At 73.6% G+C, this 51,390-nt stretch carries 51 protein-coding genes and 2 pseudogenes (1 of these 53 cut by a window edge); 22 read left to right on the top strand and 31 right to left on the bottom strand.

The annotated features are described in order from the left end of the window. The first annotated feature begins 157 nt into the window (after positions 1-157). The gene (locus ACH4K1_RS30435; protein ID WP_398092757.1) at positions 158-535 is read left to right on the top strand and encodes a hypothetical protein; all 378 of its coding nucleotides are present in this window, start codon (positions 158-160) and stop codon (positions 533-535) included. Positions 536-632: 97 nt separating this feature from the next. Here the strand turns inward: ACH4K1_RS30435 and ACH4K1_RS30430 are convergent, their stop codons facing one another. The 3 genes from ACH4K1_RS30430 to ACH4K1_RS30420 all read right to left on the bottom strand — a co-directional run bounded on the left by ACH4K1_RS30430 (position 633) and on the right by ACH4K1_RS30420 (position 3,397). Beyond that, the gene (locus ACH4K1_RS30430; RefSeq protein ID WP_398092756.1) at positions 633-1,619 is read right to left on the bottom strand and encodes a heme A synthase; all 987 of its coding nucleotides are present in this window, start codon (positions 1,617-1,619) and stop codon (positions 633-635) included. Between the two features lie 87 nt (positions 1,620-1,706). Further along, a complete protein-coding gene (locus ACH4K1_RS30425) occupies positions 1,707-2,474 on the bottom strand; it encodes an ABC transporter permease (protein ID WP_398092755.1) in 768 nt (255 codons plus the stop codon). After that, a complete protein-coding gene (locus ACH4K1_RS30420) occupies positions 2,471-3,397 on the bottom strand; it encodes an ABC transporter ATP-binding protein (RefSeq protein WP_398092754.1) in 927 nt (308 codons plus the stop codon). Before ACH4K1_RS30420 ends, ACH4K1_RS30425 begins: the two co-directional genes overlap by 4 nt. Before the next feature lie 136 nt (positions 3,398-3,533). On the opposite strand from ACH4K1_RS30420, the gene ACH4K1_RS30415 reads away from it, so the two are divergent. The 8 genes from ACH4K1_RS30415 to ACH4K1_RS30380 all read left to right on the top strand — a co-directional run bounded on the left by ACH4K1_RS30415 (position 3,534) and on the right by ACH4K1_RS30380 (position 10,131). Beyond that, positions 3,534-4,277: a helix-turn-helix transcriptional regulator gene (locus ACH4K1_RS30415; RefSeq protein ID WP_398092753.1), complete on the top strand. Its 744-nt coding sequence runs from the start codon at positions 3,534-3,536 to the stop codon at positions 4,275-4,277. Continuing rightward, entirely contained in the window at positions 4,274-5,695 is a 1,422-nt protein-coding gene (gene sufB, locus ACH4K1_RS30410) for a Fe-S cluster assembly protein SufB (protein ID WP_073769124.1), read from the top strand. Before ACH4K1_RS30415 ends, sufB begins: the two co-directional genes overlap by 4 nt. 99 nt (positions 5,696-5,794) lie before the next feature. After that, the gene (sufD, locus tag ACH4K1_RS30405) at positions 5,795-6,976 is read left to right on the top strand and encodes a Fe-S cluster assembly protein SufD (protein ID WP_398092752.1); all 1,182 of its coding nucleotides are present in this window, start codon (positions 5,795-5,797) and stop codon (positions 6,974-6,976) included. Then, entirely contained in the window at positions 6,976-7,293 is a 318-nt protein-coding gene (locus ACH4K1_RS30400; RefSeq protein ID WP_014156911.1) for a bifunctional 3-phenylpropionate/cinnamic acid dioxygenase ferredoxin subunit, read from the top strand. The genes sufD and ACH4K1_RS30400 overlap by 1 nt, the downstream gene beginning before the upstream one ends. Positions 7,294-7,300: 7 nt before the next feature. After that, positions 7,301-8,065 carry a Fe-S cluster assembly ATPase SufC gene (gene sufC, locus ACH4K1_RS30395; RefSeq protein ID WP_073769120.1) on the top strand — a complete coding sequence of 255 codons (765 nt, stop codon included), beginning with the start codon at positions 7,301-7,303 and terminating at the stop codon, positions 8,063-8,065. Then, complete coding sequence (locus ACH4K1_RS30390; RefSeq protein ID WP_398092751.1) at positions 8,062-9,330, top strand: cysteine desulfurase; 1,269 nt, start codon at positions 8,062-8,064, stop codon at positions 9,328-9,330. Before sufC ends, ACH4K1_RS30390 begins: the two co-directional genes overlap by 4 nt. Before the next feature lie 10 nt (positions 9,331-9,340). Next, the gene (gene sufU, locus ACH4K1_RS30385; RefSeq protein WP_398092750.1) at positions 9,341-9,796 is read left to right on the top strand and encodes a Fe-S cluster assembly sulfur transfer protein SufU; all 456 of its coding nucleotides are present in this window, start codon (positions 9,341-9,343) and stop codon (positions 9,794-9,796) included. Next, positions 9,793-10,131 (top strand): metal-sulfur cluster assembly factor, encoded by a 339-nt coding sequence (locus ACH4K1_RS30380; protein WP_030117349.1) that lies wholly within the window; start codon positions 9,793-9,795, stop codon positions 10,129-10,131. Before sufU ends, ACH4K1_RS30380 begins: the two co-directional genes overlap by 4 nt. A 79-nt stretch (positions 10,132-10,210) precedes the next feature. Here the strand turns inward: ACH4K1_RS30380 and ACH4K1_RS30375 are convergent, their stop codons facing one another. Further along, entirely contained in the window at positions 10,211-11,197 is a 987-nt protein-coding gene (locus ACH4K1_RS30375) for a hypothetical protein (protein ID WP_398092749.1), read from the bottom strand. A gap of 288 nt (positions 11,198-11,485) precedes the next feature. Between ACH4K1_RS30375 and ACH4K1_RS30370 the strand changes: the two genes are divergently transcribed. Then, complete coding sequence (locus ACH4K1_RS30370) at positions 11,486-11,812, top strand: multidrug efflux SMR transporter (protein ID WP_228994201.1); 327 nt, start codon at positions 11,486-11,488, stop codon at positions 11,810-11,812. Then, positions 11,812-12,375, top strand: coding sequence for a TetR/AcrR family transcriptional regulator (locus ACH4K1_RS30365; RefSeq protein WP_398092748.1), 564 nt, complete (start codon positions 11,812-11,814; stop codon positions 12,373-12,375). Before ACH4K1_RS30370 ends, ACH4K1_RS30365 begins: the two co-directional genes overlap by 1 nt. 68 nt (positions 12,376-12,443) lie before the next feature. On the opposite strand, the pseudogene ACH4K1_RS30360 reads toward ACH4K1_RS30365, so the two are convergent. Continuing rightward, a pseudogene (locus ACH4K1_RS30360) lies at positions 12,444-12,587 on the bottom strand (HxlR family transcriptional regulator); the annotation flags it as partial. 170 nt (positions 12,588-12,757) lie between these two features. Between ACH4K1_RS30360 and dapD the strand changes: the two are divergent. Further along, on the top strand, positions 12,758-13,756 hold the full coding sequence (gene dapD / locus ACH4K1_RS30355) for a 2,3,4,5-tetrahydropyridine-2,6-dicarboxylate N-succinyltransferase (protein ID WP_228994204.1): 999 nt from the start codon (positions 12,758-12,760) through the stop codon (positions 13,754-13,756). 63 nt (positions 13,757-13,819) lie between these two features. On the opposite strand, the gene ACH4K1_RS30350 is transcribed toward dapD, so the two are convergent. After that, positions 13,820-14,701 carry a 4-hydroxy-tetrahydrodipicolinate synthase family protein gene (locus ACH4K1_RS30350; protein WP_398092747.1) on the bottom strand — a complete coding sequence of 294 codons (882 nt, stop codon included), beginning with the start codon at positions 14,699-14,701 and terminating at the stop codon, positions 13,820-13,822. A 197-nt stretch (positions 14,702-14,898) separates the two neighbouring features. On the opposite strand from ACH4K1_RS30350, the gene ACH4K1_RS30345 reads away from it, so the two are divergent. The 4 genes from ACH4K1_RS30345 (at position 14,899) to ACH4K1_RS30330 (ending at position 18,540) form a co-directional block, all read left to right on the top strand. Beyond that, positions 14,899-15,561: a DUF4232 domain-containing protein gene (locus ACH4K1_RS30345; RefSeq protein WP_398092746.1), complete on the top strand. Its 663-nt coding sequence runs from the start codon at positions 14,899-14,901 to the stop codon at positions 15,559-15,561. Positions 15,562-15,683: 122 nt separating this feature from the next. Beyond that, positions 15,684-16,403 (top strand): antibiotic biosynthesis monooxygenase, encoded by a 720-nt coding sequence (locus ACH4K1_RS30340; protein ID WP_398092745.1) that lies wholly within the window; start codon positions 15,684-15,686, stop codon positions 16,401-16,403. Positions 16,404-16,541: 138 nt separating this feature from the next. Beyond that, entirely contained in the window at positions 16,542-18,032 is a 1,491-nt protein-coding gene (locus tag ACH4K1_RS30335) for a hypothetical protein (RefSeq protein WP_398092744.1), read from the top strand. Positions 18,033-18,309: 277 nt separating this feature from the next. After that, complete coding sequence (locus ACH4K1_RS30330; protein ID WP_003969918.1) at positions 18,310-18,540, top strand: hypothetical protein; 231 nt, start codon at positions 18,310-18,312, stop codon at positions 18,538-18,540. 108 nt (positions 18,541-18,648) lie between these two features. Here the strand turns inward: ACH4K1_RS30330 and ACH4K1_RS30325 are convergent, their stop codons facing one another. The 12 genes and pseudogenes from ACH4K1_RS30325 to ACH4K1_RS30270 all read right to left on the bottom strand — a co-directional run. Continuing rightward, a complete protein-coding gene (locus ACH4K1_RS30325; protein ID WP_398092743.1) occupies positions 18,649-19,854 on the bottom strand; it encodes a TerD family protein in 1,206 nt (401 codons plus the stop codon). Positions 19,855-19,968: 114 nt separating this feature from the next. Continuing rightward, complete coding sequence (locus ACH4K1_RS30320) at positions 19,969-20,190, bottom strand: hypothetical protein (RefSeq protein WP_398092742.1); 222 nt, start codon at positions 20,188-20,190, stop codon at positions 19,969-19,971. An 81-nt stretch (positions 20,191-20,271) separates the two neighbouring features. After that, complete coding sequence (locus ACH4K1_RS30315; RefSeq protein ID WP_398092741.1) at positions 20,272-21,498, bottom strand: MFS transporter; 1,227 nt, start codon at positions 21,496-21,498, stop codon at positions 20,272-20,274. A gap of 163 nt (positions 21,499-21,661) precedes the next feature. Next, positions 21,662-23,113: a peptidoglycan D,D-transpeptidase FtsI family protein gene (locus tag ACH4K1_RS30310; RefSeq protein ID WP_398092740.1), complete on the bottom strand. Its 1,452-nt coding sequence runs from the start codon at positions 23,111-23,113 to the stop codon at positions 21,662-21,664. Positions 23,114-23,260: 147 nt separating this feature from the next. Beyond that, complete coding sequence (locus ACH4K1_RS30305) at positions 23,261-23,923, bottom strand: response regulator transcription factor (protein ID WP_228994213.1); 663 nt, start codon at positions 23,921-23,923, stop codon at positions 23,261-23,263. Further along, positions 23,920-25,278: a sensor histidine kinase gene (locus ACH4K1_RS30300; RefSeq protein ID WP_398092739.1), complete on the bottom strand. Its 1,359-nt coding sequence runs from the start codon at positions 25,276-25,278 to the stop codon at positions 23,920-23,922. Before ACH4K1_RS30300 ends, ACH4K1_RS30305 begins: the two co-directional genes overlap by 4 nt. Then, positions 25,275-26,252: a hypothetical protein gene (locus tag ACH4K1_RS30295; RefSeq protein WP_398092738.1), complete on the bottom strand. Its 978-nt coding sequence runs from the start codon at positions 26,250-26,252 to the stop codon at positions 25,275-25,277. The genes ACH4K1_RS30300 and ACH4K1_RS30295 overlap by 4 nt, the downstream gene beginning before the upstream one ends. Positions 26,253-26,580: 328 nt before the next feature. Continuing rightward, positions 26,581-26,964, bottom strand: coding sequence for a peptidase inhibitor family I36 protein (locus ACH4K1_RS30290; RefSeq protein WP_398092737.1), 384 nt, complete (start codon positions 26,962-26,964; stop codon positions 26,581-26,583). A 172-nt stretch (positions 26,965-27,136) separates the two neighbouring features. Next, positions 27,137-27,484 carry a hypothetical protein gene (locus ACH4K1_RS30285; protein ID WP_398092736.1) on the bottom strand — a complete coding sequence of 116 codons (348 nt, stop codon included), beginning with the start codon at positions 27,482-27,484 and terminating at the stop codon, positions 27,137-27,139. Between the two features lie 193 nt (positions 27,485-27,677). Continuing rightward, positions 27,678-28,676, bottom strand: a complete 999-nt coding sequence (locus ACH4K1_RS30280; protein ID WP_398092735.1) for a winged helix-turn-helix domain-containing protein — start codon at positions 28,674-28,676, stop codon at positions 27,678-27,680. A 124-nt stretch (positions 28,677-28,800) separates the two neighbouring features. Continuing rightward, positions 28,801-29,265: a GNAT family N-acetyltransferase gene (locus tag ACH4K1_RS30275; protein ID WP_398092760.1), complete on the bottom strand. Its 465-nt coding sequence runs from the start codon at positions 29,263-29,265 to the stop codon at positions 28,801-28,803. 66 nt (positions 29,266-29,331) lie between these two features. Continuing rightward, positions 29,332-29,706 (bottom strand): annotated as a pseudogene (locus ACH4K1_RS30270) (VOC family protein); the annotation flags it as partial. Positions 29,707-29,856: 150 nt separating this feature from the next. Between ACH4K1_RS30270 and ACH4K1_RS30265 the strand changes: the two are divergent. Both ACH4K1_RS30265 and ACH4K1_RS30260 read left to right on the top strand, forming a co-directional pair. Beyond that, complete coding sequence (locus ACH4K1_RS30265; protein WP_398092734.1) at positions 29,857-30,573, top strand: DsbA family oxidoreductase; 717 nt, start codon at positions 29,857-29,859, stop codon at positions 30,571-30,573. 166 nt (positions 30,574-30,739) lie between these two features. Further along, positions 30,740-31,798, top strand: a complete 1,059-nt coding sequence (locus ACH4K1_RS30260) for an aminotransferase class V-fold PLP-dependent enzyme (RefSeq protein ID WP_398092733.1) — start codon at positions 30,740-30,742, stop codon at positions 31,796-31,798. Between the two features lie 93 nt (positions 31,799-31,891). Here ACH4K1_RS30260 and ACH4K1_RS30255 read toward each other — a convergent pair whose 3' ends face one another. Further along, positions 31,892-32,479 (bottom strand): MarR family winged helix-turn-helix transcriptional regulator, encoded by a 588-nt coding sequence (locus ACH4K1_RS30255; protein ID WP_398092732.1) that lies wholly within the window; start codon positions 32,477-32,479, stop codon positions 31,892-31,894. A gap of 164 nt (positions 32,480-32,643) precedes the next feature. On the opposite strand from ACH4K1_RS30255, the gene ACH4K1_RS30250 reads away from it, so the two are divergent. Continuing rightward, positions 32,644-33,714, top strand: coding sequence for an alkene reductase (locus tag ACH4K1_RS30250; RefSeq protein ID WP_398092731.1), 1,071 nt, complete (start codon positions 32,644-32,646; stop codon positions 33,712-33,714). On the opposite strand, the gene ACH4K1_RS30245 is transcribed toward ACH4K1_RS30250, so the two are convergent. The 6 genes from ACH4K1_RS30245 to ACH4K1_RS30220 form a co-directional block, all read right to left on the bottom strand. After that, positions 33,690-34,724 (bottom strand): VOC family protein, encoded by a 1,035-nt coding sequence (locus ACH4K1_RS30245; RefSeq protein WP_398092730.1) that lies wholly within the window; start codon positions 34,722-34,724, stop codon positions 33,690-33,692. The two genes, ACH4K1_RS30250 and ACH4K1_RS30245, sit on opposite strands and share 25 nt — an antisense overlap. Positions 34,725-34,872: 148 nt before the next feature. Further along, positions 34,873-35,766, bottom strand: coding sequence for an ectoine hydroxylase (gene thpD, locus ACH4K1_RS30240; RefSeq protein ID WP_398092729.1), 894 nt, complete (start codon positions 35,764-35,766; stop codon positions 34,873-34,875). A gap of 6 nt (positions 35,767-35,772) precedes the next feature. Beyond that, positions 35,773-36,171 (bottom strand): ectoine synthase, encoded by a 399-nt coding sequence (locus ACH4K1_RS30235; RefSeq protein WP_030813810.1) that lies wholly within the window; start codon positions 36,169-36,171, stop codon positions 35,773-35,775. 89 nt (positions 36,172-36,260) lie between these two features. Next, complete coding sequence (gene ectB, locus ACH4K1_RS30230; RefSeq protein WP_398092728.1) at positions 36,261-37,523, bottom strand: diaminobutyrate--2-oxoglutarate transaminase; 1,263 nt, start codon at positions 37,521-37,523, stop codon at positions 36,261-36,263. A gap of 190 nt (positions 37,524-37,713) precedes the next feature. After that, a complete protein-coding gene (ectA, locus tag ACH4K1_RS30225) occupies positions 37,714-38,244 on the bottom strand; it encodes a diaminobutyrate acetyltransferase (RefSeq protein WP_398092727.1) in 531 nt (176 codons plus the stop codon). 309 nt (positions 38,245-38,553) lie between these two features. Next, positions 38,554-39,660 (bottom strand): pyridoxal-phosphate-dependent aminotransferase family protein, encoded by a 1,107-nt coding sequence (locus tag ACH4K1_RS30220; RefSeq protein WP_398092726.1) that lies wholly within the window; start codon positions 39,658-39,660, stop codon positions 38,554-38,556. Positions 39,661-39,764: 104 nt separating this feature from the next. Between ACH4K1_RS30220 and ACH4K1_RS30215 the strand changes: the two genes are divergently transcribed. Then, positions 39,765-40,865, top strand: coding sequence for an amidohydrolase family protein (locus tag ACH4K1_RS30215; protein WP_398092725.1), 1,101 nt, complete (start codon positions 39,765-39,767; stop codon positions 40,863-40,865). Between the two features lie 381 nt (positions 40,866-41,246). Further along, complete coding sequence (locus tag ACH4K1_RS30210) at positions 41,247-42,278, top strand: SCO1860 family LAETG-anchored protein (RefSeq protein ID WP_398092724.1); 1,032 nt, start codon at positions 41,247-41,249, stop codon at positions 42,276-42,278. A 235-nt stretch (positions 42,279-42,513) separates the two neighbouring features. On the opposite strand, the gene cobC is transcribed toward ACH4K1_RS30210, so the two are convergent. Continuing rightward, positions 42,514-44,157: an Rv2231c family pyridoxal phosphate-dependent protein CobC gene (cobC, locus tag ACH4K1_RS30205; protein ID WP_398092723.1), complete on the bottom strand. Its 1,644-nt coding sequence runs from the start codon at positions 44,155-44,157 to the stop codon at positions 42,514-42,516. A 230-nt stretch (positions 44,158-44,387) separates the two neighbouring features. Between cobC and ACH4K1_RS30200 the strand changes: the two genes are divergently transcribed. Further along, positions 44,388-45,119 (top strand): ZIP family metal transporter, encoded by a 732-nt coding sequence (locus ACH4K1_RS30200; RefSeq protein WP_398092722.1) that lies wholly within the window; start codon positions 44,388-44,390, stop codon positions 45,117-45,119. A gap of 58 nt (positions 45,120-45,177) precedes the next feature. Here ACH4K1_RS30200 and ACH4K1_RS30195 read toward each other — a convergent pair whose 3' ends face one another. From ACH4K1_RS30195 to ACH4K1_RS30175, 5 genes are all read right to left on the bottom strand, one after another. Next, the gene (locus tag ACH4K1_RS30195) at positions 45,178-46,527 is read right to left on the bottom strand and encodes a cobyrinate a,c-diamide synthase (protein WP_398092721.1); all 1,350 of its coding nucleotides are present in this window, start codon (positions 46,525-46,527) and stop codon (positions 45,178-45,180) included. Next, the gene (gene cobO / locus ACH4K1_RS30190; RefSeq protein ID WP_398092720.1) at positions 46,521-47,120 is read right to left on the bottom strand and encodes a cob(I)yrinic acid a,c-diamide adenosyltransferase; all 600 of its coding nucleotides are present in this window, start codon (positions 47,118-47,120) and stop codon (positions 46,521-46,523) included. Before cobO ends, ACH4K1_RS30195 begins: the two co-directional genes overlap by 7 nt. After that, positions 47,120-49,168 (bottom strand): putative cobaltochelatase, encoded by a 2,049-nt coding sequence (locus tag ACH4K1_RS30185; protein WP_398092719.1) that lies wholly within the window; start codon positions 49,166-49,168, stop codon positions 47,120-47,122. The genes cobO and ACH4K1_RS30185 overlap by 1 nt, the downstream gene beginning before the upstream one ends. Beyond that, positions 49,165-50,889 (bottom strand): cobyric acid synthase, encoded by a 1,725-nt coding sequence (locus ACH4K1_RS30180; RefSeq protein WP_398092718.1) that lies wholly within the window; start codon positions 50,887-50,889, stop codon positions 49,165-49,167. The genes ACH4K1_RS30185 and ACH4K1_RS30180 overlap by 4 nt, the downstream gene beginning before the upstream one ends. 77 nt (positions 50,890-50,966) lie before the next feature. Beyond that, positions 50,967-51,390: the 3' portion of a cobalamin biosynthesis protein gene (locus ACH4K1_RS30175; protein ID WP_398092717.1), read on the bottom strand. 542 nt of this gene lie beyond the right edge of the window; 424 of the gene's 966 nt are visible here — the last part of the coding sequence; its start codon lies off the right edge, out of view; the stop codon is at positions 50,967-50,969.

Genomic DNA, 51,390 nt, shown 5'->3' with positions numbered 1-51,390 from the left:
TCCACACCCCTCAGGCCCCGTTCCTCCGGGGGGGGGCGGGGGGCCCCCCCCCCCCGCGGGCCCCCCCCCCCCCCCCCGGCCCCGGGGGGGGGGGGGGCCCCCCCCCCCCCCCCCCCGCCCGTCGCCAGTTCATCTACCCGTCGGTAGCATCCTGTTCATGGCAGAGACGGCAGTAGAAGCGAACGAGACCGGGCAGACCCCGCGGACCGACGCCAGGAAGGCGGCGCGCGCCGAGCGCAGGGCGGCGAAGCTCGCCCGGGAGATCGGCGCCTTCGCCAAGCAGCACGGCGGCGCGGAGGGTCAGCTCGCCTACATCGGCCAGGCGGGCGCCCGCATCGTCCTGGTCGGCCAGGACGGCGCTTGGGGCGACCTGGTGGCCCCGACGTACGCGGTGGCCGAGAGCGCGGCCGCGAAGTCCGGCATCACGCTGCACGACGAGTTCGACGGCGAGTTCGCGCTCAAGGTCCGCACGGGACCGTACGAGTGGTCCCGGATGGCCGGGATCCAGGTCGGCGGCCCCTCCAACGAGAGCTGAAACGCTCCGGGGGACGACGGCGCGGCGCCGGAGCGGGTACGGCGAAGGGGGCGGCGGGCATCATGCCCGCCGCCCCCTTCGCCGTACCCGAAGGCTCTCAGCCCGCCGTGGCGGACGCCTTCTCCGTCCGCTCGGAGGACGGGCCCGGCAGCGGGGCGGACGTCTCGTCCCCGCGCTCGCGCATGCTCAGCACCAGCCGGAGCACCGCGATCCACAGAACGGCCGAGCCGAACATGTGGATGCCGACCAGGATCTCGGGGACGTCGCTGAAGTACTGGACGTACCCGATGGCGCCCTGGGCGAGCAGCACGAGCAGCAGGTCCCGGGCGCGGGCCCGGGCGTCGGCGGGCGCGTCCACCACCCGCAGCGCCAGCCACATCGCGATGGCCAGGGCGCAGACCACCCAGGCGGCGACGGCGTGGACATGGGCGGCGGCCGACCAGTCCCACGGCATGCGCGGCACGTCGCTGCTGTCGCCGGCGTGCTTGCCGGAACCGGTCACCGAGGTGCCCAGGACGATCAGGACCACCGTGGTCGCCACGATCGCCCAGGCGAGCCGGCGCACCGGCAGCGGGGCCCGGGGGCGCGGCGGGCCGTCGCCCTCGCCGATCCGCACCCAGGTGATCACGGTGAGGGCGAGGAGCGCGTTGGCCAGCAGGAAGTGCCCGGCCACCGTCCAGGGGTTGAGGCCCGCCCAGACGGTGATGCCGCCGAGGACGGCGTTGCCCAGCACGACCCAGAACTGCGACCAGGCCAGCCGGGTCAGCTTGCGGCGGCGCGGCTTCATCGAGCTGACGGCGACGATCGCCCAGCCGACCGCGGCCGACAGCACGTAGGTCAGCATGCGGTTGCCGAACTCGATCGCGCCGTGCAGCCCCTGTTCCGGGGTGGCGAACAGGCTGTCGTCGGTGCACTTGGGCCAGGTGTCGCAGCCGAGGCCCGAACCGGTGAGCCGGACGGCCCCGCCCGTGACGATGATGAAGACGCTCATCATGACGGCGGAGAGCGCGGCGCGCTTCACCACCCGGGTGGACGGCGTCCAGCGCTTGGCGATGAGGGAGATGGGGGTTTCCACGCCGACCATCGTAGGACGGGGCTTGTGCACGATTTCACGAGGGGTGGGTCCGTACCCGGATGCCCGGAGAAGTCCAGCCGTACGGCCCCGGCGGGGCTACTCCCAGCGGAAGAACTTCGCCGCGGCGCCGAGCCCCAGCACCGCCCACACGGCCAGGATCCCCGCCTGGTCCCACGGCATCGGGGCGCCGTGCTGGAGAACGTCCCGCAGCCCTCCGGAGAGCGCCGACACGGGCAGCAGTTCCAGCGCCGACCGCACCGCGTCCGGGAACTTGTCCAGCGGCACGATGATCCCGCCGCCGACCAGCAGCAGGAGGAAGACCAGGTTGGCGGCGGCCAGGGTCGCCTCGGCCTTCAGCGTCCCCGCCATCAGCAGCCCGAGCCCGGAGAACGCGGCGGTCCCCAGGACCAGGAGCAGCGCCACGGAGAGCGGGTTGCCGTGCGGCGACCAGCCCAGGGCGAAGGCGATCGCCGTCAGCAGCGCGATCTGCAGCACCTCGGTGACCAGCACCGACAGCGTCTTCGCGGTCATCAGCGCCCACCGGGGCAGCGGAGAGGCCCCGAGCCGCTTGAGGACCCCGTAGCGGCGCTCGAAGCCGGTGGCGATGGCCTGGCCGGTGAAGGCGGTGGACATCACGGCGAGCGCCAGGACGCCCGGGGCCAGGAAGTCCACCGCGGCGCCCGAGCCGGTGTCGATGACGTCGACCGCGCTGAACAGCACCAGCAGCAGCGCCGGGATGATCACCGTCAGCAGCAGCTGCTCGCCGTTGCGCAGCAGCATCCGGGTCTCCAGCGCGGTCTGCGCGGCGATCATCCGGGGGATCGGGGCGGCGCCGGGGCGCGGGGTGTACGTACCGGCGCTCATGCGCGCAGCTCCTTGCCGGTCAGTTCGAGGAAGACGTCCTCCAGGGTGTGCCGCTCCACGGAGATGCCGTCGGCCATCACGCCGTGCTGGGCGCACCAAGAGGTCACGGTGGCCAGCAGCTGCGGGCCGACGTTCCCGGTGATGCGGTACGTCCCCGGCAGCGGCTCCGCCGCGCCGGAACCGTCGGGCAGCGCCTTGAGGAGGGAGCCGAGGTCGAGCCCCGGGCGGCCGGTGAAGCGCAGGGTGTTCTCCGCGCCGCCCCGGCACAGCTCCTCGGGGGCGCCGTGGGCGACGACCCGGCCCGCGTCGATGATCGCGACGTCGTCGGCGAGCGCCTCGGCCTCGTCCATGAAGTGGGTGGTCAGCACCGTGGAGACCCCGTCTCCGCGCAGCTCGCGCACCAGCTCCCAGGTGGCGCGGCGGGCCTGCGGGTCGAGCCCGGCGGTCGGCTCGTCCAGGAAGAGCAGTTCGGGCCGGCCGACGACCGCCATGGCCAGGGAGAGGCGCTGCTGCTGGCCGCCGGAGAGCCGTCGGTAGGCCGTGCGGCCGCAGTCGCCGAGGCCGAGGCGCTCGACCAGGGCGTCCACGTCGAGGGGGTGGGCGTGCAGCTTCGCCATGTGCCGGAGCATCTCGTCGGCGCGCGCCCCCGAGTAGACGCCGCCGGACTGGAGCATCACGCCGATCCGGGGGCGCAGCCGTTCCGCGTCGGCGACCGGGTCGAGGCCGAGGACCCGCACGGTGCCCGCGTCGGGCCGGCGGTACCCCTCGCAGATCTCGATCGTGGTGGTCTTCCCGGCGCCGTTCGGGCCGAGGACGGCGGTCACCGCGCCCGCCGCGACGACCAGGTCGAGGCTGTTCACCGCGGTCTTCGCGCCGTACCGCTTGACCAGGTTCCCGACCTGTACGACGGGCTCGTTCTCCATGGCGCACCAGTCTAGGCAGCGTCCCGGAGGGGACGGCCCGCGGGGCCAGATTAGGTAACCCTAAGTGACGAATCGCACCGTAGATCGTTTCGGACCGTGGTTGTCAGGCCCGGACGAATTACGCAACAATGGTGTTGTGAAATACGACGGACGGGCTCCCCAGGAGGACCTCGCGACCGGTGAGCGCTCGACGCGCAACCGGGTCGCGCGATCCATCCTGGACCACGGCCCCTCCACCGTCGCGGACCTCGCGGGGCGGCTCGGCCTCACCCAGGCCGCCGTCCGCCGCCATCTCGACGCCCTCCTCTCCGACAACGTCGTGGAAGCCCGTGAACAGCGGGTCTACGGGGCGCGGACCCGCGGCAGGCCCGCCAAGGTGTTCGCTCTGACGGACTGCGGCCGGGACGCCTTCGACCAGTCCTACGACAAGCTGGCCGCCGACGCCCTGCGCTTCATCGCCGAGTCCGGCGGGGACGAGGCGGTCATCGCCTTCGCCCGCGCACGGATGGCCGCGACGGGCGAGGCGTACCGCGCGGCGGTCGAGGCCGCGGAGCCCCAGGGGCGCACCGAGGCCCTGGCCAAGGCCCTGTCCGCCGACGGGTACGCTGCTACGGCGCGAAGCGCGCCCGGCCCCCAGCAGGGTGAGCAGCTGTGCCAGCACCACTGCCCGGTGGCACACGTCGCCGAGCAGTTCCCACAGCTGTGCGAGGCGGAGACGGAATTCTTCTCCAGCCTCCTCGGAACCCATGTGCAGCGTCTGGCCACCCTCGCCCACGGCGACGGCGTGTGCACGACCTATGTGCCGCGCAGTGGCCACGCACCACCCCCACAGACCAACCATTCAGCATCTGCAAGCACGGCCGGGAGGAACCCCGCATGACGCTCCCCACGGAGACTGCCCACCCTGAGCTCGAGGGTCTGGGTACGTACGAATTCGGCTGGGCCGACTCCGACGCGGCAGGCGCGGCGGCGAAGCGCGGCCTCTCCGAGGCTGTCGTACGCGACATCTCGGAGAAGAAGAACGAGCCCGAGTGGATGCTGAAGCTGCGGCTCAAGGGGCTGAAGCTCTTCGACAAGAAGCCCATGCCGAACTGGGGCTCCGACCTGTCGGGCATCGACTTCGACAACATCAAGTACTTCGTGCGCTCCACGGAGAAGCAGGCGGCCTCCTGGGAGGAGCTGCCCGAGGACATCAAGAACACGTACGACAAGCTCGGCATCCCCGAGGCGGAGAAGCAGCGCCTCGTCGCCGGCGTCGCCGCGCAGTACGAGTCCGAGGTCGTCTACCACCAGATCCGCGAGGACCTGGAGGAGCAGGGCGTCATCTTCCTGGACACCGACACCGCGCTGAAGGAGCACCCGGAGCTCTTCAAGGAGTACTTCGGCACCGTCATCCCGGTCGGCGACAACAAGTTCGCGTCGCTGAACACGGCCGTGTGGTCCGGCGGTTCGTTCATCTACGTGCCCAAGGGCGTCCACGTGGACATCCCGCTCCAGGCCTACTTCCGTATCAACACGGAGAACATGGGCCAGTTCGAGCGGACGCTGATCATCGTCGACGAGGACGCCTACGTCCACTACGTCGAGGGCTGCACCGCCCCGATCTACTCCTCGGACTCGCTGCACAGCGCCGTGGTCGAGATCATCGTCAAGAAGGGCGGCCGCTGCCGCTACACGACCATCCAGAACTGGTCGAACAACGTCTACAACCTGGTCACCAAGCGGGCCGTGGCCTACGAGGGCGCGACCATGGAGTGGGTCGACGGCAACATCGGCTCCAAGGTGACCATGAAGTACCCGGCCGTCTACCTGATGGGCGAGCACGCCAAGGGCGAGACCCTGTCCATCGCCTTCGCGGGCGAGGGCCAGCACCAGGACGCCGGCGCCAAGATGGTCCACATGGCCCCGAACACCTCCTCGAACATCGTCTCCAAGTCGGTGGCGCGGGGCGGCGGCCGTACGTCCTACCGCGGACTGATCGAGATCGGTGAGGGCGCGCCGGGCGCGAAGTCCAACGTGCTCTGCGACGCTCTGCTCGTCGACACGATCTCCCGCTCGGACACCTACCCCTACGTCGACGTCCGCGAGGACGACGTGTCGATGGGCCACGAGGCGACCGTCTCCAAGGTCTCCGAGGACCAGCTGTTCTACCTGATGAGCCGCGGACTCACCGAGTTCGAGGCCATGGCGATGATCGTGCGCGGCTTCGTCGAGCCGATCGCCAAGGAGCTGCCCATGGAGTACGCCCTGGAACTCAACCGGCTGATCGAGCTGCAGATGGAGGGTTCGGTCGGCTAGGTCCTCGCCCGAGGACCACCGGGACGGCCGCTCGCGGCCGTCCCCGCCCCACCGAATCCCCCGAGTACGTGACTGAAGAAAGCGAGCACTACGACAGCCATGGCTGAGGCTCAGAACACTCCGGCGGGCTCCACCACCGCCGGCTCCATCGCGGTGGCCGCCGAGTCGACCGTCGCCACCCGCATGAGCGCACCCCCGTCCTTCGACGTCGCGGACTTCCCCGTCCCGCACGGCCGCGAGGAGGAGTGGCGCTTCACGCCGCTGGAGCGGCTGCGCGGGCTGCACGACGGCACCGCCGTCGCCACCGGCAGCGGGGTCAAGGTCGCCATCGACGCCCCCGAGGGCGTCACCGTCGAGACCGTCGGCCGCGACGACGCCCGCCTCGGCCGGGCCGGCACCCCGGTGGACCGGGTGGCCGCCCAGGCGTACAGCTCCTTCGAGCAGGCCTCGGTCGTCACGGTCGCCAAGGACACCGTGCTCACCGAGCCGATCCGGATCGCCGTGCACGGCGAGGGCGGCACCGCCTACGGCCACCAGCTCATCGAGCTGGGCGCCTTCGCCGAGGCCGTCGTCGTCATCGACCACACCGGCGACGCGGTGCTCGCCGCCAACGTCGACTACCTCCTGGGCGACGGCGCGAAGCTGACCGTCGTCTCCGTCCAGGACTGGGACGACACGGCCGTCCACGTCGGCCAGCACAACGCGCTGGTCGGCCGCGACGCCTCCTTCAAGTCCGTCGTCGTCACCTTCGGTGGCGACCTCGTCCGCCTGCACCCCCGGGTCGCCTACGCGGCCACCGGCGGCGAGGCGGAGCTGTTCGGCCTGTACTTCACCGACAAGGGCCAGCACCAGGAGCACCGCCTCCTGGTCGACCACAACACCCCGCACTGCACCTCCAACGCGGTGTACAAGGGCGCCCTCCAGGGCGACGGCGCGCACGCCGTCTGGATCGGCGACGTCCTCATCCAGGCCGCGGCCGAGGGCACCGACACCTACGAGATGAACCGGAACCTCGTCCTCACCGACGGCGCCCGGGTCGACTCCGTGCCCAACCTGGAGATCGAGACCGGCGAGATCGTCGGCGCCGGCCACGCCTCCGCGACCGGCCGCTTCGACGACGAGCAGCTCTTCTACCTCCAGTCGCGCGGCATCCCGGCCGAGGAGGCCCGCCGCCTGGTCGTGCGCGGCTTCTTCGCCGAGCTGGTCCAGCAGATCGGCCTCCCCGACGTCGAGGAGCGGCTGCTCGAGAAGATCGAGGCCGAGCTGAAGGCGTCCGTCTGATGGCCTTCGTCAAAGCCTGTGCGCTGAGCGAGCTGGAGGACGACACCCCCAAGCGGGTGGAGCTCGACGGCACGCCCGTCTCCGTCGTCCGCACCGAGGGCGAGGTGTTCGCGATCAACGACATCTGCTCGCACGCGAACGTCTCCCTCTCGGAGGGCGAGGTGGAGGACTGCGCGATCGAGTGCTGGCTGCACGGATCGTCGTTCGACCTCCGCACCGGCAAGCCGTCCGGTCTTCCCGCGACGCGCCCCGTCCCCGTATACCCCGTAAAGATCGAAGGGGACGATGTGCTCGTCTCCGTCACCCAGGAGTCCTGAGTCACCCATGGCAACGCTTGAAATCCGCGACCTGCACGTCACCGTCGAGGCCGACAACGCCACGAAGGAGATCCTCAAGGGCGTCGACCTGACCGTGAAGCAGGGCGAGACCCACGCCATCATGGGCCCCAACGGGTCCGGCAAGTCCACCCTCGCGTACTCGCTGGCGGGTCACCCCAAGTACACGATCACCGGTGGCACGGTCACCCTGGACGGCGAGGACGTCCTGGAGATGTCCGTCGACGAGCGGGCCCGCGCCGGCCTGTTCCTCGCCATGCAGTACCCGGTCGAGATCCCCGGTGTCTCGGTCTCCAACTTCCTGCGCACCTCCGCCACCGCCGTCCGCGGCGAGGCCCCCAAGCTGCGTACGTGGGTCAAGGAGGTCAAGGAGACGATGGCCGGGCTCCAGATGGACCCGTCCTTCGCCGAGCGCAACGTCAACGAGGGCTTCTCCGGCGGTGAGAAGAAGCGCCACGAGATCCTCCAGCTGGAGCTGCTCAAGCCGAAGATCGCCGTCCTGGACGAGACCGACTCCGGCCTGGACGTCGACGCGCTCAAGACCGTCTCCGAAGGCGTCAACCGGGTGCGGGCGACCGGCGAGGTCGGCACGCTCCTGATCACGCACTACACCCGCATCCTGAAGTACATCAAGCCCGACTACGTGCACGTCTTCGCGGGCGGCCGGATCGCGGCCTCCGGCGGCGCCGAGCTGGCCGACCAGCTGGAGAACGAGGGCTACGAGGCCTACACGAAGGGTGGCGCTTCCGCGTGACTGACGCCCGACAGGGGCTCTCCGGCCTCCTCGACACCGAGGCGATCCGCAAGGACTTCCCGCTCCTGGACCGCACGGTCCACGACGGCAAGAAGATCGTTTACCTGGACTCCGCGGCGACCTCGCAGAAGCCGCGCCAGGTCCTCGACGCGCTCAACACGTACTACGAGCGCCACAACGCGAACGTGCACCGAGGCGTCTACACGGTCGCCGAGGAGGCCACCGCGCTGTACGAGGGCGCCCGCGACAAGGTCGCCGCCTTCATCAACGCGCCCAGCCGCAACGAGGTGATCTTCACGAAGAACGCCTCCGAGTCGCTGAACCTCGTGGCGAACATGCTCGGGTGGGCGGACGAGCCCTATCGGGTGGACCGTGAGACCGAGATCGTCACCACGGAGATGGAGCACCACTCCAACATCGTGCCGTGGCAGCTGCTCGCGCAGCGCACGGGTGCGAAGCTGAAGTGGTTCGGCATCACCGACGACGGCCGGCTCGACCTGTCGAACATCGACGAGATCATCACCGAGAAGACGAAGATCGTCTCCTTCACGCTGGTCTCCAACATCCTCGGCACCGTGAACCCGGTCGAGCAGATCATCCGGCGCGCCCAGCAGGTCGGCGCGCTGGTCTGCATCGACGCCTCGCAGGCGGCCCCGCACATGGTGCTCGACGTGCAGGCGCTCCAGGCGGACTTCGTGGCCTTCACCGGCCACAAGATGGTCGGTCCGACCGGCATCGGCGTGCTGTGGGGGCGGCAGGAGCTTCTGGAGGACCTGCCCCCGTTCCTGGGCGGTGGCGAGATGATCGAGACCGTGTCGATGCACTCCTCGACCTACGCTCCGGCGCCCCACAAGTTCGAGGCGGGTACGCCCCCGATCGCCCAGGCCGTCGGCCTCGGCGCGGCCGTGGACTACCTCTCCGCGATCGGCATGGAGAAGATCCACCAGCACGAGAAGGCGATCACCGAGTACGCGGTGCGGCGCCTCCTGGAGGTCCCGGACCTGCGGATCATCGGCCCGGCGACGGCCGAGGACCGCGGGGCGGCGATCTCCTTCACGCTCGGCGACATCCACCCGCACGACGTGGGCCAGGTACTCGACGAGCAGGGCATCGCCGTCCGCGTGGGCCACCACTGCGCCCGCCCGGTCTGCCTGCGGTACGGAATTCCCGCGACGACGCGAGCGTCGTTCTATCTGTACTCCACCCCCGCCGAGGTCGACGCCCTGGTGGACGGACTGGAGCACGTACGGAACTTCTTCGGCTGAGGGTTGACTGGTGAAGCTTGATTCGATGTACCAGGAAGTGATCCTGGACCACTACAAGCACCCCCACGGGCGCGGCCTGCGGGACGGTGACGCCGAGGTCCACCACGTGAACCCCACGTGCGGCGACGAGATCACACTCCGGGTGAAGTACGACGGCGAGACCATCGCCGATGTGAGCTACGACGGCCAGGGCTGCTCCATCAGCCAGGCCAGCGCCTCCGTGCTGAACGAGCTGCTCGTCGGCAAGGAGCTGTCCCAGGCGCAGCGGATCCAGGAGGTTTTCCTGGAGCTGATGCAGTCCAAGGGGCAGCTGGAGCCGGACGAGGCGATGGAGGAGGTGCTGGAGGACGCGGTGGCGTTCGCCGGCGTCTCCAAGTACCCCGCCCGGGTCAAGTGCGCGCTGCTGAGCTGGATGGCGTGGAAGGACGCGACGGCCAAGGCGCTGTCCGAAGGGAAGACCGCATGAGCGACAACGAGACCGTGACCATGAAGCCGGCCTCCGAGGAGGAGGTCCGCGAGGCGCTGTACGACGTCGTCGACCCCGAACTGGGCATCGACGTCGTCAACCTGGGCCTGATCTACGGCATCCACGTCGACGACGCGAACATCGCCACCATCGACATGACTCTGACGTCCGCGGCCTGCCCGCTGACCGACGTCATCGAGGACCAGGCGAAGTCCGCCACGGACGGCATCGTCAACGAACTCCGGATCAACTGGGTCTGGATGCCGCCGTGGGGACCGGACAAGATCACCGACGACGGACGCGAGCAGCTCCGCGCGCTGGGGTTCAACGTCTGACGCGTTCCGGACATGCACGAACGGCCCTGCCCGCCAGTCGGACTGGCGGGCAGGGCCGTGTTCGGATGGGGCGGGCGGTTCAGAGGTGGGCGGGCGGCGGTCCGTACTGCTCGGGCAGGGTCGTCCCGGCCGCCTCCGCCAGGACCGGGCCCAGGTTCTCCGTGCGCATCCGGAGGTCCACGTACAGCAGGCCGACCACCAGCGGCGGGAAGATCGCGGTGAACAGCTGGGAGATCAGCTGGCTGACGAGCGACAGCAGGATCAGGCCGCCGAACACGGCGATGAGCTCCCCGGCGGTCGGATCGGCTTCCACGTCCGCGGGGTCGAACACGCCGGGGAGCATGCCGGCCGCCTGGAACGGCATCTGGATCATGTAACCGAGCGTGGCCGCCAGCCCGTACGCGAGCAGTCCGACGCCGAAGGTCCGCCACCAGCTCCCGCGCACCAGCCGGGCCGAGCGGCGCAGGGCGGCGACCGGGCGCTGCTGTTCGAAGACCACGACCGTGGGGGCCAGCGAGAACCGTACGTAGAGCCAGGTCGCCACCGGGGCGATGAGCAGGGTGCCGAGGAAGCCGAACAGCATCAGCGGCACCACGCCGTCCTCGTCGCCGAGCGAGACGGTGTAGATCATCAGGCCGACGAAGGCGGCCAGGAACAGCATCATCGGGACGATCAGGATCAGCCCGGTCAGGAACACCGTGCCGATGATCGCCCAGACCCGTGACCACGCGCGGCTCCAGACGGCGCCGAAGCGGATCGGGCGGCCCAGGACGGCCTCCTGGAGGACGACGGGCACGGCTGCCTGCACCACGGCCGAGGCCAGCAGGTAGACGATCACGCCGATGACCATCAGCACGCCGAACGCGATGCCGAGCGGGACCAGGACCGCCGCGTCCGGAGGCCCCGAGGAGTCGGACGTCAGCTCGTCCCAGTGGGCCGCGACGGCGGAGCCGGCCACCACCAGCGCGACGAGCATCACCAGCGTCGCCGCGCCGAACAGCGTCAGAGCGATACCGATCAGCGGCTTCCAGTACCTGCCGAGCGTCGAGAAGGCGCCGCTGAGCATGTCCGAGACCCGCAGCGGCGCCAGGGGTATCACCCCGGGCCTGGGCGGTGCCGCCCACCCGCCGTTCCAGCCTCCGCCCGGCCCCTGCGCGCCCCCGGGGAAGGGCCCCCCTCCGTGAGGTGCGCCCCCGTACGGGCCGCCGCCCCACCCTGCGTCCTGCGTCACTGCGTCTCCGTCGTGTCGTCGGCCCGGGTGTCCGGGCCGTGTGGTCGGTCGGCACACCGTAGCGTCCCGGACCTGGACCGATGATATGTACGGTCGTACGCAGCGTTGGGTACAGTCGTACACATGGGATACGCATACGGACTGCTGGCCGCCGCCATCGCGGCGGAGGTGGCCGGGACGACGGCCATGAAGTACAGCGAGGGCTTCACCCGGCTCTGGCCCTCGCTCGGCACCGCGGTGGGCTACCTCATCGCCTTCACCCTGCTCGCGCAGACCCTCAAGACGCTCTCGGTGGGCACCGCGTACGCCATCTGGGCCGGCGTCGGCACCGCGGCGGTCGCCCTCATCGGGATCCTGTTCCTGGGGGAGTCCGGCAGCCTGGTCAAGATCGCGGGCATCGCCCTGGTCGTCGCCGGGGTCGTCGTGCTCAACCTGGGAGGGGCCCACTGATGGCCCGCCGGTACGACCCCCACCGGCGGACGCGGATCATCGACGCGGCGCTGAGCGTGCTCGCGGCCGAGGGCATGGGGGGTCTCAGCCACCGCGCCGTGGCGGCCGAGGCCGATGTGCCGCTCGGCTCGACCACGTACCACTTCGACTCGCTCGACGACCTCCTCGTCGCCGCCCTGCGCCGGTGCAACGAGAACTTCGTCCAGGCCCTGCGCGACAGCGGCATCTTCGACGCGGAACGCGGAGGGGGCGGCTCGGAGGCGGACCTCGCGGACGAGCTGGCCCGGCTGCTGGACCGGTGGTTCGCGGGCGAGCGCGGAGCGATCGAGCTGGAGTACGAGCTGTACCTCGCGGCCCTGCGCCGCCCCGCGCTGCGGCCGGTCGCCGCCGAGTGGACCGAGGAGGCCGTCGGGCTGCTGTCCCGCCGCACCGACCCCGGGACCGCCCGCGCCCTCGTCGCGCTGATGGACGGCGTCTGCCTCCAGGTGCTGCTGGCGGGCGGCGTGTTCGACGCCGCGTACACCCGCGAGATGCTGGCGAGGATCGTGGCGGGCGGCGACTGAAGCCCGGGGCGGGCCCGGCCCCGTGAGCGGCGGTCGGCGGCCCGGCCCGGGCCCGCCGGGGGCGGGGTTCAGCCGGCCGGCTCCCGGTGCACCGCCTCCAGCGCCTCGCGCACGCTCGCCTCGATGTCCGTGATCGGGTACAGCACCTCCCGGATCGTCCGCTCCCGGTCCACCATCAGCGTCAGCCGCTTCAGCCGGCTCACCCCCGCCGCCCCCGCCCTCCTCCGGTCGCTCTGCGCCCTGCTCGCGGCGGCCGCGGGGGCGGCGGTGCCGGCGGCGCGGCGGCCGCCGGGCCAGGGGGCGAGGCGGCGGGTCGCGGGGAAGGGGCCGCAGGCCGAGACCGGTTCGCCCGAGCGGCCCCCGGCCGGTTAGGTTGCTGTTCATGACCGACACGATCTCCCAGGGTTCTGCCCGCACCACCGGCGCCGTCGCCGCCGGCCTCGCCACCGTCGCCGGTGACGGCACCGTCCTCGACACCTGGTTCCCCGCCCCCGAACTGACCTCGGACCCCGGCCCGGCCGGTACCACCCGCCTCAGCCGGGACGAGGCCGTCAACCGGCTCGGCGAGGGCGCCGCCAAGGCCGTCGGCGTGGACGCCCGGCGCGGCGTCGAGGTCGTCGCCGTGGCCACGGTCATCTCCTCGCTCGACGACAAGCCGCTCGACGCGCACGACGCCTACCTGCGCCTGCACCTGCTCTCGCACCGGCTCGTCCGGCCGCACGGCCAGAACCTCGACGGCCTCTTCGGCCTGCTCGCCAACGTCGCCTGGACCTCGCTCGGCCCGGTCGCCGTCGACGACCTGGAGCGGGTCCGCCTCAACGCCCGCGCCGAGGGCCTGCACCTCCAGGTCACCTCGGTCGACAAGTTCCCCCGCATGACGGACTACGTCGCCCCCAAGGGCGTCCGCATCGCCGACGCCGACCGGGTCCGGCTCGGCGCGCACCTCGCCGCCGGGACCACCGTCATGCACGAGGGCTTCGTCAACTTCAACGCGGGCACGCTCGGCACCTCCATGGTCGAGGGCCGCATCTCCGCGGGCGTCGTCGTCGGCGACGGCTCCGACATCGGCGGCGGCGCCTCCACCATGGGCACCCTCTCCGGCGGCGGCACCGAGCGCATCGTCATCGGCGAGCGCTGCCTGGTCGGCGCCGAGGCGGGCGTCGGGATCGCGCTCGGCGACGAGTGCGTCGTCGAGGCCGGCCTGTACGTCACCGCCGGCACCCGCGTCACCCTGCCGGACGGCCAGGTCGTCAAGGCCCGCGAGCTGTCCGGCGCCTCCAACATCCTCTTCCGCCGCAACTCGGTCACCGGCACCGTCGAGGCCCGCCCGAACAATGCGGTGTGGGGCGGCCTGAACGAGGTCCTGCACGCCCACAACTGAGGTCACCGCGCCGGGAGTCCGGTACGGCCCCGCGCGGGCCCGAACCGCCGCCCGCCGCCCCCCTCAGGCCGCGAGGAGTTCCTCGTACGCCTTCCGCAGCCCGTCGGCCGCCTCGCGCCCGGCGGGCTGCAGCGGTTCCCGGAGCGGGCCGGCGTCCAGGAGGGCCTTGGCGGTGACGGCGCCGGGGAGGCCGTTCGCCATCATCAGTTCGGTGAGGCGGACCGTGAGGCCGTTCAGCCGGGCCGCCTCGTCGGGGCGGCCCGTGTCGAACGCGTCCAGCGGCGCCCGTATCCGGCCCGGGACCACGTTCGCCACCGTACTGACACAGCCCGCGCCGCCCACCGCGTACAGCGGCAGGTTCAGCTCCTCACAGCCGGAGTAGTACGCCAGGGAGGTGCGGGCCATCACCTTCGTCGAGCCGAGCAGGTCGTACGCGCAGTCCTTCACCGCCACCACCCGGGGGTGCTCCGCCAGCCGCAGCAGGGTCTCCGGCTCGATCCGGACCCCGGTGCGGCCGGGGATGTCGTACAGCATCAGCGGCAGGCCGGTGGCGTCCGCGACCCGCAGGAAGTACGCCTCGACGGCGGCCTGCGGCGGACGGCTGTAGTACGGGCTCACCACCAGCAGCCCGTCCGCGCCCGCCTCCTCGGCCCGGCGCGCGCGGCGCAGGACGGTCGCGGTGTCGGGGCCGCCGACGCCGGAGAGCAGCGGTACCCCGTCCCCGACCTCCGCCCGGACGGCCCGCAACAGGGCGGACTTCTCGGCGTCCGTCGTGGTGGGGGACTCGCCCGTGGTGCCGCTGAGGACGATGCCGTCGCAGCCCTGGGTCACCAGGCGGGCGGCGTGCGCGCGGGCGGCGTCCGGGTCCAGCGCCCCGGTGGCGGTGAAGGGCGTGATCATGGCGCAGAGGACGCGGCCGAAGGGACGCGGTGCGGTGGCGGTCATGCCCGAAGTGTCGGCTCCGGCCATCGGGCGGGTCCACTTAGATCTTCTGGGGGTGAAGGGAAAGGATTGCTGAAGTGTCCTGGTGGCAGCCCCGCTTCCCCTCCGCCCGCTCCCGTCCTCCGGCCCGCCGCCTCTCCTCTGACATGATCGATCGGACGGCCGGACGATCGGACGGCCGGGCGCGGCGAGGGGGCGGCATGGACGGCAGGGGCAGGCGCATACGGGGACGGGTCTCGGCCGTCCTGACAGGGGCCGCGGCGGTGGTGCTGACCGGCTGCTCCGGCTTCCTCGTCCCGGCCGGTGAGGGGGAGCGGCCGGAACCCGCCCCCTCCGCCTCCGCGCCCCGCTCCGGCGCCGTCCGCGCCGAGACGCTCCCCCCGGCCCCCGCGCCCGCCTATGGATCGCCCGCGCGGCCCGGCCCGACCGCCGCCCCGCCCGGGAAGTGCCCCGCCTCCGGGGCCGTGGTGGAGATGGGCCCGGTGGAGACCGGCATGATGCACCGGGCCGTCGTGCTGACCCTCACCAACTGCGGCCGCGAGCCCTACGCCGTCGACGGCTACCCCGGGGTCCGGGCCCTCGGCGAGGACGGCCGCTCCCTCCCGGTGAAGGTCAACGAGGACGGCTCGTACTTCGGCAGCGACCCGGGGCCGAAGAAGGTCCTGCTGGGCCCCGGCGACACCGTGAAGTCGATCCTCGCCTGGGTCTCCACCCCCGAGGGCGGCGACCTGATCGAGGGCGACGCCCTGGCGGTCTCGGCCGCCCCCGGTCTTCCGGCGCGGGTCTTCCCGCTGGAGGGCCACGACATCCGGCTGATGGACGAACTCAACACGACGGCCTGGCGCACCGAACTCGCCACGTGACGCCCGAGGTTCCCGCGTGCGGCGGCACCCCCGGAGGAACGGCCTTGACCTCGCTCGCGCTTGAGGTGTGACGGTGGTGACCGTGGCACACCGACCGGTGCGCACGAGAGGGGAAGACCGTCATGACCACCCACCTGACCGGCCGCCCGGACCCCGCCCGCCCCGATGCCGCGATCGCCAAGGCCAGCACCTGGAACGTGGGGACGCCCCAGCGGCAGGCGGAGGCCGTCGACGCCATCCGGAAGGCATGGGAGAGCCGGGAGTGGCCGCACCGCGGCCTCCTCTCCTACAGCGTCTACGCGGGGGAGGACGGCGCGACGCTCCTGCACTACTCCCAGTGGACCGGCGAACAGGCGTACCAGGACTTCGTACGGGAGGGCCGCGACGCCCGCAACGCCGAGATCGACGCCGCGGTCCCCGGCATCGAACGCCTCGGACTCCACACGTACGTGGTGTACCGCTCCGGCTTCCGGGCCGAGGGCGACACCCGGGAGACCGGCTGCGTCGTGATCGTCGACGTCGAGTTCGACGGACCCGACCCGGCGAGGCAACGCGACTGGGTGGACAGCGTGTTCGAGGCGCTCGCCGGTGAGCCCGAACTGCCCGCGGGGGGCCTCGCCGGACACTTCCACACGAGCACCGACGGCGCCCGGGTCCTCAACTACGCGGAGTGGGAGAGCGCCGAGCACCACATCGCGGCCCTCGCCGCACCCGGTGAGGGGATCGGCTCCCACTCCCCCCTCTGGGAACGCGTCCAGAGGTATCCGGGCATGACCGGCGGCGGCGTGAACCGCTACACCCCGGCGCTCAGCATGGAACCCGGGGCGGACGGCCGGGGGTGAGGCGGAAGAGGCGCGGCCGGCCGACGGGCGGAGTCCCCTGAGCGGTGGGCGGCATGCGGTGAATTGCGTCTAGGCTGGGGCGGCTGAACCGCGTACGCCTTCCGTACGCTCCGAGCACGCACCGAGGAGAAACCCCCGATGTCCGCAGAGCGCCCCTCCATGCCGCCGGTGCGGCTGAACTCCGAGGCCGAACTGGCACGGGACGCGCTCGCCGCTCCGCTGCTGGTCCGCGCCGTGCGGCTCGCCCGCTGGGCCGGGCCGGAGACCCGGGTCGGCGCGGGCGGTGAACTCGTCGAGGCGCAACTCCCCGCAGCCGCGGAGCACTTGGGGCTCGCGGCGGACGAGGAGGGTGCCGCGTACGCCAGCGAGGCATGGCGGCTCGCCGTGGACACCGGGCTCCTCGACGTCACCGACCCCGACGAGGCCGGACTCCCTGACGGCACGGACGGCCCGGAGGCCGAGGGCACCGTCACCGCCGGCGAGAACCTGGCGCTGCTCACCGGCGGCTCCCCGCAGGACGTCCTGGCCATCTGGCTCGACGGCCTGGACGCCGTGCACGCCGACGCCACCGCGCCCGTCCTGGACGACTTCGCGGACCTGGTCGGCGAGGACGGCTCGATCGACTTCGAGGCGCTGGACTGGGATCCGGAGGCCGAGGCGGAGTTCCTCGACGGCGTGCTCGGCAACCTCTACCTGCTCACCCTGGTGGACAGCGGCGCGGGCGGCGAGCCGGTCCCGCTGCCCGCGCTGGCCGCCTCGATGATCGTCCCCGACGACATGGGCGAGCCCACCGACGACATCCTGGAGCAGGTGTCGGAGGCGATGATGCGGCTGGACGACCAGTTCCGGCTGCTCGAACCGATCGGGATCGTCGAGTACCGGCCGGTCGACGAGGCGTTGCTGGTCGAGGAGGGCGAAGCGGCGGACGGCTCCACCGCGGGGGCCGACGACGATGACGTCACCCGGTACGGCATGGTCAAGCTCACCCCCCTCGGGCTGTACGGCGTCCGCGCCCGCATGCTGGAGGCGGGGGTGGACGCGCCCGCCGTGGGCGACCTCGCGGGCGAGGGGGCCGAGGCCCTTCTCGACGGCATCGCGCACTACCCGGAGTCCGCCGCCCGCGCCGAGGTCACCCTCTGGCTCGCGGGCCGGGGCACCGGGGACGCGGTGACGGCGGCCGCCGAGCTGCTGGCCGCCGCGCGCGGTACGGACGAGGGTGCGCCGCTCCGCCGCCTCCACTGCCAGCAGGCCCTCGCCCTGACCGGCCCGGAGGCGGAGCCGGCCGTACGCGCGGTGCTCGACGACCCGGAACTCGGCGGCCTGGCCCGTGTCTGGCTCGCGGAGCGCGGCGCCGCCGACGTGCCCGCACCGCCGGAGGAGATGATCTTCTGGCTGGCCGTCGACACCATCGCCGCCCAACTGGACGCCGACGGCGAGCTGGACGAGCTCCAGGGCCTCGTGGAGGGCCTGTCCACCCAGCACAGCGGCTTCTTCGACGAGGTCTGGCGCGTCGACCACCCGGCCACCGCCGACGTCCTGGAGGCCATGGGACGCCTGCACGGCGACAAGAAGGCAGCCAAGGAGGCCCGCAAGGCGGCCTTCAAGGCCCGCTCCCGCGCGGGCGGCTGAGGGCCCCTGCCGGCGAGCCCCCGCGCACCTGTGTCACCTGTCCGGGCCGGACGGTGATCCGCGGAGCACGGCCCTCCTCAAGAGTGTTCTTGGAGCCGGTGGCGCGGCCCTGGGCCCCGGGGGCTCTCCGCTGCCGTGTTCCGGCGGTTTCCGCTGCTGGGGACGGGTGCGGGCGCCGGGTGGCCGGGGGGAGTGCTGGTTACGATCCGGTATTTCTGGGGGGCCCGGGCGTCGGCGGGCATGGCGTCGGGCCATCGCAGGGCGCATACTCGTGGCAATGAAACAGTCAGCCGGCTCCCGGCGTCACCTGCCGTCCAGTCCCTTCAACCGCCCGGCCCAGGAGGCCCCACCGGTCGAATGCTTCGATGTGGGCGACCGGGTGTCGCACGACCAGTTCGGGCTCGGCAGGATTCTCGCTGTCGAGGGCGACAACGATGCTGTCCTCATCGACTTCTCGGGGCGCCAGGGAAGGATCCTGAGCCCCTACTCCAAGCTGACCAAGCTCTGAGCGGCGGGCGGAGCGGGCGCCGTCAGCCGCCCGCCCCCTCCGCTCGTCCTCGCGTTCCGGGGCGCCCCCAGCAGGTCCGGGGCGCCCCGGACCTGCTTCGGGGTCCGGTCACAGGGCCTGCGCGGCGGGCTTCACCATGCCCCGCACGGTGCGCGACTTCACGAACTCGCCCAGCGCGGTCATCTCCCACTCGCCGGTGAACTGCCTGATGAGCTTGGCCATCATCACGCCCGTCTGCGGCTCCGCGCCGGTGAGGTCGAAGCGGACCAGTTCCTCCCCCGACGCGTCGTCGATCAGCCGGCAGTACGCCTTGGCGACCTCGCTGAACTTCTGACCGGTGAAGCTGTTCACCGTGAAGACCAGACCCGTCGCCTCCGCGGGAAGCCGGCCCAGGTCCACCATGATCGTCTCGTCGTCCCCCGCGCCCTCGCCGGTGAGGTTGTCCCCGGAGTGCTGGACCGCACCGTTCAGGATGGTCAGCTTGCCGAAGTAGCAGCTGGCCAGGTGGTTGCGGTTGGGGCCGTAGGCGATGACCGACGCGTCCAGGTCGATGTCCTTGCCGCGGAACGCGGGCTCCCAGCCCAGGCCCATCCTGACCCGCGAGAGCAGGGGCGCTCCGCCCTTGACGAGGGACACCGTCTGGTTCTTCTGGAGGCTGACCCGGCCCTTGTCCAGGTTGATCTTCCCCGAGCCGGCGGACGCCGGGGCCGCCGGGGGAGAGGGCGGTGCGATCCGGGGGTCCACGGGAGCGGCCACCGGCGGGGCGGCCGGGGCGGGGGCCGTCCGCACCGGCGGGGCGGCCGGGGCCGGGGGCTCCTCGACCGTGACGCCGAAGTCCGTGGCGATCCCGGCCAGCCCGTTCGCGTACCCCTGGCCGACCGCGCGTGCCTTCCAGGCCCCGTTGCGCCGGTAGATCTCGATGATCACGAGCGCCGTCTCCGAGCCCAGCTGCGGCGGGGTGAAGGCGGCGAGGGCGCTGCCGTCGTCCGCGTCACGCACGGTGGCGGTGGGCTCGATGCCCTGGAAGGTCTGGCCCGCGGCGTCCGGGCTCGCGGTGACGACGATCTTCTCGATGTCCGGCGGTACGGCCGCGGTGTCCACCACGATCGCGTCGGGCGCGGAGCCTCCGCCGGAGCGGTAGGTCACGCCGGAGCCGGAGGGCTGGTTGTAGAAGATGAAGTCGTCGTCGGAGCGCACCTTGCCGTCGGCGGTGAGCAGCAGGCCCGAGACGTCGAGCCGCACCGGAGCGGCGACGTCCACCGCCACGCGGGCGGCGGAGAGGGGAAGGTTCGAGCCGGGGGTCATTGCGGTCATGCACGGGGTAACGAACGACCCGGCTTTGCCGTTCCCTTACCTTCGGCCGTCCGGACGACAGGCGGCGAGAGGCTGCGGGCGACGGGCGAGAGGCTGCGGGCGACGGGCCCGGCCTCAGCGGCGGTTGCGCGGGTGGGCGCGGGCGGTCCGCTCGTTGCCGTGCTTGTACGCCCCGGTCCACCGCGCCATCACCAGCTGGGCGTCGCCCGAGACCACCTCGGCCAGGAACTTCTCCGCCCGGCCGCCGCGCAGGGTGCCCGCGGCGCGGCCGTGGTGGGTGATGGTGACGCTCCGGTCGCCCTGCTGTTCGTACTGGAATCCGGAAGGTTTCGGCATGCGCGTATCGTGCCCGGCCGACCGTGCCCGCGTCACGCGATTTCCGCCGCCCGCCGCCCGCCGCCCGGTCCGTCGACCGGGTCACCGTCCGCGCGGGTGCCGCCCCGTCCGGACTCCCGCCGCGAGGACCGCCGCCGCCAGCACCCCCAGCGTCCCCGCCGCCACCGCCGGCACCCGTACGTCCACCACGGCGACGAGCCCCGCCCCCGCCGCCAGTGCCGCCGCGTTGGGCGCCGTCATCAGGGAGCCCGCCGTCGCCGCCGTACGCCCCAGCACCGCGTCCGGCGTCTCCCGCTGCACCGCCGTCGTCGCCGCGATCAGCACGCACGGCAGACCGAACCCGATCGCCGCGCTCGCCGCCAGGGCCACCGCGTCCAGCGGCACCGCCCGCGCCGCCACCGCCAGCCCGAACAGCGCCGTCCCGCCCGCCGCGAACGCCCGCTCCGGCACCCGGCGCAGCAACGGCCCCGCCAGCAGCCCGACCGCCACCGAGCCCGCGCCCTGCACCGCGTACAACACCCCCGCGTACGCGGGCGCGCGGCCCAGCACGTCGTCGACGTACGCGAAGGTCACGGCCCCGTTCACCCCGGCCGCCAGCATCGTGACCGCCCCCGCCGTGACCAGGGGGCGCAGCACGGCCGAGGCGCGGATCCGCCGCAGCCCCGCGGCGAGTTCATCGCGCCAGGACTCCGCCCGCTCCGGGCCCCGGACGCGCGGGCCCTCCCGCACCGGCAGACTGGCGAAGACCAGGGCGGCCAGCACGCACGTCGCCGCGGCCGGCAGCGCCACGGCCGGGCCGCCGAACCGCGTGTACAGGCCCGCCCCCGCCAGCGGGGCGACCAGCTTCACGCCCTCGTTGGCCGTCATCCGCAGCCCGTTGAAGTCCGCCAGCAGCGGGGCGGGCACGGTCCCCGCCACCAGTGCCGACTCCGCCGCGTCGAGCAGGACGCCGCCCGCCCCGTAGAGGACCAGCACCGCGAAGACCAGCCAGACCGTGCGACCCGAGACCACCAGCAGCAGCGTGGACAGCAGGCAGGCCATCGCCAGGTTCACCCGGACCAGCAGCGGCTTCCGTCCCACCCGGTCCGCGAGCGCGCCGATCGCCGGTCCCGCCGGCACCGGGGCCCACATCGCGCACACCGTCAGCGCCGCCAGGCTGTCCGACCCGGTCAGCGACTTGACCCAGATCCCCGCCGTGAGCCACATCGCCGACGTACCGAAACCGGAGACGACCACCCCCGCCAGATACCGCCCCGCCACCCGGTCCCGCAGGACCCGCGCCACCGCCGTACCGCCCGTTCCGCCCATGCCGTTCCGGCCTCCGCTCCGTGATCCGCACCCACGCCGTGCGGCTCATGCTGCGGAGTAAGGCGGTGCGACGGCATCGGGCGGATTGCCTAGCCCGGCCCGCCGGGGGAGGAGGGCGAGGGCGGGGCCCGGGGCGGTTCGCGCGTCACCCCGGTCCGCCCGTTCACCGCTCCAGCGCCGCCTTCATCATCTTCCGCGCGACCGGCGCGGCCAGCCCGTTTCCGCTGACCTCGGAGCGCGCCGAGTCCGAATCCTCGACGATCACGGCCACCGCCACCTCCTGGCCGCTCCCGCGGTCCTTCGCGTACGAGGTGAACCAGGCGTACGGGGTGTTGCCGTTGTCCACGCCGTTCTGCGCGGTGCCCGTCTTCCCGCCGACCTCGGCCCCGGGAATCCGGGCGTTGGCGCCGGTGCCCTCCTCGACGACCGTCACCATCGCGCTCCGCAGCTGCTTCGCCGTGGACTCCTCCACCACCCGCTCCGTGTCGTCGTCCCCGGTCTCCTCCAGTACCGTGCCGTCCCCGTCCGTCACCCGGGACACCAGGTGCGGCGCGGCCAGCTCGCCGCCGTTGGCCAGCGCCGAGGTGACCATCGCCATCTGGAGCGGGGTCGCGGTGACCTCGAACTGGCCGATCCCCGTCAGCGCCGTCTGCGCCTCGTCCATCCCGGTCGGATACACGCTCTTCGCCGCCCGCACCGGGACGTCCAGCTTCTCCGTGTCGAAGCCGAACGCGTCCGCCATCTCCTTCACCTTCTCCTGGCCGAGATCGACGGCAGCCTTCGCGAAGACGTTGTTGCAGGAGTACTGGAGAGCGGTGCGCAGGGTCGCGTTCTCGCACGGGGCGGAGGCGTTCTCGTTGCGCAGGACGGTGCTGGTGTTCGGCAGGGTGTACGGGTCGGGGCTGTCGGTGGGCTCGTCGACCGAGCCGTACAGCCCGTTCTCCAGCGCCGCCGCCGCGACCACCAGCTTGAACGTGGAGCCCGGCGCCAGCGGCTGCCGCAGCGCCCGGTTGACCAGCGGCTTGTCCTCGTCGTCCAGCAACGCCTTCCAGGCGTCGCCGTCCGCCGTCCCGCTGATCTCCGAGGGGTCGTACGAGGGGGTGGAGACCATGCCGAGGATCCGCCCGGTCCTCGGGTCCATCGCCACCGCCGCGCCCTTGTCGTCGCCGAGCGCCTCGTAGGCCGCCTTCTGGACGTCCGGGTCGATGGTGGTGAGGACGTTGCCCGGCGTCGCCTGTTCGCCGGTGAGGAGGTCCTTCGGGTTCTTCAGCCGGTCGTCCGTGCCGTCCAGGACGTCGCCGTAGACCCCTTCGAGCTGGGTCGCTCCGTACGCCTGCGAGCTGTAGCCGGTGACGGCCGCGTACAGCTCGCCGTGGGTGTACGTGCGTTTGTACCGGAGGTCGCCGCCCGTGGTCCCCTTCGATCCGGTGACCGGCGAGCCGGCCACGATGATGTCCCCGAGCGGCTGCGCGTACTGCGCGATCGTCTTCCGCCGGTTGTGCTCGTCGTCTGCGAGCGCCTTGGCCTCGTAGCCCTGCACCCACGTCGCCCGCACCAGGAGGGCGAGCACCATGAGCAGGCAGAAGACCGAAGCGCGCCTGATTGTCTTGTTCATCCCGCTGGAGGGACGAGCGGGACGCCTCCGGACGTTCCTGGGTGTGCCGCTTCTCACCCGCTTCTCACCCGTTTCTCACCTGGTGCGCCGTCACCGGCGTCCGTGTCCCTCGGGTGCGGCGCGGGCGCCCGGCCGGTGCCGGGCGGCTCAGGCCGGGGCGATGAAGCCGGAGGTGTACGCCGCGATGACGGCCTGGGTGCGGTCCCGGGCCCCGGTCTTCGCGAGGACCGCCGCCACATGCGTCTTCGCCGTCGCCGGTCCCACCGAGAGCCGCCCCGCGATCTCCGCGTTGGTCAGCCCCGCCGCCATCAGCCGCAGCACGTCGGCTTCCCGCCCGGTCAGCCGCGCCGCCCACGCCGGGGCGGCGGCCGGCTGCCGCGCGGCGTGCTCGGCGGCCAGTGTGCGCACCGCCGCCGGGTAGAGGAGGGAGTCGCCGCACGCCACCAGCCGCACCGCCTGCACCAGCTCCTCGGCCGCCGCCCGCTTCAGCAGGAACCCGGCCGCTCCGGCGCGCAGTGCCTCGTACACGTAGGAGTCGTTCTCGAAGGTCGTCACGACGACGATCCTCGGCGGGTCCGCCAGGGTGGCGAGGATCTGCTCCGTGGCCCGGATGCCGTCGATCTCCGGCATCCGCACGTCCATCAGCACCACGTCGGGCCGCAGCTCCCGCACCACGGAGACGGCCTCCGCGCCGGTGGCGGCCTCCCCGACGACCTCGATGCCCTCCTCGGCGTCCAGGATCACGCGCAGCGCCGTGCGCACCATCCGCTCGTCGTCCGCCAGCACCACGCGCACCGGGGCCTCGCTCATCGCCGCTCCTCCGCTTCCGTTCCCGTACCGGCCGTTCCCATCCCCGGGCCCTTCGTTCCCGCCTCCGGGGCCGCCCGGCCCCTCGTGCCGGTCCCCGCGCCCGGCCCCGTCAGCGGCAGCCGGGCGGTCAGCCGCCAGACGTCCCCGCACGGGCCCGCCCCGGTCCGGCCGCCCAGCAGGACGGCCCGCTCCGCGACGCCCTTCAGCCCGCGACCGCCCCCGGGGCGCGCCACGGCGGGCCGCCTGCCCAGCGGATTCTCCATCACGATCTCCAACTCCCCCTCCCGCACCGCGACCAGCAGCCGTACGGGCGCCTGGCCCCCGCCGTGCCGCAGGGCGTTGCTCAGCCCCTCCTGGACGATCCGGTACGCCTCCCGCGAGACGTCCGGCCGCACCACGCCCGGGCCCTCCGGGTCGCCCTCCCGCTCGTACGCCACCGGCACCCCGCAGTGCGCCAGCAGCCCGCCCAGCGCGTCCAGCCCCGGCCCGTACGCCACGCCCTCCTCGTCCGGCTCCCCGTCCCGCCGCAACAGCCCGAGGACCGCGTCCAGCTCGCCGACCGTCCGCCGCGTCGTCTCCTCGATGGCCGTCAGCGCCTCGCGGACGAACTCGGGATCGCGGTCCAGGACCCGGCGCGCCGCCCCCGCCTGGAGGGTCACCGCGCTCAGCGCGTGGCCCACCGAGTCGTGCAGCTCCCGGGCGAGCCGGTTGCGTACCGCCAGATCCGCCGCCCGGCGCTCGGCGGCGGCCAGCCGGTCCTCCGTCCCCGGCCCCAGCAGGGCCGGGGCCCGCCGGGCCAGGAGCTCCCCGGCTGCCGCGGCGGCCAGCGCCAGCGCCGCCAGCATCACGACCCCGGCGACCGGCGCGAGGACCATGGCCCACGGCTCCCGCAGCACGCTGGGGCCCTCGGCCGGCCAGGTGTTCCGGGGCCCCGCGAAGAACGGCAGGACGGCCACCGCCACCGCGAACGGCGGCAGCGCCAGCGTGCACCCGCTGACGATCCCGCCGAGCGCCAGGTGCAGCGTGTACCAGCCGGCCGTACGCACCCGGGCCTGCCGGGTCCGGGCCGGCCCGTCGGCCAGCAGGGCGGGTGGAACCCCGCACAGGGCGCGGGCGGCGGCCACGGACAGCGGGCGGACGAGGGGGAAGAAGCCGGTGACCGCCGCCATCGGCAGGGCGAGGGCGAACGCGGCGAGCTGGGCGGGCAGGGAGGAGAAGACCTGCTTCCCGCCGCCCCCCATGCCCACCAGGACCGTGCCGACCAGGAAGTACGGCATCAACAGCGCGCCGCCGATGATCAGATGCAGCCAGCGCAGCCGAGCCCGCCGTCCGAACAGCGCGCGGACCGCCCTCATGGCAGCCGGTTCTCGCGGGGCGCGGGGTGCGCGGGGACAGCGACAGGAGAGGGGCCGGGGACGGAGGCGGGCCGGCTCGCCGAGCGCTCCGCGAAGAAGTGCGCGCCCAGTGTCACGACGAGCGCCCCGGTCAGCATCTGCACACCGTAGATCACCACCATCACCGTCGTCGGCCGGTCGGCTCCATCGCCCGCGCTCGACAGCGCGGCGATCGTGAGCCAGCCGCCCCAGCACGCCATCTGGGCCGAACCGGCCCAGGCCAGGGCGAGCGGCATCCGCAGCGGCAGCCGGCCGCCGCGCCGGAAGGCGAGCAGCAGGACCCCGACGGCGGCGCAGACGATGAACACCGCGCTGACCGCTTCGACCACGTAGAAGTCGCTCGTGCGGCCCGCTGCCCGGCCCGCGTCGAGCCCGGCGGTCGAGCCCGCGGCCCACAGCAGGTGGACGGCGGCGGGGACCGGGGCGAGCACCGCAACGGCGACGGCGGTCGCGCGCAGGGCGGGGGTGGTCGGGCCGTCCGGCACGTCCCGCAGCCGCCCCTGCCACAGGTGGCCCCAACGCTCTCTGGCGTAGAGGACGAAGAGGGCGCCGAGGGTGAGGCCCTGGAGGATGAAGCCGCCGTAGACGATGCTGAAGACCCACGGTTCGAGGAACGGCTCGGCGCCCCCGTCGGCCGCCGGACGTCCACCGTCACCGCCGAGGAGCCGCGCGGCCAGCTGGAGCGGGTAGGCCGTCATGATCGGCAGCAGCAGTCCGCTCGCCACCCACATGGGCAGCACCAGCAGCCAGGCGGGCACCCGCACGCCCCACGGACGGGTGAGGAGCAGCGCGAGGACGACGACCGCGGCGTCCATCACCACCGTGGCCGCGTTGGCGACGATCAGCGGTGTGCCGCCGTCCAGCAGGCTGCTGCCCTCGGGAATGCCGAGCCGGCTGCCCGCCGTCCAGGCGACCTTGAGGGCGACGTAGGGCACACAGGAGGCGATGGCGACGGCCCGGAGCACGGACCGCGCGCGGCCGACGCGGTACGGAGGTGGGGCGGCGCGGTCCCGGGGTGTCCCGGGACTCTCCGAAGACGGCTCGGGGCCGGACGCGAGTGGGTCGGGGAGAGTGCTGCCGCTGGGGCGCCGGTTCGTTGTCATGGCCTCAGCTTTCCGCGCGGCCGGCCCCGGCACCTCCTGCCCGGCGATGATCCGCCTCCGCCGCGCGGGGGAGACGGCCGGTCCGCGGGCGCAGGCCCGCGGGGCCGCCGTCCGGTGGTTCTCACCGCACGGCGGCCCCGGCCCCCCGTGGCGTCGGGGCTCAGCCGCAGGACCCCCTGCTGACCGAGCCGGCGATGTCGTCCCATGCGGCGTTGACCGTCTGGAGGTTGGCCGGGCTCTGGTTCCAGACCGGCCAGCAGGTGCCGCCGTAGCCGTACCAGTCGTGGAGGGCGAACACGGTGCCGGTGCGGTTCCAGTACGAGGAGGTCCGGTTGTCCATCGACTGGCCCCGCAGATCCGGCGAACCGGACCGGAACCAGGCGATCGTGCCGGTGCCGTCGCGGCCGTCGAAGATGCAGAAGGAACCGGCGGGGCAGCGGTCCCAGCCGGCCGCCGGGGCGGCGGTCGCCGCCGGAGCCGACACCGTGACCGCCGACAGGAGGGCGGCGGCCGCCAGGCCCGCCTTGAGGAGTGCTGTGCTCATGCGTCTACTCCGTTGCGTGCGTGCGTGCGTGCGTGCGTGCGTGCGTGCGTGCGTGTCTGTGCGTGCGTGCGTGCGTGTGCTGCGGTGCGGAGAGGGAGGCGGCGCTGACCCGTACCGGCACGGGCGGGGCCGCCCCCCGGACCGCCCGCCCCGTGCCGGAGGGCCCTTCGGCCTATTCGAGCCAGGTGCCGACGACGCGGTCGCCGAGGTTGCACCATGCGGTGCTCTTGGCGGGCGCCCAGACGTAGGGGCCGTAGTGCACGTAGCGGTAGCCGCCCAGGGTTTCGCACCTGATCGCCTGGCGGTAGCGGCCCGAGTCGCACCAGCCGCTGTTCCCGTAATGCCCCTCGCCGCCGCGCTCCGGCCGGCCCCAGCACGCCTGCTGGACGGAGGCGCCCGACGAGGGAGGCGCCGTGGCGAGGGAGGCGCCGCTCGCCGCGGCGCCCGGTGCGAGGGCCGCGGCCCCCGCCAGGACGAGCGCCGTGGAGGCCAGCATTCCCGTGACGCGCTTTCTGATCATGTGATTCCCCCAGAGGCCGACACGTTCGTGGAACGTGTACGAGACGTGGTCCGTCGCCCGTTCCGTCCGGGCGGCGGGTGGTCGCTTCGCGTCCGAACGTAGGAGCCGGCGGAGGAGGGCCGCCAACATTTCGAGGGCCGTCGAAAGGAGCCGGGCCGCGGGAGGCTCCCCTCGCACCGGCCGGGGCGTCCCGTCAGACGACGGGGCGCCCGTCCAGCAGGGCCCTGCCCAGCGTGGTGACCGTGTGCACGGCCGCTTTGCCCTCGCGACGGGTGGCGAGCAGACGCGCGTTGCGCAACGCCGCCGTGTGGTGGGTCGCGGTCGCCGGCGAGATCCCCAGGACGCGGGCCAGCTCCGTGGTGCGGCGCCCCGCGACCGCCGCCCGCAGGACCGCGGCCCTGGTACGCCCCAGCAGATCGTCGAGCGAGTGGACGGCGGACTCGCCCCCGCCCTCCCACAGGGCGGGGCACGGCGGGGCACAACTCGGTGCGGGGACGGCCAGCGTGGGCGACCGGGACGGATCGAGCGGCGGGAGGAGCAGTTCGATCTGGTCGGTGGAGAACATCGTCGGGGCGACGACCAGACCGCGCCCGTTCAGATGGACGTCCTCGTCGCGCGCATGGGCCACCTCCAGCACCGGGGGCCGCCAGCAGGCGGCCGAACCGCCGAGCACGGTGAGGAGTTGCTCGACCCCGCCGTCCGCCATCGCGCGCACGTACCCGGCCCGGGCCTCGCCCAGATGGGAGCGGACCGCGCTCCAGTACGGGGCGAGGGTCACGCGGTGGCAGGCCCGGAGCGCCGAGGCCACCTGGAGACGGGCCTCCCGCGTGCCGTCCACCAGACCGCGGGCCCACGTGCGGTGTGCGGGGTGGAAGCCGATGTGCTCCAACTCGACGCGCAGCAGGGCCCTGGGCGCCGCCATCCAGGTGTCCACCGCCTCGTCGATCGACGGTGCGGCGCCCATCAAGGACATCGCGTCGACCAGGGGGCCCCGCGCGGGCATCAACGCCGCGAGCGGGCCCGCCCGGTCGCCCAGCCGTCCGCGGACCGCCACCTGCCAGCCGCGGAACGCGAGCCCCGCCTGGCGGTCGCTCAGCATCCGCACGCTGTCGAACGTCTCCGCCGCCACGCCGATCGTGGGGGCCACACGCGTCCGGGCCAGGTCCTCCGCCGTGAAGTGGATGCGTTTCACCGAGCGCCCCGTCCCCCGCGTCACCCTTCGGTCCCGGTGATTCTTCCGCTCTGGACATAAGCCGCGCAACAGCCGAATCAGGCCATGGTCGACGGTTCTCGCCGCGTAGGGGGAGGGGCGGTCCCTACGCGTGCAGCGTGACCAGGACCTCGTCGACCTCCTCGCCGCGCGCCTGGGCGAACCCCCGGTCCGCACCGGTCACCACGAAGCCGCACTTCTCCAGCACCCGGCGCGAGCCGAGGTTGTCGGCGGCCGCCCGTGCGTGCAGCGGACGTGTGGGCGTCTCGTCGAGATAGGCCCGCAGGGCGGCGGTCGCCAGGCCGCGGCCCCAGTGCGCGCGGTCGATCCAGTACGTGATCCGGCGGTCGCCGGGCTCCCCGTACTCCCCGACGTGGCCCACCACCGTCCCGTCGGCCACCACCGTGCGCATCACCACGCTCGACGAGGAGCGGATACGCGCCCAGTGGGCGTCGAACGCGGCCCGGTCGGTGGGGTCCTTCGCGGTGAACGCGGCGACGCGGGTCGCCTCGGGGTCGCTCATCCAGGCGAAGAACAGCGGCAGATCCTCGTCCTGGACCGGACGCAGCACCGGCTCGGCCGCCGGAGCCTCCGGACGGGGGGCGCGAGCCGTTTCCGGGTGCCGGGCAGGCCGTTCCGTCGCGGCCCGGTCGGACGCGCTGCGCAGGACGCAGAACTCGTTGCCCTCGGGGTCCGCGAGGACCGCCCAGCCGGAGCCGTCGGGCTGCCGCCGGTCGGATACGAGAGTGGCTCCGAGGGACAGCAGCCGCTCCACCTCCGGTTCGCGGGAGGTGTCCGGGCGCAGACACAGGTGGATCCGGTTCTTGACCACCTTGGGCTCGGGGACCTGGTTGAAGTACAGCGCCGGGCCCTCCGCCAGCTGCACCTGCGCCTCCGCGGCGCCGGGTCCGTCCTCCGGATGCAGCGGGCAGCCGGTCACCTCGCTCCAGAACCGGGCCAGCCCGTAGGCGTCCGCACAGTCGATTGCCACGTTCTGCACCACCGAGATCATGCGCGTGAGTTTCCCCGATCCCCGACGAGGAAGCCAGCGAGCTGCCTCCGGTAGGGGAATCACCTGGTCAGCTCCGGTGTTCGTAGCGGAGAACAGGCGCACGGACGAACCCTTCGCGCGCCTCCGTGAGTCCCGGAAAGAAGAAGAGTCATGCGCGTCGAGATCTGGTCGGACATCGCCTGCCCGTGGTGCTACATCGGCAAGGCCCGCTTCGAGAAGGGGCTCGCGGAGTTCGCCCACCGGGACGAGGTCGAGGTGGTGCACCGGTCCTTCGAGCTCGACCCCTCCCGCGCCAAGGGGGACACCGCCCCCGTGATCGACATGCTGGCCCGGAAGTACGGCCGCACCCGTGAGGAGGCGGCCGCGATGGAGGCGAACGTCGCGGCCAACGCGCGGGGCGAGGGCCTCGGCTACCGCGTCGAGGGCCGTGACCACGGCAACACCTTCGACATCCACCGGCTGCTGCACCTGGCCAAGGCCCGCGGCCGCCAGGACGAACTGCTGACCCTCGCCTACCGGGCGAACTTCGCGGAGGAGCGCTCCGTCTACGACGACGAGGTCCTGCTCGCCCTCGCGGTGGAGGCCGGACTCGACGCCGACGAGGCGCGGGCGGTGCTCGCCGACCCCGAGGCGTACGCCGACGATGTCCGCGCCGACGAGCGCGAGGCGGCCGAACTGGGGGCCGGAGCCGTGCCGTTCTTCGTCCTCGACCGGCGGTACGGGATCTCCGGCGGCCAGCCCTCCGAGGTCTTCGTCCAGGCGCTGGAACAGGCGTGGAAGGACCGTCCCGCCACCGCCCTCACCGCCGTCGGCGGGGACGCGGCGGCCTGCGGCCCCGACGGGGCCTGCGAGGCCCCGCAGAGCTGAGCCGGGGGCCTGGTGGAGCGGGGCAGGAGTGGAGCGTACGGGCGGGGGCGCGGGGCGGAGCCCGAGCCGGGGAGCGCCGGGGCCGCGCCCCGTATCCGCGCCCCTTCGCCCCCCTTCTTCACTCTGCGTGATTGACTGTGCGTTCCCGGGGCCTCAGGCTGGCCGTATGACGATCCTCGCGCCCATCCCCGCGGCAGCCGTCGAGTTCGCGCCGGAGGTCGCCTACCTCAACACCTCCAGCTGGGGGCTGCTGCCCCGCCGGACGATCGCCGCCGTCAAGGCCCTGGCCGACGAGAACGCGGCGGGCCGGCGGGTGGGCGCGGGCAGTTTCGAGGCGGTGGAGGCGGCCCGGACCGGCTTCGCCCGGCTCGTCGGGGTCCACCCGGACCGCGTCGCCACCGGCAGCTCCGTCACCGTGCACGTCGGACTGATCGCCGCATCGCTGCCGCCCGGGGCCGAAGTCCTCTGCCCCGAGGGGGAGTTCTCCTCCGTGGTCAGTCCGTTCGCGCTCCGCGGCGATCTGCGGATGCGGTACGTCCCGCTCGACGGCCTCGCCGTCGCCGTCCGCCCCTCGACCGCCCTGGTCGCCTTCTCCGCCGTGCAGTCGGCGGACGGCCGGGTGGCCGACCTCGCCGCCGTCCGTGCGGCCGCCGCCGCGCACGGGGCCCGGACGCTGCTGGACGCCACCCAGGCGGCGGGCTGGCTCCCGCTGGACGCCGGGGCGTACGACTACACGGTCACCGGCGGCTTCAAGTTCCTGCTCTGCCCGCGCGGTACGTCGTTCCTCACCGTCACGGAGGAAGCGCAGGAAACCCTGCCGCCCCTCTTCGCCGGGTGGGTCTCCGCCGGGGCGCCCTGGGCGGGCAACTACGGCCCGCTGGAACGCCTCGCCCCCACCGCCCGGGGTTTCGACGAGCCGCCCGCCTTCCTCTCGTACCACGGGGCCGAGCACTCCCTCGCCCTGCTCGCCGAGGTCGGCGCCGACACCTTGTACGCGCACGCCACCGGGCTCGCCGCCCGGCTGCGCGCGGGGCTCACCGGGCTGGGGCGCGCGGTGGTCCAGGGGGAGTCGGCCATCGTCTCCGTGCCGGGGCTGGCGGACCGACAGCCGGAGCTGGCGGAGGCCGGGATCGCCGTCTCCGCCCCCGTCGGGAACCTGCGCATCTCCTGCCACCTCTACAACACCGAGGCCGACGTCGACCGGGTGCTGGAGTTCCTGGCCTGATCCGTACGAGCCCCCCGGCGCCCCGGCGCGCATCCTCGGGCCCGCCTACGCCTCCCGGGCCGCCCGCCCGGCCTCTGCCGGGGCCCCGGCGCGTCAGCGGCGGTCGGGGCAGTCCGCGGTCTCCTGGCAGAGGTTCTCCTCGACCTTCGCCAGCAGCCGGACCAGCTCGTCGCGCTCGGCCGGGTCCAGGCCCGCGAGCGTCTGCTCCTCCAGCCGGCCCCAGGCGGCCTCGACCGCGGTGTGCAGGGCGCAGCTGTCGTCCGTCGCCTCGACCAGCACCGCCCGCCGGTCGGCCGGGTCGGGGCGGCGGCGCACATGGCCGGTCTGCTCCAGCCGCTGGAGCATCTTCGTGACCGTGGACGGGTCCAGCTCCAGGGCCCTGATCAGCTCCGTCTGGCGGACCGCCCCCCGGTCCCACAGGTGCGTCATCAGCAGCTCCTGCCCCGGGTAGAGGCCCACCCCCTTGAGCACCTTGCCCGCCGCGATCCGGTGCAGCCGGGCGACCCGGGAGACGGCGTGGCTGACGGGTCCGCCGAGCGCCGGCGCGGCGGTACAGGCGTCCGGCGCGGTGGCGCAGGCGTCCGGCGGGGCGGTGGAGGCGTCCGGCGCGGCGGTACAGGAGTCTTCCGCGGCGGTGGCGGTACAGGCGTCTTCCGCGGAGGTGGCGCGGCCGGTGGTCATGGCGGGCTCCTGGGGTCCTCGGGCGGGGAGCGGCGGCTCCCGTGGGGGGCTTCCGATGATGCCCGACGGTTTCCCACGACTTTACCTTGGTCGGCCAATGAATGGGCTACAGTGACTTCCGGCGGCGATAGTTGGCCGACCACATACTTTTTTTGGGAGCCCTCATGACCACTGCTTTCGACCCGATCGACCTGGCCGGCACCCCGCTCGCCAACCGCATCGCCCTGGCCCCGATGACCCGCAGCCGGGCCGGCGAGGGCGGCACAGCCACCGAGCTGACCGCCACGTACTACGCCCAGCGCGCCTCGGCCGGGCTCGTGATCACCGAGGGCGTCCAGCCCTCCGTCGTGGGCCAGGGCTACCCCTCCACCCCGGGCCTGCACAGCACCGAGCAGGTCGCCTCCTGGCGCAAGGTCACCGACGCGGTGCACGCCGCGGGCGGCCGGATCTTCGCCCAGCTCATGCACGCGGGACGCATCGGCCACCCGGTCCTGCTGCCCGACGGCCTCGTCCCCGTCGGCGCCTCCGCGGTCAAGGCCGAGGGCCAGGTCCACACCCACGCGGGGCCGAAGGAGTTCGTCGTGCCGCGCGAGCTGACCGACGCCGAGGTCCGCGCCACCGTCGACGACTTCGTCACCGCCGCCCGCAACGCCGTGGAGGCCGGGTTCGACGGGGTCGAGCTGCACGGCGCCAACGGCTACCTCATCCACCAGTTCCTGGCGCCCAACACCAACCGGCGCACCGACGCCTGGGGCGGCTCGGACGAGGCCCGCACCCGCTTCGCCGTCGAGGTGGTCCGGGCCGTCGCCGCCGCGATCGGCCCGGAGCGCACCGGTCTGCGCATCTCGCCCGGCAACCCGTACAACGACATCGACGAGCCCGCCCCGGAGGCCACGTACACCGCGCTGGTCCGGGAGATCGAGCCGATCGGCATCGCCTACCTGCACATCCTGGAGGCCGTCCCGATCCGCGAGCTGACCCTCGCCCTGCGCAAGGCGTTCTCCGGGGCCGTCGTCCTCAACGTGCACACCGAAGGACCCACCGGTCCCGGCGACCACACGGTGATCGACGACGGCACCGCCGACCTGATCTCCTACGGGGCGCTCTTCCTCGCCAACCCCGACCTGCCCGCCCGGCTGAAGGCGGGCGGCCCGTTCAACACCCCCGACCCGGCCACCTTCTTCGGCGGCGACGCCAAGGGGTACACCGACTACCCGGCGCTCGACGCCGTCTGATCCGCCGGGGGCCGCCCGTCCCACCGCCACGAGGTGCGGCGGGGGCGGCCCGGCAGTTCGGCGCGGCCGGTGGCCCACAGCAGGACGGCCCACCGGTCGCCGTCGGCCGGGGCGTCCGGGAAGAGCCGGGCCAGCACCCGGCCGCAGAGGTCCCGCGGCGGCGACCACTCCAGGCCGAGACCCTCCGCGAGGTCATGGGTGTGCACCAGGGTCTCCACCACGCCCATCGCGGCGAAGCCCTCGGGGTCGGAGATCCCGTACCCGTGGTACGAACGCACCTCGGGCGGCGTCGTCCGGGCCATCGAGGCCAGCAGCGCCCCGCTCGCCTCCAGCGTGGCCAGCAGCCCGGCGGGGCCCGCCGCCCGGTCGGCGAAGACCGTGTTGCACGGCCCGCCCTCCCGCTCGGGCGCCCACCGGTAGGGCACCTCCCGGTCCAGCGGAGGCGTACGGGGGCCCATCTGCACGGCGTACGCGAACAGGTCGTCGCCCAGATGCTCCGCCGTCTCCCAGCAGCTCCACGTCAGGCTCCCGGCGGGCGCGTCCCAACGGTCCGCCGGGGCCCCGGCCAGCACGTCCACCGCGAGCCGCACCGCCGAGGCCACGTCGTCGGCGGTCACCGGCAGCCGGGTGCCGGACAGTGCCGCCCGCTCGGCGGCGGAGCACTCCACGCAGAACTCGTTGCCCTCGGGGTCGGCCAGCGTCGCCCAGCCGCGGCCGTTCGGCTTGCGGTGGTCGGCCACCAGGGTCGCGCCGAGCGCGAGCAGCCGCTCGACCTCCTCGTCGCGGGAGCGGTCCTGCGGCTGGACGTCCAGGTGGACGCGGTTCTTGGTCCGCTTCTCGTCGTCCACCTGGACGAAGAGGACGGCCGCGCCGGGGGCCTCGACCAGAGCCTCCGGGTCGCCGGGGGAGTCCTCGTCGGAGACCCGCCCGCCGAGTACCTGGGCCCAGAAGGCGCCGAGCGCGTAGGCGTCGGCGCAGTCGATCGTGATGTGGCGTACGGAAGAAGTCATGGAGCACACCCTCCCCGCCGAGTCCCGCCCCGGTCCAACGAGTTACGCGCCCGGCCCCCCCGGTGGGCCGCCCACCCCCGGTTCTCACGGCACGCCGCAGGGGCCGGGACGATACGCCGTCCCGGCCCCTGCGGCGTGTGCCGCCGCGCTACCTCACCGGGGTGAAGTCCCGCGCCCCGATGAACTCGGGCCGGCGGACCGGAGCCGCGAAGGGCTCCTGCGCCTCGTTCTCCACGCTGTTGAAGACGATGAAGACGTTGCTGCGCGCGTACGGGGTGATGTTGTCGCCCGAGCCGTGCATGGCGTTGCAGTCGAACCAGGTCGCCGAACCGGCCTTGCCCGTGAAGAGCTTGATGCCGTGGCGGTCGGCCATCTCCGTCAGCGCCTCGTCGGACGGGGTGCCCGCGTCCTGCATCTGGAGCGACTTCTTGTAGTTGTCCTTCGGCGTCTCGCCCGCACAGCCGAGGAACGTCTTGTGCGAACCGGGCATGATCATCAGCCCGCCGTTGGTGTCGAAGTTCTCGGTCAGCGCGATCGACACGGAGACCGTCCGCATGTTCGGCAGGCCGTCCTCCGCGTGCCAGGTCTCGAAGTCGGAGTGCCAGTAGAAGCCCGAGGCACCGAAGCCCGGCTTCACGTTGATCCGGGACTGGTGGACGTACACGTCCGAGCCGAGGATCTGGCGGGCCCGGCCCACCACCCGCTCGTCGCGGACCAGCCCGGCGAAGACCTCGCTGAGCTTGTGGACCTCGAAGACGGACCGGACGTTCTGGGACTGCTTCTCGACGATGGAGCGCTCGTCGGCGCGGATCGCCGGGTCCGATACCAGCCGGTCCAGCTCGGCGCGGTAGACGGCGACCTCGTCCGGGGTGATGAGCTGGTCGACGGTGAGGAAACCGTCGTGCTCGTAGCCCTGGAGGTCCTTGGCACTGATCGGGCCCGGTGCGCCCGGCGCGGACCAGATGACCGGGTCCTGGCGGGGAGTGGTCATCTCGGCGGCGCCGCGCGAGGGGTACAGATCGGCGCGTACTTCGGTGGTCATGGTGGTTCAGGCCTCCTCGGTCAGCAGGGGGTAGACGCCGTTCTCGTCATGGTCCTCCCGTCCGGTCACGGGAGGGTTGAAGACACACACGCAGCGGAAGTCCGTCTTGGGCCGCATGGTGTGCCGCTCGTGCCCGTCCAGCAGGTACATGGTGCCCGGCGTGATCCAGTGCTTCTCACCGGTCTCGTCGTTGGTGAGCTCGGCCTCGCCCTCGGTGCAGAGCACGGCCTCGATGTGGTTCGCGTACCACATGGAGGTCTCCGTACCCGCGTAGAGCACGGTCTCGTGGAGCGAGAAGCCCACCTTCTCCTTGGCGAGCACGATGCGCTTGCTCTCCCAGGTGCCGGACGCGGCCTTCACATGCCGGTCGGTGTTCTCGATGTCACTGAACGATCGGACGATCACGGTGAGCTGTCGCCTTTCTCTTCTCTGCGCGGGCCCCGGACCTCGCGGCCCGGGGCCCCTCCTTCTTCGCCTGCCCCGGCAGCGCCGGGTCAGGCCGTCTCGCGGACGCAGCGGGCCAGCGTGCGCAGGCCCTCGTCCAACTCGTCGGGGGTGATGGTCAGCGGCGGCAGCAGCTTGACGACCTCGCTCTGCGGGCCGGAGGTCTCCAGCAGGAGCCCCAGCTCGAAGGCGCGGGCGCAGACCGCCGAGGCGCGCGCGGGGTCCTCGAACTCCATGCCCCACACCAGGCCCCGGCCGCGGAACCGCGCGGTCGGCTCCTCGCCGCAGATGGCCAGCAGCGTCTGCTCGATCTGCTCGCCGCGGGCCAGGGTCTGCTTCTCCATCTGGCCGTCCGCCCAGTACGCCTGCAGCGCGGCGGCGGCCGTGACGAAGGCCGGGTTGTTGCCGCGGAAGGTGCCGTTGTGCTCGCCCGGCTCCCAGATGTCCAGCTCCGGCTTGAAGAGGCAGAGCGACATCGGCAGGCCGTAGCCGCTGATGGACTTCGACAGCGTGACGATGTCCGGGGTGATCCCGGCCTCCTCGAAGGAGAAGAAGCCGCCGGTCCGGCCGCACCCCATCTGGATGTCGTCGACGATCAGCAGCATGTCCTGGCGGTGGCACAGCTCCTGGAGCGCGCGCAACCACTCGGCGCGGGCCACGTTGATGCCGCCCTCGCCCTGGACCGTCTCCACGATCACCGCGGCCGGCTTGTTCAGCCCGGAGCCCTGGTCCTCCAGCAGCCGCTCGAACCAGAGGAAGTCCGGGACCTGGCCGTCGAAGTAGTTGTCGAACGGCATCGGGGTGCCGTGCACCAGCGGGATGCCGGCCCCGGCGCGCTTGAACGCGTTGCCGGTGACGGCGAGCGAGCCCAGCGACATGCCGTGGAAGGCGTTGGTGAACGAGACGACGGATTCGCGGCCCTTGACCTTGCGGGCCAGCTTCAGCGCCGACTCGACGGCGTTGGTGCCGGTCGGGCCGGGGAACATCACCTTGTACGGCAGGTCGCGGGGGCGCAGGATCACGTTCTGGAACGTCTCCAGGAACGCGCGTTTGGCGGTGGTCGCCATGTCCAGGCCGTGGGTGATGCCGTCGCGCTCGATGTAGTCGATCAGCGCGCGTTTCAGCACCGGGTTGTTGTGGCCGTAGTTGAGCGAGCCGGCGCCGGCGAAGAAGTCCAGGTAGGAGTGGCCGTCCTCGTCGGTCAGCCGGGCGCCCTGCGCGCGGTCGAACACGGCGGGCCAGCCGCGGCAGTAGCTCCGGACCTCGGACTCCAGGGTTTCGAAGACGCTCAGGGCGGGCGGGGTGATGGTCACAGCGGATCTCCTGCGTGAGGGGGTGTGACGGGCGGTGGTCTGGTGCTCCCCGCCGCACGGAGGCGGCCGGGACCGCGCCGGGCGGTCGGCCGGCGCGAAAAGTCGTGGGACCGGGCGCACGGAAGGGGTGCGCGGGCCTGCGGAACGACGGCGTACGGGTCGGGCACGCCGGTGTCGTGACCGGGAGGGCTCAGGTGGTGAACGGGCCTATCCGGTGGAGCACCTCGGGCAGGTGCTCCTCCTCGGGGAACAGGCCGCCGTCGAAGAGGACCTCCCGCTCCAGGCCGACGCCGTGACGGTGGGCGTAGGAGGTGAACAGCCGCTCGGAGGCGGCGTTGTCCGGGGTGATCGTCGTCTCCACGGACGACAGGCCCTGATCGGCGGCGACCCGGGCGGTCAGCGCGTCCAGCAGGGCGGCGGCCAGTCCCTTGCCCCGGTGGGCCCGGTCCACGGCCACCTGCCAGACGACGAGGGTTTGGGGCCGGTCGGGCCGGATGTAGCCCGTCACGAAGGCGATGGGTTCGCCGTCCTCGCCCCGGGCGACCACGGAGGTCGCGGCGAAGTCACGGCACCACAGCAGGTAGCTGTACGAGGAGTTCAGGTCCAGGACCTCGGAGTCGCGGGCGATGCGCCAGATCGCGGCTCCGTCCTCCACTCGCGGTGCATCGATACTGAGGAATTCACTTCGGGCACGGGCAAAATCTGCTGGTGCGGCGGTCATGCGAATTGAATTTACCCAGCAAATTTCGAAATTGCATCGGCGTAAGGGGTTGGACACGGCGCGGCCATGTGTTATCAGGCGTGCGCGAGGAACCCCCAGATTCGGACGTTATTTCCAGCTTTTTGTCCTGAATTAATCGGGCATAACGCCGCCTGTGTGGAGTCGGTCACAGGGTTGTAACTCTCGCGGAACCTGTCCGAATCGTGAAGTTCGAGGCCGGAAAAAACTGCCCCGTTTAGGTGACGAGAAAGCGGGAAGAAGAATGTGGGAAGCTGCTTTTATATAAAACAGCTTCCCACATTATGAATATCAGCGACTCGGCCAGGTATCCGAAACGGCCCGGCGGGCGGCCTCGATATCGACCCGCAGCCCCGCGTCCGCCAGCGCCGTCCCCACGGCCGCGAGCGAGGACAGCACCGTGCCCCGCGTCGCGTCCGGCCCGTAGTGGTTGACCCGGATCATCTCCTTGGACAGCGCCCCGCCGCCCGCGACGAGCGGCAGCGCGGGGTCCGCCGCCAGGGCGTGGGCGACCAGCGCCGCCGCGTCCGTCCCGGCCGGGACGCGCAGCGTCGTGGCCACCGGGGCCGCGTCGCGCGCCTCGTGGACGTACGGTTCCAGGCCGCCGCCCAGGGCCAGCGCCCCGGCCCGGGTCGAGGCCGCGGCCGAGGCGTGGCGGGCCATCACCGTCTCCGGCCCCTCCTCCTCGATCCGCGCCACGCACGCCTCCAGCCCCAGCATCTCCAGCTGCGCCGGGGCGTGCGGCAGAGCGGCGCGACCGCCGTCGATCCAGCGCTCCTTCCAGTCCAGGAGGGAGAGGTAGGAGCGGCGCGGGGCGGCGGGGTTGGCGGCCATCCGTTCCCAGGCCCGCCCGCTCACCGACACCGCCGACACCCCGGCGGGGCCGCCCATGGCCTTCTGCGCGCCGATCACGCACAGGTCGACGCCCCAGGCGTCCGGCAGCAGCGGCTCCGCGCCGACCGAGGCGACCGCGTCCAGCATGAACAGCGCGCCGTGCGCCCGGACCACCTCGCCGATCTCCGCGACCGGGTTGGTGTTGCCGGTCGCCGCCTCCGCGTGCACCAGCGAGACGAAGTCGATCTCGGGGTGCGCGGCGAGCGCCTCGGCGACCTGGTCGGCGGTCACGGCGGTGTGGAAGGGCACGGCGAGGTCGACGACGTGCGCGCCGCAGTCCCGCAGCCAGTTGCCGAAGGTCTGCCCGTACGGTCCGGTGACCACGTTCAGCGCCGTCGAGCCGGGGCGCGCACCGCCGCGGATGCAGCCCTCCAGCGGCAGCAGGGCCTCGCCCTGGGTGATGACGACGTCCTGCTCGGTGGCCAGGAGGGCGGCCACCCGCCGTTCGATGGCCGCGAAGTGCGCGGCGGTCAGCGGGGGGAGGTCGAGGAAGGGGTGCGTCACGGTGGGGCTCTCTTCGGTGTCGTTCGTCGGGCGGCGGGCTCCGGGGCCCGCCGACATGTTCCCGGGCCCTGGCAGCCTACCGACGGCCTCGTACAGTGCGGCATATGAGTGATCGGGAGGAGCAGCGGGTGCTGCGGGTGAAGGGCCGGGTCCTGGTCGGCCCGGACGAGGTGCGGGACGAACTGTGGGCGGTGGACGGGCGGATCACCTACGAGAGGCCCCCGGGCGCGGACCGGGCCGACACGGTACGGGGCTGGGCGCTGCCCGGCCTGGTCGACGCCCACTGCCATGTGGGCCTGGACCGGCACGGGCCCGTCGACGCCGCGACCGCCGAGCGGCAGGCGCTCACCGACCGGGAGGCCGGAACCCTGCTCATCCGGGACGCCGGATCGCCCTCCGACACCCGGTGGATCGACGACCGCGGGGACCTGCCGAAGATCATCCGGGCCGGCCGCCACATCGCCAGGACCCGCCGCTACATCCGTAACTACGCCCATGAGATCGAGCCCGGCGACCTCGTCGCGTACGTCGCCCGGGAGGCGAAGCGCGGGGACGGCTGGGTCAAGCTGGTGGGGGACTGGATCGACCGCTCCGCCGGGGACCTGACCGCCTGCTGGCCGCGCGGCGAGGTGGAGGCGGCCATCGCCGAGGCGCACCGGTTCGGCGCCCGGGTCACCGCGCACTGCTTCGCCGAGGAGTCGCTGCGGGATCTGGTGGAGGCGGGCATCGACTGCGTCGAGCACGCCACCGGCCTCACCGAGGACACCATTCCGCTCTTCGCCGAACGAGGCGTCGCGATCGTCCCGACCCTGGTCAACATCGCCACCTTCCCCGACCTCGCGGCGGGCGGCGAGGCCCGGTTCCCCCGCTGGTCGGCCCATATGCGGCGGCTGTACGAACGCCGTTACGACACCGTGCGCGCCGCCTACGACGCCGGCATCCCGGTCTACGTCGGCACCGACGCGGGCGGCTCGCTGGCGCACGGACTGGTGGCGGGCGAGGTGGCCGAGCTGGTCAAGGCGGGCATCCCACCGCTGGAGGCCCTCTCCGCCACCGCCTGGGGGGCGCGGCGCTGGCTGGGACGGCCGGCTCTGGAGGAGGGCGCCCCGGCGGACCTGGTCGTGTACGACGAGGACCCGCGCGCGGACGTCCGGGTGCTGGCGGCCCCCCGGCACGTCGTGCTCGACGGGCGGGTGGTCGGGTGAGGGGAGCGGCCGGGTGACGGAAGCGGCCGGGGCGGCGCGGCCGACGCCGGGGCGGCGCGGGAGCGGCCGGGCACCGTGTTGACCGGCGGTGACGGACGCGCTTCCCGCTCGTTGTCCCCTTTTCCTGCGCCCTGTCCCGGCGTCGAGCGCCGACAGGTTTGTATGACCGGTAGCGGGTGAACCGAGTGGCGACAGAGGACGCACGTGCCGAAAGATTCGAATGCATGCCCGGAAACCCCCCTTTGGGGTGAACTCACGTCAGGTGTACGCCAGTTCACCCTCCGTGCGTAAAGATTCACGGAGTCGACGCCGCCGGCGCGGGCGATGTCCCCCATTGGACCGCGCCGGTGGCTCCATGTCTCTTGTGGGGGTTCCACCACCTTGAACAGCAACACCTTCCGTCGCGCCGCCCTGGCGGTCGCCGCCGCTCCGGTCGTCCTGCTCGCCGCCGTCCCCGCGCACGCGGCCCCGGCGACGCCCGCCACCGGCGAGGGCAGGGCGAGTGCGGTCGTGCTCCGTACCGGGCTCGACGTCTCGCTCCTCGACAAGGCCGTCCACGTGCCCCTCAAGGCCACGCTCAACGAGGTGCAGGCCCCGGCCGCCGCCGGGAAGACCGCGCTGAGCGTGGACGTGGAAGGGGTGGAGGGCGGAGCCCCGGTCAGCGTCCTGCGCGCCGACGTGGCCACCGCGAACGCCACGGCCGACGAGCACCGGGCCGAAGGGACCGCCCACCTGGCCAAGGCCAGGGTCCACGTCCCCGGACTCGCGGCGCTCTCGCTCATCGAGGTCGAGAAGGTCACCTCCAAGGCGGTCTGCGAGGCGGGGAGGAAGCCCGTCGCCGAGTCGAACGTGCTCGGCCACGTCGCGGTCCTGGGCAAGAAGGTGACGCTCAGCGCGGGCGGCCCGACGCGGGTGTCGGTGCCGGGGGTCGGAGAGGTCTCGCTCGACCTGTCCACGACGGCCACCACCGAGCGGACCGCGGCCGCCACGGCGCTCCGGCTGAAGGTCGCGGTCAACCCGCTCAAGCTCAACGTGGCCGAGGTGAACGGCGAGGTCACCCTCGCCGAGGCGACCTGCGCGACCCCGAAGGGCCCGAAGACCCCCGAGAAGCCCGGCTCCACGGACGGCGGCTCCACGGGCGGCTCCACGGGCGGTTCCACCGACGGCGGCTCCACGGGCGGCGACAGCGGCGGTGACGGAGGCGCCGGGGGCGACCAGGGCGGCACGAGCGACGGCGGCGGCGACGTGAAGCCGCAGACCGGCTCCGACACGGGCGCCGCCCCCGCCGAGAGCCTCGCGGAGACGGGCGGCAGCTCCGCCACCCCGTACATCGCGGGCGGTGCGACCCTCCTGCTGGCCGTGGGCGCGGGCGCCACGGTGCTGGCCCGCCGGCGCGGCGCCGGCCAGGGGTGACCGGGGCCGGTACGGCGCGGTAACGCCTCCGGGGCGGGGTCCGGCACCGGACCCCGCCCCTCACCCCTCCGCCGTGAGCCCCTCCGGGCCTCCGCCCGCCGCCGCGAGCCTGCCCGGGCCTCAGACCGCCGCCGTGAGCCCCTCCGGGCCTCCGCCCGGCCGTCGAGAACCCTCCGCGGCCGCGCCCCGGCCGGGCGGAAACCCTTCGGCGCCCCGCCCGCGGACGGGGCCCGCCTCAGCCTCCCGAGCGCGCGGGCAGCGCCTGCACCGCCTGGTCCAGCGCCTGGAGGAAACGATTGGTCGTGGTCCGGTCGCGGACCGCCAGCCGCAGCCACTGCGGCCCCAGCCCCGGGAACGTGTCCCCGCGCCGGGCCGCGAAGCCCAGCAGCCGCAACCGCTCGCGTACCTCCGCCGCCCGCTCCAGCCGGATCAGGACGAACGGCCCCCGGGCCTCCTCCACCACCTCCACCTCGCTGAACTCGGCCAGCCCGGCGAGCAGATGGGCCCGGTCCACCGTGATCCGGTCCGCCGCTCCGGCCGCCTCCACCAGCGCCCGCGGCTCCATGCACGCCTCGGCCGCCGCCAGCGCCGGGGTGGAGACGGGCCACAGCGGCTGCGCCCCGGCCAGCAGCGCCACCGTCTCCGGCTCGGCCAGCACATAGCCGATCCGCAGCCCGGCCAGCCCCCACGTCTTGGTGAGGCTGCGCAGCACCACCAGCCCGGGGACGTCCGTCCGCCCGCACAGCGCCTCGCGCTCGCCCGGCACCACGTCCATGAACGCCTCGTCGACCACCAGCGTCCGCCCCGGCCGCGCCAGCTTCTCCAGCAGGGCCGCCGGGTGCAGCACGGACGTCGGGTTGGTCGGGTTGCCGACCACCACGAGGTCCGCCTCCTCGGGCACCGCCGCCGGATCGAGCCGGAATCCGTCCTCGGCGCGCAGCAGGACCCGCCCCACCTCGTGCCCGGCCGCCCGCAGCGCCGCCTCCGGTTCGGTGAACTGCGGGTGCACCACGACCGGACGGCGCGCCCCGAGCGCCCGCGCTATCAGGACGAACGCCTCGGCCGCGCCCGCCGTCAGCAGCACCCGCTCCACCGGCAGGCCGTGCCGGTCGGCGACCGCGGCGCGGGCCGACGCCCCGTCGGGGTAGGCGGCGAGCGAGGCGAGCGACCCGGCTATCCGCTCGCGCAGCCACTCGGGGGGCGTGTGGGTCCGGACGTTCACGGCGAGGTCGGTCAGCTTCTCGCCGCGTACCTCCGCGTCGCCGTGGTGGCGCAGGTCGGGCCCGGCGCTCTCGATGTTCGTGGGGGGATTCATGGCAGCCATGGTGGACGGACCGGGGCCCGCCGTCACCGGTGAAGAGGAATTTTTCCTGCCCGGAACACCGGGCGCCCCGGCGGGGGCCGGATACCGGCGGGCCACCGCGCAGGTCGCGACCCCCCGGCCCGCCGCCCTCCCCCCGGCGGTCCCCCCGCCCGCCGACGCGGTCCCGCCCCGCTCCCCGCCCGTGGCACGGGTCTTCGGCACCACCAGTTCGTCCGCCTCGATCAGCGCCGCCGCCTCGGCGACCGAGGGGGTGCCCGCCACCGCGTCCACCGCGCCCGACGGGTGCGGCACGCGGACCGCGGCCAGCGCCCCGGCCGGATGGGTCCGTACCGGCACCCCGAGCCGGGCCGCCGCCCCTACGATCCCCGGCTCCTCCCCCTTGGCGTCGACCGTCGCGACCTCCGCCACGTCCGCCGCGTCCAGCCCCGCCCCGCGCAACACCGCCTCGATGAGGGCGAACACCACATCACCGGGGACGCCCCTGCGCGCACCGACCCCCACCACGAGACTGCGGGCGCCGGACGCGGGTCCGGGGCCGACGGATGCTCCGGTCATCGGCGGAGTCCTGCCTTTCAGGTGGTACGGCGCGGGGGCGCGGGAGAAGGGACGAGCCCCCTCCGTATACGGAACGGGCGGGTCGTGCGGAACACGGGGCGGGCGGTACGGAACACCGGGGCGGCGCGGCCGGGGGCGTACCCGGCCGGGCGTCGCGGGGGCGCCACGGGCCCCGCCGGTAAGGACACCCTGGGATGCGGAGGGCGGGCCCGATCGGCTAGCAAGGGCCCATGGCGGTGTTCGTCGCGCTCGGCGCGTTCCTGATGACCCTGGCCGGCGGCTGGGTGGCCCGACGCATCACCGACCGCCGCCACCTGGTGCTCGGCTTCGCGGGCGGCCTGATGCTCGGCGTGGTCGGACTCGACCTCCTGCCGGAGGCGGTCGAGGCCGCGGGCGAGCCGGTGTTCGGGGTGCCGGCCGCCCTGCTGCTGTTCGTGGGCGGCTTCCTGGTGGCCCATCTGGTCGAGCGGCTGCTCGCCGTACGCCAGGTGGCGCACGGGGCGGCGGGCCGCCGGGAGGAGCGCGTTCCGCAGGTGGGGCTGACGGCGGCCGCCGCGATGGTCGGCCACAGCCTGATGGACGGCGTCGCGCTCGGCGCCGCCTTCCAGGTCAGCGGCTCCATGGGCGTGGCCGTGGCGCTGGCGGTGATCAGTCATGACTTCGCCGACGGATTCAACACGTACACCCTCACCAGTCTTTACGGGAACACCCGCCGCAAGGCGCTCCTGATGCTGTTCGCGGCCGCGGCGGCACCGGTCGTGGGCGCGGCGACGACGCTGCTGTTCACCCTTCCGGAGGAACTGCTCGGCGGCTATCTCGGCTTCTTCGGCGGAGCCCTGCTCTACCTGGCCGCTGCGGAGATCCTTCCCGAGGCGCACCACACCCATCCCGCCCGCTCCACCCTTCTCTGCACCATCGGGGGCGTGGGCTTCATCTGGCTGGTCGTCGGCATCGCCGAGTGAGCCGCGCGTACGCCCCCGTACGTTCTCGCGCGCCCTGACACGCCCCCGGAAAAGCGGCTCACCGGGCCCGGCAGTGCGCCACGAACCGCCCGGCCACCTCGGGCGAGGCGGCCCAGTGGGTGTGCAGATAGCTCGCGTGCACCCCCCGTTCGACGTACCCCTCGACCCGTCGCTCCGGCTGGTGCATGCCCCAGGCGGGGGTGGCCCCCGCCCCCGGCTCCAGGACCGTGCGGTGGAACTCGTGCCCGCGCATCCGGGTTCCCGCCACCGCCAGCACGCTGTCCGAGACCGCCACCGCCTGCCGGTACCCGAGGGTCAGCCGCTCGGACATCCGGGCCTCGGCGTCGAGCACCCCGCACATCGGCTTCCCGTCCAGCTCCCGCGCCAGATAGAGCAGCCCCGCGCACTCGGCCGCCACCGGGGCGCCGCTCAGGGCCAGCTCCGTGACCGCGTGCCGCAGCGGCCGGTTGGCCGACAGTTCGGGCGCGTACACCTCCGGGAACCCGCCGCCGATCACGATCCCCGCCGTACCCGCCGGCAGCTTCTCGTCCCGCAGGGGGTCGAAGGCCACGACCTCCGCCCCGGCCGCCGTCAGCAGCTCGGCGTGCTCCGCGTAGGCGAAGGTGAACGCCGCCCCGCCCGCCACGGCGACGACGGGCCGGGCCCCCCGCGCCGGGGCGTACGCGGGGCTCCACGGCTCGTCCGGCAGCGCGGGAGCCGTCCGCGCCAGCGCCATCAGCGCGTCCAGGTCGCACCCGGCGCGCACCCGCTCGCCCATGGCGCGTACGGCCTCCACCGCCTCCGCCCCCCGCTCGGCCACCGGGACCAGGCCCAGATGGCGCGAGGGCGTCGCGACCTGCGGGGCCCGCCGGATCACGCCGAGCACCGGCAGCCCCGACTCGTCCAACGCGTCCCGCAACAGCGCCTCGTGCCGGTCGGAGGCCACCTTGTTGAGGATCACGCCGCCGATCCGGACCCCGGTGTCCCAGGAAGCGAACCCGTGCACCAGGGCCGCCACCGAACGGGACTGCGACGAGGCGTCCACCACCAGCACCACGGGGGCGCGCAGCAGCTTCGCCACCTGCGCGGTGGACGCCAGCTCGCCCTGGCCCGAGGCGCCGTCGTACAGCCCCATCACGCCCTCGACCACGGCGAGGTCGCACCCCGCCGACCCGTGCGCGAACAGCGGGGCGATCAACTCCGTCCCGCACATGTACGCGTCGAGGTTGCGGCCGGGGCGTCCCGTCGCCAGCGCGTGGTAGCCCGGGTCGATGTAGTCCGGGCCCACCTTGTGCGGCGAGACGGCGAGCCCGCGCGCGGCGAAGGCGGCCATCAGGCCGGTGGCGACGGTGGTCTTGCCGCTGCCGGAGGCCGGAGCGGCGATGACCAGGCGGGGCGCACTCACCACTCGATGCCCCTCTGGCCCTTCTGCCCCGCGTCCATCGGGTGTTTGACCTTCGTCATGTCGGTCACCAGGTCGGCGGCCTCGACCAGCGCGTCCGGCGCGTTGCGGCCGGTGATCACCACGTGCTGGGCGCCGGGGCGGTTCCGCATCACCTCGACCACCTCGTCGGTGTCGATCCAGCCCCAGTGCAGCGGGTAGGCGAACTCGTCGAGCACGTACAGCTTGTACGTCTCGGCCGCCAGGTCGCGCTTGACCTGCTCCCAGCCCTCGCGCGCCTTCTCCTCGTTGTCGAGCTGGCCGTCGCGCTGGACCCAGGACCAGCCCTCGCCCATCTTGTGCCAGTCGACGGTGCCGCCCTCCCCGCTCGCGCCGAGCACCTTGAGCGCGTTCTCCTCGCCGACCTTCCACTTCGCCGACTTCACGAACTGGAACACCCCGATCGGCCACCCCTGGTTCCAGGCGCGCAACGCCAGCCCGAAGGCCGCCGTCGACTTGCCCTTCCCGATGCCCGTGTGGACGAACAGGAGCGGGCGGTTGCGCCGCTGACGGGTGGTGAGCCCGTCGTCCGGCACCGTGGTCGGCTGTCCCTGCGGCATTAAGCGGCCCTCCCGGCTGCGGTGACGTCCTTGACGAGCCCGGCGATCGAGTCGGCCCGCAGCTCGTCGAGCGTGACGGCGGTGCCTCCCAGTTCCCGGGCCAACTCTCCGGCGAGACCGAGGCGTACGTACCCCGACTCGCAGTCCACGACGACCGCGGCCGTCCCCTCCGAGCGGTGCAGCCGGCCAGCCCGCCCCGCGAGCGCCACCGGCTCGGGACCGCCGGTCGCCCGGCCGTCCGTGACCACGACGAGCAGGGGCCGCCGCGACGGATCGCGCAGCCGCTCCACCCGCAGCACGTCATGGGCCTTGAGCAGCCCGGCGGCCAGCGGGGTGCGGCCCCCGGTCGGCAGCGACTCCAACCGGGCGGCGGCCGCCTCCACGGACGACGTCGGCGGCAGCGCCACCTCCGCCTCCTTGCCCCGGAAGGTGACCAGGCCGACCTTGTCCCGCCGCTGGTAGGCGTCCAACAACAGCGACAGCACGGCCCCCTTGACCGCGCTCATCCGCTGCCGCGCGGCCATCGACCCGGAGGCGTCCACGACGAACAGCACGAGGTTGCCCTCCCGCCCCTCGCGCGTCGCCTGCCGCAGATCGTCCCGGCGCACCACGAGCCCGCGCCCGGTACGTCCGCGCGCCCGCTGGTGCGGAGCGGCGGCCCGCACGGTCGCGGCCAGGTGCAGCTTGGTCAGCGCCCCCTCGGGCCGCCGCGCGCCGGTCGTACGCCCGTGCTCGGTACGGGCCCGGGAGCGCCGCCCGGCAGCGCCCTCCCCGAGCCCCGGCACGCTGAGCGTCTTCGTCCGGAACGGCTCGGCGGACGCCACCGGCCGCTGCTCGCCCCCGGCGGGCCGGCCGGGCGCGCCGGACTCGCCCTCGGGGGCCCGGGACGGCGTGTCCTCGGGCGCCGGGGAGGGCGCGTCGTCCCCCGGGGCCGTGCGGTCCGGTCCGTCGGCCTGCGGCGGCACGCCACCGCCTCCCCCTCCGCCTCCGCCGTCCGGGCCGGGGTCGGGCTCGTCGTCCCCCGGGCCCCCGTCCTGCCCGGCGGACTCGTCGAGGGTCCGGTCGAGCTTCTCCTCGTCCAAGCCGGGCGCGTCGAACGGGTTGCGGCGACGCCGGTGGGGCAGGGCCAGCAGCGCGGCCTGCCGTACGTCGTCGGCGGTGACCTCCTCGCGCCCCGTCCAGGCGGCCAGCGCGGTCGCGGTACGGGCCATGACGATGTCCGCCCGCATCCCGTCCACCTCGAACCCGGCGCAGACCGCCGCGATCTGCCGCAACACGCCGTCGCCCAGCACGACCCGGGGCAGCAGGGCGCGCGCGGCGGCGATCCGCTCACGCAGCGCGCCCTCCTCCTCGGCCCAGCGCGCCGCGAACCCCTCGGGATCGTCGTCGTACGCGAGCCGTCGCCGCACGACCTCCACCCGCTCGTCGGTGTCCCGGGAGGCGGAGACCTCCACGGTCAGCCCGAACCGGTCCAGCAGCTGCGGCCGCAGCTCGCCCTCTTCCGGGTTCATCGTCCCGACCAGCAGGAACCGCGCCGCATGCCGTACGGAGACGCCCTCGCGCTCGACGTACGAGGCGCCCATGGCCGCCGCGTCCAGCAGCAGGTCCACCAGGTGGTCGTGGAGGAGGTTGACCTCGTCCACGTAGAGGATGCCGCGATGCGCGTCGGCCAGCAGCCCCGGCTCGAACGCCTTCACGCCCTCGGAGAGCGCCCGTTCGATGTCCAGTGCCCCCACCAGCCGGTCCTCCGACGCGCCGACCGGCAGCTCCACGGTCCGCGCCGCGCGCGGCACGCCGGCGGCGTCCGCGTGCGGCCCGTCGGGACACGCCGGGTCGGGGGAGGCGGGGTCGCAGGAGAACCGGCACCCGGGGACGACGGAGACCTCGGGCATCAGCGCGGCGAGCGCGCGCACGGCGGTGGACTTGGCGGTCCCCTTCTCCCCGCGCACGAGGACCCCGCCCACAGCGGGACTGACCGCGTTCAGCAACAGCCCGAGCCGCAGGTCGTCCTGTCCGACGATCGCGGTGAAGGGATACGGCGTACTCACTTGGCCTCCTCGTCTACGTCAACACCATCGAGCCCGGGTGCGGCGGGCCCGGCGCGTTCGAACACCCGGGGCGCCGCCTCCGCGGGCCGGGCGAATCCAAGCCCTTCCGGCGACCGGGGGACGGGGGCCGGGGCGGCGCCCCGGCTCTCCGGACCCCCCGCGTCCGCGCCCCCCGGCGCCGAAGGCGCCTCCGTCCCCACGCCGGCCCCCGGCAGGGCAGGGGCCCCCGGCGGCACGAACGGCAGCCCCACCGGCGCGCCCTCCTCGATCAGCCGCCACAACGCGTCCGTGTCCGCGTGCTCCTCGACCAGGTCCCCGAGCCGGTCCAGCTGCTCCTCCCGCAGCACCCCGAAGCTCGTGTCCGGCGCGGGCACGAACCGCCGTCCGGCGGCCCGCGCCACCTCGGCCAGGAACCGCCGCCGGAACGCGTCGCTCTCCAGCGACCCGTGCCAGTGCGTCCCCCACACCGCCCCCACCCGGCACCCGTCCAGGAACGGCTCGCCGCCCCGCACGTCGGCCACCCCGTGGTGGATCTCGTACCCTTCCACCGGCTCGCCCAGCGCGGAGCCGACCGGCCGCGCCAGCGTCTTGGCCCGGTCGAAGCGGATGCGTACGGGCAGCAGGCCGAGCCCGTCCACGACCCCCGCCCGCGACTCCACCTCGTCCTCGATCCGCTCGCCGAGCACCTGGAAGCCGCCGCAGATACCCAGCACCGGCCGGCCCTCCGCCGCCCGCCGGGCCAGCCCGTCCGCGAGGCCGCGCTCGCGCAGCCAGGCCAGCGCCTTCACGGTGCCGCGCGTCCCGGGGACGACCACCAGGTCCGCGTCGGCCAGCTCCTCGGCCCGGTCCACGAACCGCACCACGACGCCCGGTTCGGCGGCCAGCGCGTCCACGTCGGTGAAGTTCGACATCAGCGGCACCGCGCAGACCGCGACCCGCAGCACGTCCTCGCCGTGCGGGGGAGCCACGGCCGACTCCCGCACCGCGCCCCGCAGGGAGACCCGCAGGCCGTCCTCCTCGTCGATGCCGAGCCCGTGGGCGAACGGCAGCACCCCGTACGTCCGCCGCCCGGTCAGCCCGTACAGCATGTCCAGCCCCGGTTCCAGCAGCGAGACGTCGCCCCGGAACTTGTTCACCAGGTAGCCCGCGACCAGCGCCTGGTCCTCGGGGCCCAGCAGCGCGGTGGTCCCGAAGAACGAGGCGAAGACCCCGCCCCGGTCGATGTCCCCGACCACCAGCACCGGGAAGCCCGCCGCCCGGGCGATCCCCATGTTCACGATGTCGGTGCGCCTGAGGTTGATCTCCGCGGGGGAGCCGGCCCCCTCGCAGATCACCGCGTCGTACGTCGACCGGAGCTGCTCCAGGCAGTCGGTGACCGTGCCGAGCAGCGCCTCCTGGCGGCCCCCGTGGTACCCCCGCGCGCTCATCTCGCCGACCGGCCTGCCCATCAGGACCACCTGGCTGGAGCGGTCGCCGCCCGGCTTCAGCAGCACCGGGTTCATCAGGGCCGTCGGCTCCACCCGGGCCGCCTGCGCCTGCATCGCCTGGGCCCGGCCGATCTCCGCGCCCTCCCGGGTCACGAAGGAGTTCAGCGACATGTTCTGCGCCTTGAACGGCGCGACCTTCACGCCCCGGCGCACCAGCCAGCGGCAGATGCCCGCCGTGACGACGCTCTTGCCCGCGTCCGATGTGGTCCCCGCGACCAGCAGTCCACCGCTCATGCCCGCTCCCGCTCCCGTTGCCCCGCCGGGCCGCGCACGCCCGTACCCGTTCCGTACCGTCTTCCGCGCCGGACCGTTCACGCCCGTCCCCGCTTCCGCCCCGCGAGAAGGCGCCCCGCCGCCAGCCGGCCCGCCGCGCAGACGCCGAGGGCCAGCACGCCGACCCGGCGAGACAGCCGCACCGCGCGCTCGATGTCCGCCCCGCGCACCTCCCGCCCGGCCGCCCCGTTCAGCACGGGGCGGTGCTCGACGCGCCCCGCGTACGCCAGCGTCCCGCCGAGCCGTACGCCGAGCGCCCCGGCGAACGCGGCCTCCACCGGCCCCGCGTTCGGGCTCGGATGGCGGTGCGCGTCGGCCTTCCAGGCGCGCACGGCGTCCCGGGGCCGCCCGCCGCCCGCCACGGCCAGCGCGGCCGTCAGCCGGGCGCCCGGCCACCCCGCCACGTCGTCCAGGCGGGCCGAGGCCCAGCCGTAGCGGCGGTAGCGGGGCGACCGGTGGCCG

The organism is Streptomyces sp. NPDC017448, assembly GCF_044330565.1.
Taxonomy (GTDB): Bacteria; Actinomycetota; Actinomycetes; order Streptomycetales; family Streptomycetaceae; genus Streptomyces.
Note: the sequence above shows the minus strand (reverse complement) of the source record. Positions and strands in the feature narration are given on the sequence as shown.

Bases quoted from the DNA above. Each gene is read 5' to 3' on its own strand.
- ACH4K1_RS30435 (WP_398092757.1), top strand. From the start codon at position 158: ATGGCAGAGACGGCAGTAGAAGCGAACGAGACCGGGCAGACCCCGCGG.
- ACH4K1_RS30430 (WP_398092756.1), bottom strand. From the start codon at position 1,619: ATGGTCGGCGTGGAAACCCCCATCTCCCTCATCGCCAAGCGCTGGACG.
- ACH4K1_RS30425 (WP_398092755.1), bottom strand. From the start codon at position 2,474: ATGAGCGCCGGTACGTACACCCCGCGCCCCGGCGCCGCCCCGATCCCC.
- ACH4K1_RS30420 (WP_398092754.1), bottom strand. From the start codon at position 3,397: ATGGAGAACGAGCCCGTCGTACAGGTCGGGAACCTGGTCAAGCGGTAC.
- sufB (WP_073769124.1), top strand. From the start codon at position 4,274: ATGACGCTCCCCACGGAGACTGCCCACCCTGAGCTCGAGGGTCTGGGT.
- sufD (WP_398092752.1), top strand. From the start codon at position 5,795: ATGGCTGAGGCTCAGAACACTCCGGCGGGCTCCACCACCGCCGGCTCC.
- ACH4K1_RS30400 (WP_014156911.1), top strand. From the start codon at position 6,976: ATGGCCTTCGTCAAAGCCTGTGCGCTGAGCGAGCTGGAGGACGACACC.
- sufC (WP_073769120.1), top strand. From the start codon at position 7,301: ATGGCAACGCTTGAAATCCGCGACCTGCACGTCACCGTCGAGGCCGAC.
- ACH4K1_RS30380 (WP_030117349.1), top strand. From the start codon at position 9,793: ATGAGCGACAACGAGACCGTGACCATGAAGCCGGCCTCCGAGGAGGAG.
- ACH4K1_RS30375 (WP_398092749.1), bottom strand. From the start codon at position 11,197: ATGCTCAGCGGCGCCTTCTCGACGCTCGGCAGGTACTGGAAGCCGCTG.
- ACH4K1_RS30370 (WP_228994201.1), top strand. From the start codon at position 11,486: ATGGGATACGCATACGGACTGCTGGCCGCCGCCATCGCGGCGGAGGTG.
- ACH4K1_RS30365 (WP_398092748.1), top strand. From the start codon at position 11,812: ATGGCCCGCCGGTACGACCCCCACCGGCGGACGCGGATCATCGACGCG.
- dapD (WP_228994204.1), top strand. From the start codon at position 12,758: ATGACCGACACGATCTCCCAGGGTTCTGCCCGCACCACCGGCGCCGTC.
- ACH4K1_RS30350 (WP_398092747.1), bottom strand. From the start codon at position 14,701: ATGACCGCCACCGCACCGCGTCCCTTCGGCCGCGTCCTCTGCGCCATG.
- ACH4K1_RS30345 (WP_398092746.1), top strand. From the start codon at position 14,899: ATGGACGGCAGGGGCAGGCGCATACGGGGACGGGTCTCGGCCGTCCTG.
- ACH4K1_RS30340 (WP_398092745.1), top strand. From the start codon at position 15,684: ATGACCACCCACCTGACCGGCCGCCCGGACCCCGCCCGCCCCGATGCC.
- ACH4K1_RS30335 (WP_398092744.1), top strand. From the start codon at position 16,542: ATGTCCGCAGAGCGCCCCTCCATGCCGCCGGTGCGGCTGAACTCCGAG.
- ACH4K1_RS30330 (WP_003969918.1), top strand. From the start codon at position 18,310: ATGAAACAGTCAGCCGGCTCCCGGCGTCACCTGCCGTCCAGTCCCTTC.
- ACH4K1_RS30325 (WP_398092743.1), bottom strand. From the start codon at position 19,854: ATGACCGCAATGACCCCCGGCTCGAACCTTCCCCTCTCCGCCGCCCGC.
- ACH4K1_RS30320 (WP_398092742.1), bottom strand. From the start codon at position 20,190: ATGCCGAAACCTTCCGGATTCCAGTACGAACAGCAGGGCGACCGGAGC.
- ACH4K1_RS30315 (WP_398092741.1), bottom strand. From the start codon at position 21,498: ATGGGCGGAACGGGCGGTACGGCGGTGGCGCGGGTCCTGCGGGACCGG.
- ACH4K1_RS30310 (WP_398092740.1), bottom strand. From the start codon at position 23,113: ATGAACAAGACAATCAGGCGCGCTTCGGTCTTCTGCCTGCTCATGGTG.
- ACH4K1_RS30305 (WP_228994213.1), bottom strand. From the start codon at position 23,923: ATGAGCGAGGCCCCGGTGCGCGTGGTGCTGGCGGACGACGAGCGGATG.
- ACH4K1_RS30300 (WP_398092739.1), bottom strand. From the start codon at position 25,278: ATGAGGGCGGTCCGCGCGCTGTTCGGACGGCGGGCTCGGCTGCGCTGG.
- ACH4K1_RS30290 (WP_398092737.1), bottom strand. From the start codon at position 26,964: ATGAGCACAGCACTCCTCAAGGCGGGCCTGGCGGCCGCCGCCCTCCTG.
- ACH4K1_RS30285 (WP_398092736.1), bottom strand. From the start codon at position 27,484: ATGATCAGAAAGCGCGTCACGGGAATGCTGGCCTCCACGGCGCTCGTC.
- ACH4K1_RS30265 (WP_398092734.1), top strand. From the start codon at position 29,857: ATGCGCGTCGAGATCTGGTCGGACATCGCCTGCCCGTGGTGCTACATC.
- ACH4K1_RS30260 (WP_398092733.1), top strand. From the start codon at position 30,740: ATGACGATCCTCGCGCCCATCCCCGCGGCAGCCGTCGAGTTCGCGCCG.
- ACH4K1_RS30255 (WP_398092732.1), bottom strand. From the start codon at position 32,479: ATGACCACCGGCCGCGCCACCTCCGCGGAAGACGCCTGTACCGCCACC.
- ACH4K1_RS30250 (WP_398092731.1), top strand. From the start codon at position 32,644: ATGACCACTGCTTTCGACCCGATCGACCTGGCCGGCACCCCGCTCGCC.
- ACH4K1_RS30245 (WP_398092730.1), bottom strand. From the start codon at position 34,724: ATGACTTCTTCCGTACGCCACATCACGATCGACTGCGCCGACGCCTAC.
- thpD (WP_398092729.1), bottom strand. From the start codon at position 35,766: ATGACCACCGAAGTACGCGCCGATCTGTACCCCTCGCGCGGCGCCGCC.
- ectA (WP_398092727.1), bottom strand. From the start codon at position 38,244: ATGACCGCCGCACCAGCAGATTTTGCCCGTGCCCGAAGTGAATTCCTC.
- ACH4K1_RS30215 (WP_398092725.1), top strand. From the start codon at position 39,765: ATGAGTGATCGGGAGGAGCAGCGGGTGCTGCGGGTGAAGGGCCGGGTC.
- cobC (WP_398092723.1), bottom strand. From the start codon at position 44,157: ATGACCGGAGCATCCGTCGGCCCCGGACCCGCGTCCGGCGCCCGCAGT.
- ACH4K1_RS30200 (WP_398092722.1), top strand. From the start codon at position 44,388: ATGGCGGTGTTCGTCGCGCTCGGCGCGTTCCTGATGACCCTGGCCGGC.
- cobO (WP_398092720.1), bottom strand. From the start codon at position 47,120: ATGCCGCAGGGACAGCCGACCACGGTGCCGGACGACGGGCTCACCACC.
- ACH4K1_RS30180 (WP_398092718.1), bottom strand. From the start codon at position 50,889: ATGAGCGGTGGACTGCTGGTCGCGGGGACCACATCGGACGCGGGCAAG.